Below are 49898 nucleotides of genomic sequence, written 5' to 3'. Positions count from 1 at the left end.
AAAACCGCTAAATCAGAACCTATCGTTGTGAATGGGATCCAATTAACGTTAGATGGACAAGAAATTACGAAGGCGATTTCTAAAGATCAAAAAGAGCAAAACGTGTATACCTTCCGCGTGACGGGTAAAAATGTTTCCTCCATCAATAAAGGGTTAGGCTCTGTCGATTTCATTTTGAAGACAAAAGATAACAAAACACTAGAAACAGATTATAATTATACGGCCTTCGGTGGAGAAATTAAACCAGAAAAATCGCTTTCTGGACCCGTATCATTCACGTTGAACAAAGATCAAAAAGCGACGAAATTAATTTATCGTATTGGCAAGAAAGAAATGATGTCTTGGGATGTGGAAAATTAAATGAAGATCAATGTGATGGGCTTAGGCTATATAGGTTTACCGACAGCTCTAATATTTGCTAAATACGGTGCTAACGTTGTAGGTGTCGATATCTCAAAGGAAATTGTAGAAAAGTTAAATGCAGGAGAAGTGCATATCGAAGAGCCTGGAATATCTGCAATGCTTCAGCGAGTAGTAGATGCGGGGAATTTTAAAGCAAGCATGACACCAGAAAAAGCAGATGTTTTCATTATTGCTGTTCCTACACCGAACCGACAAGATGTATTTAAGAGCTGTGATCTAACATATGTGAAGCAAGCGATGTTAAGCATCTTACCTTACTTGAAAGCTGGCAATACCGTCATCATTGAATCCACCGTCTCGCCACGAACGACAGAAGGCGTAGTAAAAGTGATGATAGAACAAGCTGGTTTTACGGTAGGACAGGATATTTACCTCGTGCATTGCCCAGAGCGGGTATTACCTGGAAAAATTCTAGAGGAGCTCATTTTTAATAACCGCATTATAGGTGGTGTTACGGAAGCCTGTACGAAGCGAGGCAAAGAGATTTATGAACTTTTTGTGAGAGGCGAACTGATTGGATCTACGGCCTCTGCTGCGGAGCTTTCTAAACTAATGGAGAATACGTATCGAGATGTTAATATTGCACTCGCGAATGAACTCGTGAAAGTAGGCGACGCTTTAAATATCGATGCACTTCAAGTGATTGAAATGGCTAATAGGCATCCTCGCGTCAATATTCATCAGCCAGGACCTGGTGTAGGTGGGCATTGCTTAGCGGTTGATCCCTATTTTATTATTTCAGAAGCTCCGGAACAAACGACGCTTATTCAAGCCGCACGGCAAGTCAACAACGCGATGCCGCAATTTGTCATAGATAAGGTACAAGATTTAATGCGGCACTATCAGTCAAAAACGTTGACTATTTTAGGGGTTTCTTATAAAGGCAATACGGATGACATACGGGAAAGCCCAGCAATGACTATTTATAAAGGGCTCCAAGCGCTAGATGAATTCGATATTCGTGTGTATGACCCCCATGTGACACAGTCGTTTATTACACCTGACTTGAAAACGGCTCTGAAAGAGAGTGAGTTGGCTCTAATCCTGTGTGATCATGATGTGTTCAGATCTTTAGTACCGGAGGCTTTCTCTTCGATGAAGAAAAAAATCATTTTTGATACGAAGAATTGCATAGAACTAACAGAGGTTTCGATAGATAAATATAATATGGGCAATTTCAACTGGGGTGAAAAAAGTTATGAAGGTAAATACGCTTTTTAGTGATGGCTTTCTCTGGAACGCAAATTTGGAGTTGGAAAATGGTGTAGTGGTGAATCGAGACTTTATTTCTGTCGCAACATTTGAAGCAGAATCAAGGTCTAAGTTACTACATGCTTTAAGAAGTTACCCGCAAATAAAAAGTGTCCTTTTTATTAATTGTGTTGGGGAAGCGTTAGTTCTTAAAGAAGATTTAGGACTGGGAGAATGATACTTGTGAATACTCGAATCGATTTAAACAAAATTCTTGTGTCGATAAAGAATAATAAATGGTGGCTTATCGGAATTTTGCTGATTACATTGACAAGTGCTTTTATTTATCTACACTATTTTGCTACACCAATTTATCAAAAAAAAAACGCAGATCTTAGTCAATCAATCGGAGAATATACAAAAGAACAATTTAGAAGCGCAAACTGTTCAGGCAGATTTGCAGCTTGTCAACACGTATAGTGCGATTATTTTGAGTCCACGAATTTTGACGGAAGTAGAAAAGGGACTACAAAATAAATATGATATCCAAGAACTTACGGATATGATTCAGGTTAAAAATTCAACCAATTCGCAAGTCATCGATATAAGTGTAGATAACTCAAGTCCAGAAATGGCCGCAAAAATTGCAAATTTAACGGCGCAAACGTTCAAAAAAGAAATTGCTAAAATCATGAAAATCGAGAACGTTACGACGCTTTCGGATGCTATGTATACTGGCAAGGAAGTGCCTATCAAGCCTCAAAAATTCTTAATTATGAGCTTGTCGTTTCTGTGCGGTGTCATGATAGGATTTATCTTTATTTTGACGAAACTTATTTTTCGAGCGTACGTTTACATCTGCTGAGGAAATCCAGGAACTGTTGCATTTAAATGTTCTAGGTGAAGTAAGTGAGTTTTCTGTTAACTATAACGTGCAGACAAGAAATGAAAATTGAGGTGAGGCCGTTGTCGAGACATAAAAGGAAAGGAAAGAAAAGTTATTCCCCTGTGGGTGAGCAGTTTAAGTTGATCCGTACGGGGATCGATTTCTCAAATATTGATAAGCGAAAACAAGTGATTCTGATTACTTCTCCAGAAAGTGGCACGGGTAAATCTACTATCGCCTCGCATTTGGCTATCACCTATGCACAAAGAGGAGAGCGGGTCTTGTTGATTGATGCAGATATGCGGAGACCAACATTGCATCGACGTTTTTCAAAAGACCTTCATGCCGGCTTATCCAATATCATCTTAGGATACCTCAGTGTGGAAGAAGGGTTGCAGAACGTAGCTTTAGCAGACTGTGAATTCTTTATTTTAACGAGTGGCTCTATACCTCCAAATCCGAGTGAATTACTATCATCTGAAAAAATGATTGAGCTACTGGAAAAGCTTAGAGAGGAATTTGATTATATCATCATCGATACACCTCCCGTTACGATTGTTTCGGATGCGTTGGCGCTAGCTGATATGGTGGATGGCATGATTTTAGTCTGCCGTTACCATAAAACACTTCGAGCGAAGGCCATTCAAGCCGTAGAAAAGCTCAGCCTCTCTCAAACAAAAATACTAGGCGCTATCTTTAATGGCACTAAAAATATGGAAAATTATTATTATTAGGAGTGCAAGACACATGAAACCAAATACGTATCTTAAAATAAAAAAAAAATCTGATTGTGTCATGAGTTTGCTCGCTTTTGTGTTACTATCACCAATTCTAATTATCATTATGTTCGTCATCAAGCTTTCCAATGTGCGTGCTCCTGTGTTTTTTAAGCAAAAGCGTGTCGGAGAAGATGGTCATTTATTTTATATGTATAAATTCCGGACGATGCATGTGAATGCGGAAGCCCAATTAGATCATTATTTAAAACAGAATGAGATCGAAGGGGCCATGTTTAAACTGAAAAATGATCCACGTGTCACTAAATTTGGGCGTGTTTTACGAAAAACGAGCCTAGATGAGTTGCCGCAGCTATGGAATGTCATTAAGGGTGATATGGCGCTCGTAGGTCCAAGGCCTCCTTTGCCGCGGGAAGTAGCCGAATATACATCGCATGATAAGAAACGACTTTCAATCATACCAGGATGTACGGGGCTTTGGCAGGTGAGTGGGCGCAATGAGCTCAGTTTTCAGGAAATGGTCGAGCTGGACCTGCAATATATTCAACAGGTTTCTTTCAAGCTAGACGCCAAAATCATTGGTAAAACAGTCTTGGTCATTCTGATTCCTAAAGGAGCATACTAATGGTGGCAAGGAAACGAATTCATCTGCTTGGAAGTTATCTTGATCCGCTGACGATGGAGGAGAGCTTAGGACGTGTGGAAGCGCTCGTGGCATTGGGAGAACCTGTACAGCATGTGGTTATTAACGCAGGAAAGATCAACCTCATGGCACAAAATCCTACTTGCCGCCAAATTATTAATAAAAGCCCACTCATTAATGCGGATGGGCAATCAATCGTTTGGGCGGCTCGATTTCTCGGCTATGACGTGCCAGAGCGTGTGACGGGGATTGATCTATTTGAAGCATTAGTGAAAAAAGCGGCTGAAAATGGTTGGCGCCCCTACTATTTTGGTGCGACGGAAGAGGTTGTTCAAGCAGTTGTTGCCAAACATCAGCAGCAGTATCCAAACTTAGATATTGCGGGCTTTCGCAACGGTTATTTTGAGGAAACAGAAGCAATGGAAATTGCGGAAGCGATTCGTGATAGCCAAGCTGACTTGCTTTTCGTTGCTTTCTCTAGCCCGAAAAAAGAAGTGTGGATTCATGATTATCAGCCAATTATGGAGGTTCCTTTTGCGATGGGGGTTGGTGGTAGCTTTGATGTGCTTGCTGGTAAGACGAAACGGGCGCCGAAATGGATGCAACGAATCGGACTGGAATGGTTTTACCGATGGGTGCAGGAGCCGAGACGGATGTTTAAGCGTTATATCATTGGCAATATTGCTTTTATTCGACAGGTCCTGCAAGAGAAGCGGAAACGGAGCTAAAAAATGATGATGACGAAAATGCCTCTTAATATTCTTATTTTTATTGGCCTTACTGCGATATTTCCGCTTATTGATTTTTTTAAACGGGCTATTTCTTACTTCGGGAATATCAGTGCCAATCGGTGTTGGCTATCGTTTTGTCTTCCTCTTGTTTTTGATTATCGCGATTGGTATGGATGACCTTCCAAAATCGGCGCTGACATATGTGACTTTTTTGTTTATCGCGGGTAACCTCTTGATTTGGCTGCTGCAGGGAATCTTTTTACAAAATCCGTTGGCTTGGATGATGGCAGATTTGTCAGTGTTTATCAAATACTTTTTATGGGTCTTGATCCCTTACTACATCTATCAGCGGAAAAGCATTCTCCAAACAATACGCTATGAAGAACTGTTTATCGTGATCAGTTTTTTATTCACTACTGGTCTGTTGATTCCGTATGTGCTCGGCGTGGGTTATCAAACGTATGACAATTCAGATGCCGGGTATAAAGGCTATTTTTTCGCGAATAATGATACTAGTTTTGCTTTCATTATCTCGATTACATTTACGGCAAGGGCTTTGTGGCTACAGTTGTCAGGAAAGTGGAATATGCGATTGCTACTACTACTTATTCTTTATGCGGGTAATATCGTCTGTTTGCTTCTAGTGGGTACGAAAACAGGTATTTTATACGGCGTGATTGTGAGTATTTTTCTACTCGTGCATCTCCTTTTTGGCACAGGCTATCGCTCGGCGTTGCATCGCATCATGATTTGGATGGCCAGCTTTCTTGCTGTTGGGTGGGTAGTGTTTCGAGGCATTCATTATGCTGCCGAGATGGTAGAGGGGACGTATGAGCGTATCGTTTATTTTTACCATTTGTATGATGGCAATTTGGTGCGACTTTTGACGAGTTCACGAAGCGATTTTTTAGAAAGTGGAATGATGTATTTTTTAGAGGATACAAACTTTGGTTTCAGTTTTTTATTTGGGCAAGGGTTTGAATACAGGTTGGAAAATTTCGGACGGTTCGGACTGATTGAAATGGACTTTTTTGATGGGTTATTTGGACTAGGCGTCTTGGGAATCCTACTTCTTATTGTGATGCTCGGCTACTTTCTATGGTTGGCTTTTTCAAAAGGGTCTCGCTCTATTTATAGCTACATGTTTCTCGTCATTGTACTGTACAGTTTCTTCGCTGGGCATGTTCTATTTTCAGCGTTATCTTCTACCTTTTTAGGACTTGTTTGTGGCGGTATTATTCTATCTAAGAAAGAATGATGTTATTTTGAAACCATTATTGATTCGTTTAGGCCAATTCTCGATTGGTTCATTGGGGGCAGCTTTGCTGAATTTAATCTTGATCCCCGTGACCACTTATTTCTTATCCCCGGCAGAATACGGAAAAACGAGCATGTTCTTCCTCGCGCAAACGTTTTTGATTTATATCATTTATTTGGGATTTGATCAGGCGTTTACACGGGAATTTCATGATCAGCAAACGCCGGTCAGGTTAATGAAGCAAGCCATGTTGGTCCCACTTATTTCTTCTGTAGTACTCATCGGAGGCATGGTTGGATTTGCTCCGCTGATTTCGACTATTTTATTTGCGGATTCGAGCTACACTACGGCCATTTATTTGTTGGGGATTTCTAGTTTTTTTCTGATTTTTGAACGCTTTTTACTCTTACTCATTCGAATGGAGAATCGGGCGCTCTCATTTTCCTTCTATAACATTCTCGTCAAAGGAACGATTTTGATAGGGACGCTTATTGCCCTTTGGATTGGCCCGCCGACGTTTGTTACAGTCATCTATGGCATGTTAATTGGACAAATTGCGGGTGACCTTCTACTGATATTGGCGCATTTTCATCTGTTTCGTTCTATGAAAGGAAGGGTGGATAAAGACCTCTTAAAACGGTTAGCGCAGTTTGGTCTGCCCGTTGTGGTGGGGACTTTTCTCTATAGCCTTCTGATCCTCGTCGATAAAATTTTTCTGCGGACGTTCGCGGATTTCTATGTGCTAGGTATTTATACAGCAGCGTTTAAAATTGCTAGCGCGCTGATGATTATTCAGGTGAGTTTCGCTAATTTCTGGGTTCCGACGGCGTATGAATGGTATAAGCATAAGAAACCCGTTATCTATTATGAAAAAGTGAGCCATATCGTCATGTTTGGCATCAGTCTTTTCTTTCTGGTAATGCTCTTCTTCAAAGAATGGATTGTCGTGATTCTATCACCCGCCTATTTAGAAGCACAGTATATTTTTCCGCTTCTTTGTTTTTACCCACTCATGATGACCATTAGTGAAACGACCAATCTTGGTATCGTCTTTTTAAAACGTAGTGTGCTGAATATTTATGTTTCACTCATCGCGCTCCTTTTTGCAGTGATATTGAATTTTATGCTGGTCCCATCTTATGGTGCTGTCGGTGCTGCGCTCGCAACGGGAACAGCGTATATTATTTTTTTCCTCGCGCGTACCTTTTTCTCCATGCGCATTTGGGAAGGCTTTTCTGTCAAACGGCACATCATTATCATTGGCATTTTGTATGGACTCGCCGTCTACAGCGCCTTTTTTAGAGAGGACTGGGTCGAAAAGGGCCTGATTATCGGGGCACTTGGCTTTTTATTCTGGCTGTACCGCGAGATATTCATGATATGCGTGCACGATTTATGAAAAAGGAAGGGAGAGAAACATGAACATTTTAATGGTGGGACCAGACCCACGCGAAAAAGGCGGAATTGCAACTGTCTTATCTAATTTTCAGCAATTTTATACGCATCCGAAGCATAAGCTCTTCTTTTTAAGCTCTTGGTCAAGCCAACATAAATGGCGTACAGAATGGCAGGCTCTTCAGAGAATCCGGCGAATCATCCGAGAAGAGCAAATCGACATAGTCCATTTCCATGTTGCCCAAAAGGGTAGCTTTTTCCGAAAAGCACTTCTCGCTAAGCTTGTTCCGAAACATTGCCGTGTCCTATTTCATATGCATGCTTCACAGTTCGATGTCTTTTTTCAAAATAGCAGTCCTTTTGTTCAGAATCAAATTAGGAAGACACTTAATCGCTTGGATCGGCTTATTGTTTTAAGTGATAGTTGGGCAGATTTTTATAGGCAACTCACGTCCACTTCGATCGCCGTCATTCCTAATGCCGTACGAATACCTGAGCAGTCCTCTTTTCAACCGGATTCAAAGACCATTGTGACATTTGGTCGAATTGGACAGCGAAAAGGGAGCTATGACCTTTTGCAAGTGGCGAAAAAAATGGAAGAAGCGTTTCCGGACATTCGTTTTGTTCTATATGGAGATGGAGAAGTGGAGCAGGTGGCCGAAGCAATTCAGACTCATCAGATTAGAAATGTCGAACTTGGTGGATGGATTGGAAAGATAGAACAAAAAGAGGTTTTGAAAGATACAGTTCTTCACTTCTTACCCTCGTATCATGAAGGGCTTCCAATGGCGATTCTAGAAACGATGGCAGCGGGAATTCCCAACCTTTCGACAAGGATTGGTGGCATTCCGGAAGTGATTCAGGATGGTCAAAATGGAATGTTATCAGAACCGGGAAATGTCGAGGAAATGATAACAAAGCTAACTGCATTCTTAAAAAAATTCCCGATGTCGAGAACGTTACAGTGCGGTCGCACGAAAAACGATACAAAATGGTTTTTCGCTCGAAGCATATCATGAAAAATGGGCCGGTATATACGACTCCTTAGAAACAAAACGTACCGATCAAGAAATAAATGATGCATCATATAAAAACTTATCGAAAAAAAATAGAAATAACAAGATGCAAGATGAAGACAGATAGCACAGCAATAGGAAATGAATGAATTCAAATAAAGGAGTTTTTACGCTATGAAGGAACTTTGGCTCCCACTCACAAACACGTTAGAATTCCAAGAACACGCTGAATTAATGACTTTTATGAAAGATGAAACATTTTACTTTGAGTCTGGGATTGTGCTCATTGATGATGGCTTAGTTTCCTGTCATGTTGATAATGATCTAAATTTAATAGGAGCAGACGGGTCCCTATTTGACACTAAATCGCTTATATTTAAGGCTTGGGAGAAGACATTTATTTGGTATCTTCCGGCGCCGTTATTAAGAAGGATGGGAGATAAAGAAGGTGTGCACAACTTAGTATCATGGAGCAAGCAACAAGTCCCCATTTGGAGAGCATTTATTTTAAATCAAGAAAGCGTTCGGTCTGCTATTCTAAGTACGTTTATTGATTTGTTTATCTACAAGAATCGAGAAGAGTTTCATTTAACATTGGATGAACTGCATAATCGAATCGCATATTATTCTAAAGAAATGGTTTACACCGCTTGTTCGAGCCTTTCCTACGAAAAAGCTATTTACTTTAGTCGTCGAAATAACAAAATAACTTTTTCTGCCTTGGCTTTAGCACAATATATTGATAAAAAAATAAAGCGCTACATATACGACTAGTATTAGAGCAATGTCAGATTAGTTGTTGGAGCTGTTTGAAGTGAACCGCTAATCCATTTTTTTCCAAACACTTCCGCGTATACATTAAGCCTTTCGGTGCATAAATAAAACGACTCCCTGCTAGCTTAAAACAGGGAGTCGTTTCATTAATTTTCATCATTTAGTTTACAATAACATTGACTGTTTGTAGGGCAGAGCCAGTCGCGTCATATGCGGTCAGGACAACTGTATCGTTCTTACTTGTGATCAGGTTTTTCGCATAGTACTGGAATTCTTGGCCGATCGGAAGAACTTGAACTGTCGTCTGTTGCACGTTGTTTACTGTTAGACGAATTCGTACCACGTCGCCGGTGTATTGACCTTTTACGTAGTTGTCAGCGCCGATTTTGAATGGGCTTACTGTGACGCTTCCGCTAACTGATGCGATGGAGACTACTTTGCTGCTTACTTCTTGACCAGCTGCATTAAAGCCTACTAATTTTACAGTATCAGTTGCTTTTGTGATGTTTGTTTTTGCGTAATATTTGATGATGCCATCGGTTACGCCAACTCGTTGTAGTGTAACTCCATTGACTTGTAGCTCTATTTTTGTCATATCGCCGGTGTACGTGCCTGTTATATAGTGATCTTGGCCGATAGTAAATGTAGCTAGGGTGTTAATTGTTCCTGGTGGGCTAGTAATCGTCACAGGTTTTGTATCAAGTACTTTGCCAGTGCTGTCATATGCTGTAATTATAGCGATATCAGTTGCGCTACGGATGACATTGTTAGCATAATACTTTATGTCTGTAGCAGTAACGCCCACTTTCGTACCTTCCACGCTATTTACTGTCAAACTGATTTTCGCAACCTCACCAGAAAATTGTCCGGTTACGTAGTTTTCTTTGCCAGGCGTGAATGGGTTTAGGGAAGTAATCGTTCCTACTGTAGTGTCAGTAGTGACTGAAATCGTTTTTGTGTCTAAGACTTTGCCGGTGTTATCGTAACCAGTAATCTTAACCACGTCCTTTAGGTTCGAAATAATGTTGCTTGCGTAATACTTAAAGTCTGGAGTGGTAGCCGGAATTTTCGTACCTTCCACACCATTTACTGTCAAACTGATTTTCGTAATGTCGCCAGAAAATTGTCCCGTTACATAGTTTTCTTTTCCTAGCTTGAATGGACTTAGAGAAGTAAACGTTCCTGCTGTAAGTTCTTTCGTGACGATGATATTTTTTGTGTCTAAGACTTGGCCATTCGTGTCGTAACCAGTAACCTTAACGACATCTGTTAATTTGAGAATAAGGTTTTTTGCATAGTACTTAAAGTCTGAAGTGGCGACACCAACTTTTGTGCCTTCCACGCCGTTTACTGTCAAACTGATTCTTGCAAGATCACCAGAAAATTGCCCCGTTACATAGTTGTCTTTGCCAATATAGAAGAGGTTCGGTGTCATTTTGACGGTTGTTGGGATCTGCACGTTTACCTTTGTTTTTTGTAGCTCGTTACCATTTTTGTCATAAGCGATCATGTAGACTTGGTCTTTTGCTGCGCTTATTTTGTCTTTTGCGTAGTATTGGTATGGTGAACTGCTGACGGGAATGATTTGTTGTAGTGTGCTGTTAACTTCTAGACCTATTTTTGCGACATCGCCAGTATATGTTCCTTTTACGTAGTTGTCCACGCCTAGTGTAAAGGCATTTGTCGTGATGGTTCCGGATGTTTTGTTTTCTAGTAATGTCTTGGCTGTGTTCAATTTAGTTTGTAGGTCTGCTTTTAAAATTGGATCTTTCACAGTGTCTACTGCTTTTTGAGCTGTGGCAATTGCTAGTTCATCTGTTTCTGTCTTGATGGAGCCTGAATCTGGGTTGTTATTTGTGAATAATTCTGAGACTACTTTTCTCTACTGCTGCGTCTTTTTGTGCATCTGCTGCTTCTAGGGCATTATTTGCTGTTGGACCCCAGTTATTTGTTGTGAAGGCGCGAACGGTAAGTGATGTTGTTTTTGGAAGTATTGTTCCTGCTGTATATTTCGTTGCTTTGCTTGATACGACACCGTCTGCACCCATTGGATCGGTACCGTCTGTTGTATAGTAAACATCTGTGTTGGCGTTAGGGTTATTTAGAACTACGCCAGAGCCGCTCGGTATGATGCTTACGTTTTGTAGTGTATGTGCCATGCCGTATTTTGTCCACATTTCTAAGTTGTATTTCACGCGGTCAGGGACTTGGGCTTGGACTTTGACTTGTGTTGTTAACCAATCTTTGTAAATGGTAGTTCTAGCACCCATAAATGCTGCGTCAAGTTTGTAGGCTGCGTCGATTTCTTTTTGGTTATCCAGAATCAGTTGTCTCACGTTTGCGACAGATAATGGAGCATCCGTTGCACCTGCGAAGTCACCGCTTGCTGGGCCGATTTGCTTGAGGACTTGATCTTTTACAAGCGTCTTGAACTCTAGGTTTCCGGCTGTTGGCACCGTAGTACTATTACCTGAAAAGCTACCAAATAGAGAACCAGCGCCAAGTTTTGAGTTAGTGTCAAAAGCGGACCATTTGTAGCGATACGTTCCGCCACCACCTGCTAGGGCAGAAGAGGTTGTACCAGTGCCGCCGTTATTGTAGAAGGCACCGTCTGTATCATTGATGTTGAATTTCATCTTGATTCCGTTACCGTTTAAAATATCATTGGAAACGACTGCGTCTACTTCTTGTTCGGTATCAATAAACATGAAGAGGATTTGTGTTTTGATTAAATCTTCTACATCGACATAGTTTTTGAATTCTTGGAAGTTTTTCGCTGTTGCAACGGCTTTTACTTTTGTCAAAATGTTCGCGTCGCCGTCACCAGCTTCTACGATACCTGGAATGAAATAGCCATCTTGGAAGCGAATTTTCGTGTAGTCGTCATCGCTACCGCCGAAGTATTCTTCAAACATATTTTGTCCGAAGTCTTCACGCATTGTTTTTACGCCCATGTATTTGCCGTTGTAGTAGTACTGCACGTATTTTGTATGCAGTGCGAGTTTGTTCATTTGTCGTGCTAATTCGTTTGTTACTGTTTCATCGTAGCGATTATAGCCTAAGTTGTAGACGTCATTTTGTGGACCGTCTTGTCCTTCTTTTAGTTCTAGTTTGCTGAATTTACCTACAACTGGGAAAGCTTCGCCTGGTGTTGCATCAAAGAAGTTGTATTTTGCTTTTTTCGCGTTGTAATCACGGTGGAATTTAACTGCTACACCGGAATTGTATTGCCCAGCGCTTGCCTGTCCGAATTTTTCAGCACCGGAGTAGTTGAAGTAGTTGGTTCCGCCGCCGCCCATGTGTGAATCTAAATACTCGAATGTTCCAGGGCTGTAAGAGGTAGCGACTAGGTCTGTTGCCGCACCTGTGACAGAAACGATTGGGAAGTCATCGATGGCTTGCGCGTATTCATCGCTCGTAATGTTAGTTTTGAACTGCCATAGAACGCCGGATGTGACTTCGTTTTTGTAGTTGTCACGCAGAACGTACGTGTTGGAAAGGACGCCTGTGTTACCAGTTGCATCATAGCCGTAGACTTTAACAACCGTAGTTTTGCTGATCTTGATTGGGCCAGTATAAACTGTACCTTTTGTTGCGCTCGGTTCGCTGCCATCTAGGGTGTATTTCAGTGTGATGCCGGCTTTAGAAGTCATCGTTAGGTCAAAACCAGTGTCGTAAATGCCGCGATCTTTGCTGAACTGTACCGCGTAGTTTGTTTGACCGCTGTTGTTTGATGTGCCAAACGTTTCGGAGCTGAATAATGTTAATGTTTTGCTTGCGTCTGCTTGGCGCCCGAATGTTTGATTGTACGCTTGTTTTGTATATTTGATAGAGTCTACCGTTTTAAATTCAGAACCGACTTTTGCGGATAAAATAACGTCGCCGCTACCGCCGATTTCGAAACTCAAGTGGTTGTTTCCAAGTTCCGGAGCTTTATCAGAATACAAAATGCGGTACCCTTTAGCTGGGATGATGAATTTGGAAAACTCGAATTTGTCTAGTGTCTTAGATTTATCAGTGATATACATACCTTTATCTAAAACAACTGGCACATCGTTGTCATTGTAAAGCTCGATCCATGCATCTTTAGAACTCGCTGTTCCTTCTGATGATAATTCGTTGATGTAGACGTTTTTGATTTTGTCTGGTGTGGCTTGCGCGTCTGTGATACTTGGGCCTTTGCCATTGTTCTTGTATTTGATGATAAGTCTTGCTGCTTGTGCGTTTCCACCTTGGTACACACTACCGATGAAGTTGTCGCCGTCTATGCGGAATGCCATTGACTGGCCATTTTTCCAGCCTGCCATGCGATTTTCATTGATGAGGTCTTTCAAATTGGCTGTGCGAACGGCTTGGTTTAATGTTTTGAGAGCTGGTTGCGTGTATTTCACTGCCAAATTGCTGTAGGCGCGTGATGTGATATTTCCAGCAGTGGCTGCGTAGACTTCTGGGTTGCCGCCAAGTTCCGTGCGGATTTCCATGTTGGAACTTACGTTAGCTGCATTAACTGCACTTGTTGTGAATTCCAGGTAAGCATCTTCAATTTCTGCGCCTTCTGGAATCGCAACATTTGTGAAACGGAATGCGGATATGTCTTTGTAAGCTGGTGTTAGCGTTGCTGTATAATAGCCGCCAATCCTTAAATTCGCGTTTAGATTCATTGTTTTTGCTGTGCCATATTCTTCGGCATCATCGGTAGAATTTGCTACTTGTCCGCTGAAATCGCCTGATTCAGAGTAGTATTCTAACACTAGTTTTGGAGCTGCAGCAGCGCTTGTTTCATAAGATTTTGCTACGTAAGCACCTGTTTTGTTACCGTCGATTTTGAAAACGAGGTCTTTTAGGTCTGGTGTTGTTGCGCGCATTTCTTCAACGACGGATGTTAAATCTTCAGTGTTTAGGAGATCATTTATCGCGGCTTTCGCTGGGGTTGTCGTATTCACGGCGCTTTTTGTTAGTACGCGACTGTCAAATGAAGCGACAGTTGCCGCAAAAGCATCACCATTTCCAACTTGTCCAGAGATTGTTAAATTTGTTGCAGAACTTGTTGCGGCATTTGCTGTGAAAACAAGATAAGCTTTACTGATAACGGCATCTGCAGGGATATTAACGTCTGCAAAACGCACAAAAGTAGATTGGGGAACATTGCTAAGTTGTCCTTGTAATTCAAGCGTTTTACTCGTTAAGTCCGCTTTTGCTGCTGTTACTTTTGCGTCGTCATTTCCAGTTTTTACGCTATATTCTTTTTTAGCTAGCGGGATATTGTCTGCATCTTCGCGAATGGCATAGAAAGATGATGTGACATCGCTATGTTGTTTTGCATTGTATGCGTACGTTTTTACAGTGGTATTTTTGTTAATCTTGATTGGTGTTGTGTAAGTTGTTCCGTTTGTTTCGCTTGGAACGGAACCATCTAGTGTGTATTTGATCGTGTTGACAGAATCTGATTTTAGTTCCAAGTCGAATGCTTCTTTATAGATGCCAGCGGATTTGCTTGGTGTAACGGCTACGATTGGTTTTGCATCATTATTTGAGCTAGCATACGTGCCAATTTCGTAAGAGACAAAGTTGTTTTCTGCATCGTTATAACGGCCTAATGTCTCGTTGAATGCCATTTTCTTTACATCGACTGTATCGATTTTGTGGAAACTGCTGTCGTATTTAGTCGAAAGATAAAGTGTCGTATCGCGATCGCCTAGTGTGAAGTTCGCAGATGCATTATTTTGCGTTCCGTCTGCTTTTACCACGCGGTAGCCTTTTGCAGGGATGTACAGATTTTTCAGTTCTGATTTTCCGAGTGCATTCGCGTCATCCGATAGGAAAACATCTTTTTCAAAAAATACAGGTACATCGTTATTATTGAAAATTTCAATCCAGCCATCTTTTTGTGTGTCGGTTCCCATACTTGATACTTCATTGATGAAAATGTTCTTTAGTTTAGCTGGGTCTTTTACAACATCGTCAAGAGTAGCGTCATTTTCGCTATATTTATACTTGATTACGAGTTTTGGTTGTAAAGCTGCGCCTGATCCACCTTGGTAAACACTGCCGATGTAGTTATCGCCATCTATTTTGAATGCCATTGCGTCGCCATTTTGCCAGCCCATTAAACGGGTTTCGTCAATAATGCTTTTTAGGTTTGGGGTTCTGATCACTTGTTTAGTGGTTGTGAAAGAGGGTTGTTGGTAGTTCACAGTCGAGGCTGTATAGTTACGTGCGCTGATATTTCCTGCTCCACTTGTGTATGTTGCGGGATTGCCTAATTCGGATGAGATCGATAGGTTCGCAACACGATTTGTTACGACTGCTTTTGCTGTGAACTCTAGATATGCATCTTCAATTTTTGCGTTTGCGGGGAGATCTACATTTCCAAAGCGGAAAGCTGAGAGGTCTTTGTTTGCGGGAGTAAGCGTGGTATTTGTATAGCCGCCGATCGTCATCTCTGTGTTTAGGTCGATGGTTTTGTTCACGCCGTATTCTTCGGCATCATCAGCGGTATTGCTAATGTTTGCTTCATATTCGCCTGATGGTGAGGTGTACTCCACAATTAGTTTTGGAGCCATGGGAGCACTTGAATCGAATGAACGCGAAATGAATGATCCTAGTCCGCTACCGGTAACTTTGAAAACATAATCCTTGATGTCTGACGTGTTTGCGCGCATTTCTTTTACAATAGAAGAAAGGTCGTCTGTGTCAAACACGGTATTTACGGCCGCAACTGGTGTTTTCATTGTTATGGCTGTTTGTGTGAATGTCCGATTGGTGAAGGAAGCAACGGTGCTTGCAAATGCTGCTTGTGTTCCGAGTTCGCCGGACACGTTAATCGTTGTCGATTGGGTAGCTGATGAAGCATCGCGTGCTGTGAAGGAGATATAGGCCTTCGTGATTTTTGCATCTGCGGGTAAGGTCATATCGGTAAATCGTAAATATGTTGCTTGTGTTGCTCCAGCTAAGCCGTGTAGATCAAGGCCTGTGCTGGTTAGGTTTACGGCTGTGTTTGAAACCTTGGCATCGTCCGCACTCGTTTTTATGGAAACTTCTTTCTTCTGAGCAAATGTTTGCTCACTGTCTATTGTTTCTGTTTTCGTTGCTACTACGGCATCGGCATAGGCCGCGATATCTCCGAGTGTACTTGGTACCATTAGAGATAAAATCATTGCTGCTGATAAAATTTTTAAACCAAACTTGTTTCTTTTCTTCATGTTTAATTTCATAACTACTTATGCATAATTCTTATATGGTGAGTAGTCATATCCTCCTTTTCTAGTGTGAACTGCTTTACTTTTTAATTGCAAATATGTCTTCCTTTTTTTTTACATATATTTTCGACTGTTTTTTATTTTGCTTGAAGGATTCTTCTATAGACTAGCCACGCTATAGGCGCGCTATTTCAAGTCTTTTTATCACCTCGCTATTGTTTATTATAAATGGGATCGTGTCTTTAATGATCCCTTATCCTTACATTAATCTTAACAGCATTTCGGAGGTCGCGTCACTAGATTTTGGGTAATATTTTTTAAGGAAAATCAGTTATTCACAGAAAAGACATTTATTATCAAAATTTAAGATAGCGCTTTATTTATTCATATATATGTATTTTTATGCATTTGTTTGAACGCAAAAAGCAATGACTCCATATTTGGAATCACCGCTTGTTCTCGAACCTCGAATTCACAATTTCATCCAATGCTGCAAAATCACGTTTTGTCGGGGGCATATGCCAAACGAGTACTTCAACATCGGTTATATTGGGTATCGAGGAATCGCTTATAATGAGGTCGTGTTGTGCCCAATGCTCGCTAGGATTAAGCTCATCAGAAAAAAGGATAGCATCTTCGGAATAATAGCGCCTGATTTGTATTTTTAAGTATTCTTCCCAGATAAATCCTTGTTTTGAGATAATCTTGATGTGGAGAGCACTTGTGTAGGCCTCTGTTGATAAGCCAACAGAAAATAGGTTATGAACATAAGTCGCAATAACTTCGCGATTACTTCTCACAAATTGGTAGTCGGGCAGTCCCTCGTACCTTTTTAAAACGGCCAAAATTTCTTGTCGATCGACTGTATCTGGTGCGAACTTGTTAGAAAAGTAGTCGACATCTAAAATAAGATTGGCTTTCTCGATAAACAGGAAACGCGCTAAATAATCGAGAAGCGTGACTTTTAACGCCAATGTATCGGTTATGCGATCCTCCACAATAGCTAGCAGATCTTCTGTTAATGTTAGGCGAATACGTTGAAATTTCCCATTATAAAGAACACGCATATTCATTCGCTCACGATTGATGTACGTAAATGATCCTAAAAAACTCATGAAGATGATCATATAATATTCTAAAGGAGGGAGCGGGGCACCCAGTGCTGTTTCCAGATCACTGAGGTCAATGTCCATCCCTTTGTGATACGCAACGAGATCATGCCAGAATTGAATATCCTCATCACTAGCTTGAAGAGGATGCCCATTCTTCAATCGTATTAATGATACGGCAATCGCAGTGGCGTAGTCAACACGGGCACTTAGCGAAAAGTAGACATTCATATGTTGTTCGAATTTTTTAATAAATTCATTAATATTTTTTTTCGAAATCCGAATCCTGAATGACCCAGCCAGTATAAGGGTAGCTTTTGCTAAATAGATGGTAGAAGAAAAAGCGAACATTGACTTCGCTTCCTTGAATTTCCAGCGGTGCGTTGTTAAGTACGAGTCTGCTACGAGCTAAGAAATTATCGACTTCTGCTAGCTTCACATAAAAAGTAGATCGGCTCACAAAATTGGTTTCCGCCCATTCGGAGATGGTCAAGTTTTCTTCGATAAACGCGGACATTGCAAGCTGAAATAGGTGGCTAGCTGAAATCATGTACGCCGTCAAGTAGTCGAAGTTGATTTTGGGAGTAGTGTGTAGTGAGAGCTTTTTATCGGCTTCGTGTATCTGGGCAATATCTTCTGGAAACATAGCGTTTAGCACTTCGATGTCTGCATTTAATGTATTGACGGAGCATTCCACAGTATTGGCGGCTTCTTTTTTTTATAATCGCTTCGTCTGCAAAAAATAATAGATTCAGTAGCTTCAAACGGCGATATTCCGACGCAGGAATGATATTTTTCATGTGTAAAAACCTCCCTTTTATTTCTTATACTACTATCCTAATGAACTTTTCATGTGTGGTCAAATGTGAGTAGTGGATATGGTAGAAAAGCTTTATTAGGAGAGGTGGGGGAGGCTTTATCTACTATTGAAATTCCCGCACCTCTATTTCTTAGTGTATAAATTCAGCCAAAATACTCGTAACCACAACAGATAAAATGGTCACTGTTGAAAAGCCCGCAATAATCATTTTCGGTAGAATACTAGCCTCAATTGCCGCGATTTCTTCTTTGTTTTCACCAACGCTTTTCGCGGCCTCTTGACTCAAAATCATTGTTCCAGGGAATCCATAGAGAGGTGTGAGGCCTATCGCAATGGACATCGGGATACTGTAGCCAAGAATTTTACCCACAATTGCTGAAAAAGCAACACTGCCGGGAACACCAATAGCAAATGCGATGCAAAGTGGTCCAATAAGGGCGAGTAGGTCATCGACAGAAGATGTGGCAAGAGGGCCGAAAATGATGAGAAGAATGCCTATCATCATCAGTCCGTAGGCATCAATGCCGCTCAGAACATGTGGTTTAAGTACGCCAAGTGCGCGAAGTAAAATACCGAATAATAACGCGATAACAAACGTGTTAAGGATACCATTTGTAATGTTATCAATATAAGTAGAAAGCACAACAACCGCTCCAACCACAAATAACGTACCTGCCGTTGTTTGGAAGGCTTTTGGTAAGATTGTTTTCGGTTCTTTCTCCTTATGCTCTACTGGTTTTTCTACTTTTAACGTACCTGCGCGATATTCTCCTTTTAAACGATTCGCTTCTTTGCGCAAAATAAGTGATGTAAGTGGGTAACCAATCAAGCCTTGAAAAGCTGAAATCAGTACAGCGAAAACGGCAACCAGCACCAAACCTGATGCCAGCGCAGCTTCTTGGATAATGATAACAGCAATGGTAGTACCGCTGATCGCACCAATTGCCGCGATGACGAAGTTTTGATCTAAGAAGAAAGAACCTATAGCAAAAAGAAAAGTGGCAATACCAAGTATCGCAGCAACTCCGGTTAGAACGGTTTTCCATTGTTTTTTTAACTCGTCGATACTAATCATCGTTCCAATATGGACAATGATTAAGCCTATGACTGTCTGGCCAAGCGTTAGCAAGGATGAGCTAGTCAGTAAATCTTCCGGAAATATATTTGATTTAAATCCTACTATAAAAATAATTGCTGCTACAAGTAATGATGAAATCACCGACTTTGTTTTTTTAGCTACAAAATCACTGATTGTCCAAATAAGCATGATAATCGTAAAAGCTGTAACGGGATTCATATAAACCTCCACTCCTTCGTGTTAAAGCATTGTCATTTAAGGTTTGATAAACTAATCTATAACAATTTGTTCTAACTTTGTACAATGTTAAGGCATGATAGCTACTCCTTTAAAGAATATTTAGATATTTTATACTAAGCGATACCACATAAGGGAGAAAATAAACCTCTTTTCTTGATTTGCTTACAAAAGGGGTATTTTGGTGTGGTTGTGCAGTTTTTGCTTCATACTAAAAAAACACCTCTAAAAAAGGAGTGTTACTCAACATTCTGATGAGGCTATAATACGCGAGTTCAGTGATTTTTCAAAGTGAGTTACTTATACATAGAAGAAAGTTGATACAAGGAAGACATTTCGGTATAGAAAGCGAATAGCAGACACAACACAGAGTTGCGAACCCAAACTAGCTATGATATAATTATACCTCGTGAGTAATTAAAAATTATTCCTTGCCCGTTTCTAGTCTCAAAGCCGCAAAACGCGATGTAAAGACTAGAGGAACTGTTAATATAATAAGAGATGAAGCTTAAAAAAGATGGAACGCTAACCTGTTTTTGAGGGTAAGGTGTAGGATTTTATATCGCTTATGAACTGTTTTAGGGCCGCTAAGACCACAAGGAGGTGTAAAGAGATGGCAAGAACGTATGAAATTATGTACATTATCCGTCCAAACATTGAAGATGAGGCGAAGAAAGCTTTAGTAGAGCGCTTCGACGGCATTTTAACTGACAATGGTGCGGAGATCATCGAATCGAAGGATTGGGGTAAACGTCGTTTGGCTTATGAAATCGAAGACCATAAAGACGGTTTGTACCAAATCACTCGTATTTCTGCTACTACTGCGGATTCTATCAATGAATTCGACCGTTTAGCAAAAATTTCTGATGATATTATTCGTCACATGGTTGTTAAAGAAGAAGCTTAATATTTCCCGAGGATTGCTCGGATTTTTATGAAAAAAAGAGAGGAGGTTGGTTCTACTTATGATGAACCGTGTTGTATTAGTTGGTCGTCTGACAAAAGATCCTGAATTGCGTTATACTCCTGCTGGCGTTGCTGTTGCGACGTTTACACTTGCTGTAAACCGTAACTTTACAAACCAAGCTGGAGAGCGTGAAGCAGATTTCATCAATTGTGTGGTTTGGAGAAAACCAGCCGAAAACGTTGCGAACTTCCTTAAAAAAGGGAGCTTAGCAGGTGTTGACGGTAAGGTTCAGACGCGTAATTATGAAGGTCAAGATGGCAAGCGTGTCTATGTAACAGAAATTCTTGCTGAAAGTGTGCAATTCCTAGAGCCCCGCAGTGCAAACGGCGGCGGAAATAGTGGTGGCGGCTACAGCAGTAACAGTAATGATGGCGGTGGACAGCAGCAGTCGTATGGCAATAGCAATACTGGCGGCGGCTTTAACCAACAGAATGATAATAGCTACGGACAACAGAATCAACAACAACCTCAATCTCAGAGTTACCAAGCCACGCGTAACGCAGATCCATTTGCTAGTGATGGTAAGCCAATCGACATTTCAGATGACGATTTACCGTTCTAATAAGGCGAGAAGCGTACGTATGATTGGATTTTAATTTGATAGGAGGAAACTATAATGGCTGGAGGACGCAGAGGCGGACGCCGTCGGAAAAAGGTTTGTTACTTTACTTCGAACGGAATTACGCATATCGACTATAAAGATACTGAGTTACTGAAAAAATTCGTTTCCGAACGTGGAAAAATTCTTCCTCGTCGTGTAACTGGAACGAGCGCTAAATACCAACGTAAATTAACGATTGCTATTAAACGCTCACGCCAAGTAGCATTATTACCATTTGTTGCTGAAGAGAAATAAAACTTGAACCTCCCGATTTTGGGAGGTTTTTTGGTGGTTGTTGGGGCTGTTCGAACAAAGTGAGCTACAGCCCCAATATAAGGGCGAGCGTAGCGAGCAGTTAATCCTTAAAAGGCTGTTTGAACAAAGTGAGTTACACTCCAATATAAGTGAGCGGTTAATCCATCTAGGCTGTTATCGTCAAAGGGGAACCGTAGCCCACAAACCCTACAACCAACAATACAGAATAAGATTGTATTTTTTTCACATTTATTGTTTAAAGCATTGACGCATATTCGCATTAAAGGTATGATGTACATAGACATTTTATAACAAAAAAACAATAAGGAGCTATAATAAAATTATGTTTTGGAAATCATTATTGAGAAAAAAACCGTTAGAAGCACTTATTCATAATAAAAGTAATAGTATTCATTTAAAGCAAACGCTTGGCGCGATGGATCTGATTTTCCTTGGTGTCGGAGCGATTGTGGGAACAGGGATTTTTATTTTACCAGGAACAATTGCGGCGCTTTATTCGGGTCCGGCAATTGTGTTGTCATTTGTAATCGCGGCGGTAGTTTGCGCGCTTGCGGCACTTTGCTATTCGGAGTTTGCTTCGTCGGTACCTGTGGCGGGTAGTGCGTATACTTACGGCTACGTTATTTTTGGGGAGTTCATTGCTTGGTTACTCGGCTGGGCGCTTTTGCTTGAGTATGGGCTTGCGGTTGCTTCTGTTGCGAGTGGCTGGTCGTCGTATTTCAAAACGCTATTGTCAGGATTTCATATCCACATTCCCGATGCTATTTCCGGTGCATTTAATCCGGAGGCGGGGACGTATGTTAACATTCCTGCCATCGCGATTGTGGCGATCATTGCCTACTTGTTAACGCGCGGAATCCGTGAATCGACGCGGGTGAATGCCTTTATGGTTATTTTGAAAATTAGTGTGATTTTGCTGTTTATCTTGGTGGGGGTTTTCTACGTGAAGCCTGATAACTGGGAGCCATTCATGCCATTTGGATTTAGCGGTGTGTTGAACGGGGCAGCGTTGGTATTCTTCGCCTATCTTGGATTTGACGCGGTATCGTCGGCGGCGGAAGAAGTGAAAAACCCGCAGAAAAATATGCCGATTGGAATTATTGGTTCGCTACTCGTTTGTACGGTTCTATACATTGCGGTGTCGATTGTGTTGACAGGAATCGTTTCGTATCAAGACTTGAATGTTGCTGATCCGGTTGCTTTTGCGCTTCAAGTGATCAATCAAAATTGGATTGCAGGAATCGTGTCACTCGGTGCGGTGGTCGGGATGATTACGGTCATTCTGGTTATGTTGTATGGCGGAACGCGCCTGATTTATGCGATGGGACGCGACGGTTTACTACCAAAAAGTATGGCAAAAATCGATGAAAAAACGAATACGCCGATCAAAAGTACATGGACGTATGCGATTGTTATCATGTTCTTCGCGGGCGTTGTGCCGCTAAATCGGTTGGCGGAACTCGTGAACATGGGGACGTTGTTTGCTTTCATGATGGTGTCAATTGGAATCATTTTCTTGCGTCGGAATAAATCGATTGCGAGCGGTGGGTTTAAAACACCATTGTACCCAGTGCTACCAATTGTTTCATTCTTGATGTGTTTATTCTTAATTACGAGATTATCTGTGGAGACATGGATTGCTTGTGGAATTTGGTTCTTGCTAGGTTTGATTTTGTATTTTGCATTCGGGCGTAGGAATAGTACGCTGAATAAATAAGTTGACGACGCATTTGAAAGCAATTTAAATGGTGCTATAACGAGTGCGGAAATATAAGTGTCATGTGAACACCCAAATACCCTAGCTGCTCCAGTAGCTAGGGTGTTTTTTAATAGGCTGTCTACTTTTTATCGCTACGATCTTCTAACATGTGCTTGAAGTCGCTGTTTGTAGTCTTTTTCGTCCTTTGGTACAATAAGTATAATAAATAACGTGATATCAAAGGAGTGCGACGGCGGATGGCGGATTTAGTTTTTGATAGCGGTAGGGTTGTGAATGATTTATTGGTGAACTTTCAGCGGGTGAAAAATTCGGGCGTGATGGGGATTGATAAACGGATTAGATTTCTTGTGGAAAGTGGGTTCAAGCGGACGAACTTTACGTATTTCGGTGCGTATTTGCTTTTGAAAGCGGATAAACCGCGGAATGTGGCGGATCGTGCACGCGATATTTACATGGCTTTGCGTAAGCAGCACCCGTTTTTGACCGGAGCTGAGGACGTGACATCGGCGGTTTTGATGGCGCAACTGGAGACGTCGCTTTCGGTAGAGCAGTTGACGGAAATTAATGAGTATTATTTCACTGAATTTAATCGTGCGGGATTCAGAAGAAATGATAGTTTGCAGTTTTTGGCGGCGACTTCTACGTTGATTTATATGGAACGTGACGCGAATTATGTGAAGAAAGTGGTGCATTTGGCGGAGGAACTTGAGCGCGCGGATGTGAAAATTAGACCCATTCATTATGTGACGCTTGGGATTTTGGCTTACGTGCGGGAGAGTACAGATCTTGATGCGGTGTTTTTTGATTTGTTAGAAGCGATGCGTGAGGATAGCGGATTGCGGTGGAATCGGGAGTTTTATACGGCGATGGCGCTTAGTTTGTACACCGAGGATCAGGCGCGGAATATGACGAAGGAGCAGGTCGAGAGTTTGATGGTGTCGGTGCACGTGTTGATTGCAATCGAGCGGGCGGCAGCGGCGAGTGCTGCGGCTGCGAGTAGTGGCGGAGGCTCTTGATTGACTTCGCCCAGTGAGCGTGTGAAAATAGAAGCGTAAGTGTTTATCAAATAAGACAAAGAGGTGTTTCCATTGAACAAAATTAATCTTGGTAACAGTGGCTTGCTAGTTCCTGAAATCGCGCTTGGTTGTATGCGTATGGCCGATTTATCTAAGGATGATGCAGCGAAAATGATCAACACAGCGATGGATGCGGGGATTAATTTCTTCGACCACGCAGATATTTATGGTGGTGGAAAATCAGAAGAAGTTTTCGCGGATGCGGTTGGAATGAACCCAGCGGTACGTGAAAAAATGATTTTACAGTCGAAATGTGGTATTCGTCCAGGCATGTTCGACTTTTCGAAAGAGCATATTTTAGAGTCGGTGGATGGTATTTTAAAGCGTTTGCAGACGGATTACATCGATATTTTACTGCTCCATCGTCCTGATACGTTGGTGGAACCGGAAGAGGTAGCAGAGGCGTTTACGATACTTAAGAAGAATGGGAAAGTGCGGGAGTTTGGTGTGAGTAACCAGAATCCGATGCAAATCGAGCTTTTGAGTAAATATGTCGAGCAAAAATTGGTCGCGAATCAGTTACAGCTCAGTGTTACGAATACAGGTATGATTGACGCGGGTCTTAATGTGAACATGACGATTGACCGTTCTGTGGATCGTGACGGTAGCATTTTAGATTATTGCCGCCTAAAAGATATTACGATTCAAGCGTGGTCACCGTTCCAATTTGGCTTTTTCGAAGGTGTTTTCCTCGATAATCCGAAATTCCCAGAGTTAAACACAGTCATCGACCGCATTGCCGCTGAAAAAGGTGTAGAAAATACAGCAATTGCGACGGCGTGGATTCTACGTCATCCGGCGAAGATTCAAACGGTGGTCGGAACGATGAATCCTGAACGTTTGCAAGCGATTAGCGCGGCGTCCAATATTACGTTAACACGACAAGAATGGTACGAAATCTATCTGGCAGCGGGTAATGAGCTGCCTTAATGGCATAAGAAAAAGCGACACATGTGTTTTCATCCTATTTCTAGGACTTGAATGCAAGTGTGGCTTTTTTAGTGAAATAAAGGTTTTGCAATATGGCCTATTAAAACGGTGTATCACAAATCAATTTTCACCGGTAAAACCGCCTTGAACAACGTATCCATCTGCGCCCAATCTGCAGGCTCAGTCATCTGCTGTGACCAATACATAATCGCACCAAGGTTCGCAGCGTAAATATAGGTCAACAAATCAGGAGGAATATCACTGGCGACTGTCAATTTATCGATGTTCGCCTCAATATCTTTCTGAAACTCCGTCAAGAAAAAAGAAGCCATCGTCTTGAAAAACGTATCATCATTTTTCTGCTTCTCAAGCGCCAACTGCATATCCATATAAACGGTATCAAATCCAGACTGGAAAGGATGATTAATTCGATCTTTGATATCTAGCGCAAAATAATCCTGAAAACTGCTCAATGCAAAACGTACATCAATAAATCATATTTATCATAGAAATGTTTATAAAAAGTCGTCCGGTGAACAAGTGCTTCCTTACAAATATCATTGACTGTAATGCTTGATAATTCTTCTTTTTCAAGCATTTTCAATAAAGTCTCATAGAGCGCTTTTTTTTGTTTTTTTGCACCCTTAAATCTGAATTTTTCATCTACACATCTCCTAAAGTGTTGCTTAACTATACAAAATAAACAATCTGGTTCTTACATTTCATCTCGAAATCATGTAATATACACTGTATGTCTATAAATATATAATAGCGTGAATTGAAGGAGGAAACAATCAATTGGCAAATTTACTTTACAAACTAGGACAAACTTTTGCGAAACACAAATGGAAAACGATTATTTCCTGGTTTGTTGTTTTAGGAATTATCGTGGCCGTACTAGGCATCAAAGGTATTAATTTTACTGACGATATCAAAATGAGCGGCCTAAAATCACTCGATACATCGAATAAAATCGAGGAAGAATTTAAACAAGACAGTCAAAAAGGTAGCATCAGAGTCGTGTTCAAAAGCGATCAAGAAAAAGGTATTGTGACACCAGAATCACAAGCTGCTATCATGAAAGTTTTAGCAGAAATCAAGAAAAGTGACGATAAAATAGAAGGCATCGCGAATCCATACGAAGCAAAAACAATCAGTCCAGACATGACGACAGCTTTTGCGGATATTAGCTATAGCGTCAATGCGATGGCGGTTGGTGAAAAATCGGTCGACCAAGTCAAAGACGCACTAAAAGGTATGGACGACAAACACATTGAAACCGAGTTAACAGGTAATGTCATGATTACACCAATGGACATTGGCGGCTCGTCCGAAGCCATCGGTATCGTCGTGGCACTCGTGATTCTAATCATCGCGTTCGGTTCCGTTATTGCAGCAGGACTGCCAATCATCACAGCAATCCTGAGTCTTGGAACAAGTGTCGGTATCATCGCGATCATTTCAAGTTTCTTCGAGATGCCAAATGTCACACTCACGCTTGCGGTCATGATTGGCCTCGCCGTTGCAATCGATTACGCGTTATTTATCCTATTTAAATACCGCCAAATCATTCGCACCGAGAAAAATCATCTAAAAGCAGTTGGACTTGCGACAGGGACAGCAGGTAGCGCCGTTATTTTTGCCGGAATTACCGTTATTATCGCCGTTTGTGGTTTATCCCTTGTCGGTATCGAATTCCTGACTGTGATGGGGCTTGCCTCCGCGCTCAGCGTTCTTTTCGCCGTGCTTTCTGCGCTAATCCTAATCCCAGCGTTCATCGGTATTTTCCACAAGAAAATCAAGCCACAAAAAGAGAAAACTGGTAAAAAAGGCGACAACATTTGGACGAAATTCGTTGTTGGGAAGCCGCTTATCGCGTTCTTAGCTGCAGTTATCGTTCTTGGCGGACTAAGCATTCCGTTTGGCTCAATGGAACTCGGAATCCCGGATAACGGCTCGAAACCGAAAGATTCCACTGAGAAAAAAGCATACGACATTCTATCTGACAAGTTTGGCGAAGGATTCAACGGCCCGCTAGTTATTTTGGCAGATACAACCGACAAAGGCAGTGCCGCGAATCTAACCGAAGTTACAAAACATATCTCAGGCATGAAAAACGTGGCAATCGTCACGCCGCCAATGCCAAATGAAAACGGCGACTACGCACTGATTACCGTCATTCCAAAAACAGGACCGACGAGTAGCAAAACAACGCAACTCGTTCATGACTTGCGCAGCTACGCAAAAACAGCGGATAACAAATACAATATCAGTATGGAAGTAACCGGACAAAGCGCGATCAACATTGACATGTCGCAAAAGCTTAACGACGCGATTCCAGTTTTCGCAGGCGTTATCGTTGTGTTGGCATTCATCTTGCTCACCGTCGTGTTCCGTTCGCTACTAATCCCATTGACAGCCGTACTTGGCTTCGTGCTTTCATTAACAGCGACACTAGGATTCACCACAATGGTCATGCAAGACGGCGTATTTAGCGAACTATTCGGCATCAGCACCACCGGTCCAGTTCTCGCGTTCCTACCAGTCATCACGATCGGTATCCTGTTCGGACTCGCGATGGATTACGAGGTATTCCTCATGTCCCGCGTTCACGAAGAGTATACCCTGACAAAAGACAACACGCATTCCATCAAAACAGGTTTAAAAGAAAGTGGGCCTGTCATCATTGCAGCAGCACTGATCATGTTCTCCGTTTTCATCAGTTTTGTTTTCGCGCCAGACCCAATGATCAAATCAATCGGGATTTCCCTCGGTTTCGGCGTCTTGTTCGATGCGTTCATCGTCCGCCTAACCATCATCCCAGCCCTAACGAAACTATTTGGAAAAGGCTCATGGTACATGCCGAAATGGCTCGATAAAGTGTTGCCATCGCTTGATATCGAAGGGCATCACTTGAAAGATAAAAAGTAGTAGTAAAAACAAGCACTTTGATTAGATGCTAAAAACTCTCTTAATAAAGTAGGCAATGGAAAACCTCCAGAACTACTTTATTAGGGAGTTTTATTTTTTGTTTAACAGATTATCTGCCATCCAAGTACCTAATAGTAGAACCGATATTTTAGGTCACCCCACAAGAAATCGCTTTCTTTTTGAACATAAAAAGAGTTACATGCATTTTCTTAAAAGATCATATAGAAACTAAGTTGATATCACCTTGACTGACACTTTTCAGATATTAGACAACCTAATCTAAGAAAAAATGAACCTCACTAAAAATGGAAAAACAATAATGAAAGCGTTTTTTAAAAAAATGGTTTATCATTCCAAATTCGAAAGTTATAAGAATAATTGAACAAAGTAGCTGCAAAGGCTTCTTTTTTTGTTACACTGAGTGTGAATTAGAAATACAAAATTTTCTAGTTCGACAAAAAAAGAAAGGAGAGATGGAGATGAAGGCTGTCGGGTTGAAAGAATATTTACCAATAAACGATACGAATAGCTTTATAGACATTGACATTGAAAAACCAGCAAGACTAGGAGAACGAGAGATGCTTGTATTAGAATTAATGGAATATCATACGCCTAAAACGACGCCCATTGATCCTGAAACAATAAGGCAGAAAGATGTGACTACCGTGGAAGGAGTAAAACACATTGCTTTATCTGTTAGAAATATCGAAACAGAGTTTAGTCGAGTGAAAAAGATAGATGGGGTTACTTTCATAAATAAATCTCTAGGCTATGAACCATGTAAGATTGATGATATAACAATAAATGATTTTGAAATATCTGGGGAAAATGTAGTGGGGACTGCGAAAGAAGAAGTGCAGCGAAACATAAGTAACACGTGGTACTTTTATTTCCTTGATAAATATGGGGTGCAATGGGAATTCGAACAAGGACATGTAGATTTAATAAATTAGGGGGATACGATGGTTAGGTTATTAATGCTAGATTTGGACGACACGCTGTTGAATGACGACCTCGAGCTATCATCTGTTAATAAGGCAACACTGATAAAAGCACAACAACAAGGAATCAAAGTGGCACTATCTTCAGGGAGGCCTACTTTTGCGATGGAAGCGTTGGCAGAAGAGTTAGAGTTGGGGAAATATGGGGGGTATTTAATTTCATTTAATGGTGCTGCTATTATGATTGCAAGAATGAAAGATCGATCTTTCATATGTCTTTACCAAAAGGAGCACTGGGGGAACTTTATAATATTAGCCAAAAGTATAATGTGTATATGCAAACTTATATAGAGAATGCGATTGTAGCGACAGAGTATAATAAATACACAGATATTGAGGGTGATATAACAGGCATGGAGATTGTGGTTCCTAGAGTCTATGATGATATTTTAGAAGAGGAAGTTACTAAAGTTATTTTATTGGAAAATCCGACTATGTTAAAGCATTTAGAGTCTAAATTAGCATCGTTTTCAGAAGGGTATTTGAGCATGACGATATCAAAACCATTTTTCTTGGAGTTTATGAATGAGGGTGTTGATAAAGGTTTGGTATTATATAAGCTGTGTGAACACTTGGGAATTCTGACATCTGAAGTCATCGCTTTTGGAGATAGCTATAATGATCTTCCGATGTTAAATAAGGAAGCTGTATCTGTCGCAATGGGGAATTCCATAGGTGAGGTGAAGTCTGTATGTGATTATATTACAGATACAAACACAATCACGGTGTTTCGAAATTTATTGAAGATCGAGTATTTGCTCTTGGGGCTAGTTTTACAGCAATGGAGAACGGATGAAATATGGAAAGTCTGGACATAAAATAATACGTTAAAAAAGGGATGGAAAATCTGAATTTAGACTTTCCATCCCTTCTTTTCTGTTCATTTGAAATGTTGTTCATATAATAAGCCGTTTTCCAGTTGTTCTTCGGTAACGTTATTTTCCCATTTCTTCACGTCTTCTCGGTATTCTGCGGCAGAATAACGGTTCATTTCATCGATAATGGACATATCAGATGCCGCGATATCAAAATCAAGCTGATAATTTTCTTTGACACGCTTTGGATTGCTTGATTTAGGAATGATGTGATAGTGATGCTGTAGCGCCCATTTATTGAGCAGTTGGCCAATACCGACGTCATATTTTTTACATAAAGTGTCCAGTTTCGCTTTTTCTGCATCGGTTAAAGCTGAATCTGGATAAAAAGGATTTGGTGTGAAGTAGGGCTTCAGAATCGAATAGCCGGTTAGGAGAATGCCTTCGGATAGACAGAATGCTTCGAGCTCAGCAGAACGTGTTGTCGGTGAACATACAATCTGGTTACAATACGGTTTTACCCCAGTCGCTTCTACAAGATCTTGAATCCCTGCAATTGAAAAATTAGATACGCCGACATGGCGGATAATTCCTTCTTTTTGCAGTTCTAGTAAAGCTTGATAAGCTGATAAGTTCAGTGTTTTGTTCAATTCGGCATGAAGTAATACCAAATCTAGATAGTCTGTACCCAAGCGTTGTAAAGATTGGTGAACCGAGGTTTTTGTGTGTTTCTTGTAGTTCATGGGCGCGATTTTAGTCGTTAAAAATAGCTCAGAACGGTCTATTGCTAAGTCTTTTAAAATAACACCAATATCATATTCATTATTATAGACTTGTGCGGTATCGATATGTTGGTAGCCAGTTTCCCAAGCAGCCTGGATAGCATGTTTCAGTTCGTTAAAATCAGTTAATAGCCAAGTTCCTAAACCTACATTTGGTAAATTTTCAACAGTCATATGAATCAGCCCACTTTACTTTTATTTAGCACCTTATTATCCTAAAAAATGCTAGTTAGTGCCTAGGGTTATTCTAGTATACCGCCAAAAAATTGTCAATTTTGGTTGCGTACTGTGCTTGTTTGGAAGCTGGGATATGCCGATGCTGGAAAATATGGGACATTTTGTTTTGAATAAGAATAAACAATGTTACATTTTTGCTTCATAGTAACATTCAAAACCTGATTTATGGTATGATTAGAGTATTCTCATTTCCGGTGAGGAGAAGGTGAAAATGCTTACGATAAGATTATAATACATATGGAAGATACCTCGTTTTGGGAAGATTAGAAACTAAGAAAGCAAGGGGGGCTTGCAACTGATGTCAGGTTTTTTTCAGAAAAGAATGCTAAAATATCCTTTGTATGGGCTAATAGCAGTTGTACTCGTCCTGACAGTTGTCACTTTTTATTATAAGTGGTGGTTGGCGGTACTTTTATTTGTCGCTGTTACATCGCTCGTTATATTGTTATTTTTCATGGAGAACCGATTGAATAAAGAGGTTCAATTATATATTTCTAACTTGTCGTATCGGATTAAGCGCAGTGAGGGTGAGGCGCTGGTTGAGATGCCGATGGGGATTTTATTATATGATGAGAATTATAATGTGGAATGGTTTAACCCGTTCATGGCGAAATATTTTGGGCAGGATGATGATATTTTGGGATCGTCACTGGCTGATGTTGGGCCGGAGTTTTTGACGGTGATTCGCGGGGAAGAGGATCAAGGGATTCAGTCGATTGCGTGGCGGGAGCACCGTTTTGATACGATTGTGAAACGGAAGGAACGCATTATTTATCTGTATGATCGGACGGAGTACTATGATTTGAATACGCGTTATCAAGCGGATAAATCGGTTTTTGCGATTATTTTTCTGGATAATTATGATGAGTGGACGCAGGGCATGGATGACCGTAGACGTAGCGCGCTAAACAATTTGGTGACATCGATGTTGACGAACTGGGCGAAGGAACACCGGATTTATTTGAAACGGATTTCCTCGGATCGCTTTATTGCCTTTTTGACGGAGGCGCAGTTGGATCGGTTGGAAGAGGAGAAATTCCAGATTCTTGACCGGATTCGTGAACGGACGTCGAAGCAGAATATTCCGTTGACACTGAGTATCGGGATTGGTTACAAAGAGGATGACTTGATTGATTTGGCGGATCTCGCGCAGTCGGGGCTTGATTTGGCGCTCGGCCGTGGTGGGGATCAGGTCGTGATTAAGCAACCTGAAGGACAAGTTCGCTTTTATGGTGGAAAAACGAATCCGATGGAGAAAAGGACGCGGGTTCGGGCGCGGGTTATCTCGCAGGCGCTTCAGGAACTCATTACGCAGAGCGATCAAGTTTTTGTGATGGGGCATCGTTATCCGGATATGGACGTTGTTGGTTCGAGCCTCGGCGTGATGAAAGTAGCTGAAATGAATGAGCGGCAAGGTTATGTTGTTGTCGAGCCTGGTAAAATGAGCCCGGATGTACAGCGCCTAATGCGGGAAATCGAGAAGTATCCAGACGTGATTCGCAATATTATCACGCCACAGGTTGCACTCGATACGATTACGGATAAGAGCTTGCTTGTTGTGGTCGATACGCACAAACCGTCGATGGTTATCAATCGCGAATTGCTTGAAACCGCGGCACATGTCGTAGTCGTCGATCATCATCGTCGTTCTGAAGAATTTGTCGAGAATCCAGTCCTTGTCTACATTGAGCCGTATGCTTCTTCGACAGCGGAACTGGTAACCGAGCTTTTTGAATACCAACCAGCCACTGAAAAAGTCGGCAAAATTGAAGCGACAGCGCTCCTTTCGGGGATTGTGGTCGATACGAAAAACTTCACACTTCGCACGGGTTCGCGGACCTTTGATGCAGCGAGTTATTTACGCTCACTTGGCGCGGACACCGTTCTCGTACAGCAATTTTTAAAAGAAGATATTGAGACGTTTAAGCAACGAAGCCGTTTGGTGGAGTCACTCGAGGTGTATCATGACGGCATGGCGATCGCGACTGGTCGTGAAGATGAGGTGTTTGGCACTGTCATTGCGGCTCAAGCGGCAGACACGATGTTGTCGATGGAAAGCGTTCAGGCCTCATTTGTCATTACACTGCGTCCCGATAAGATGATCGGCATCAGCGCGCGTTCCTTAGGCGAAATCAACGTCCAAGTCATTATGGAAAAACTGGGTGGCGGTGGACATTTATCCAATGCGGCAACCCAGATGAAAAATATTACGATTAGAGAAGCAAAACAACAACTTTTACAAGCCATCGATGCTTATTGGAAGGGAGAAAACTAAGATGAAAGTTATATTTTTAAAAGACGTAAAAGGAACTGGTAAAAAAGGCGAAATCAAAGAGGTAGCAGAAGGTTACGCGCAAAATTTTCTTATCAAAAAAGGCCTTGCGACACCAGCGACGAGCAGTAACATGAGCGCGTTAGAGGGTCAGAAAAAGAAAACAGAAAAAGAAGCAGCACAAGAACTTGCGGACGCGAAAGCACTCAAAGAAACCGTTGAGAAATTAACAATTGAACTTAAAACAAAATCAGGCGAAGGCGGCCGACTTTTCGGGTCCATTACATCCAAACAAATCGCCCAAGCCCTTGAAAAAAACCATAAAATCAAAGTCGACAAACGTAAAATCGACCTTCCAGAACCAATTCGGGCGCTCGGTCACACAAAAGTTCCAGTAAAACTACACCATGAAGTAGTCGCGACAATCGATGTGCACGTAAGCGAAGAATAAAGAAAACTCAGGAAAACCTAGTTTTCGTGACTAGTCACCAAACAGAGCGGGGAGGGATTGAGAGTGGAAAACCTGCAAGATCGCACACCACCTCAAAATGTCGAGGCCGAGCAAGCGGTTTTAGGTGCAGTATTTCTGCAACCCGAGGCGCTGATTACGGCTTCCGAAATTTTAATGCCCGATGATTTTTATCGTCAGGGACACCAACTCATTTTTCAGGCGATGCTTGAACTGAGCGACCAAGGAAAAGCGGTTGATGTTGTAACGATTTATGAGGCATTAGCATCTACCGGTAAGATTGAAGATGTCGGTGGTTTGCCTTATTTGACCGAATTATCTGGAGCGGTTCCGACCGCAGCCAATTTAGAGTACTACGCTCACATTGTAGAAGACAAGGCTTTGTTGCGTAGGCTGATTCGTACTGCGACACAAATCGCGACGGACAGCTATGCACGCGAAGACGAAGTGGAAACACTTATGGACGAGGCCGAAAAAAATATCTTGGAAGTTTCCTCCCGTAAAAATGTTGGGGCTTTTAAGAACATTAAAGATGTCCTCGTCAAAACGTATGATGATATCGAGATTCTTCACAATCGAAAAGGCGATATTACCGGGATTCCAAGTGGGTTCAGCGCGCTAGATCACATGACGGCGGGCTTTCAGCGCAACGACCTGATTATTGTTGCCGCGCGTCCGTCCGTTGGTAAAACCGCTTTTGCTTTGAATATCGCACAAAATGTGGCGACGAAAACGGATGAGAATGTTGCGATTTTTAGTCTCGAAATGGGAGCGGAGCAACTCGTGATGCGGATGCTTTGCGCAGAAGGGAATATCAACGCGCAGAATTTACGGACAGGGTCCTTAACCGCTGATGACTGGCAGAAACTGACGATCGCGATGGGAACACTGTCGAATTCGGGTATTTATATCGATGATTCACCTGGTGTACGTGTGAATGAGATTCGTTCCAAATGCCGTCGCTTGCAACAGGAAGCTGGGCTTGGTATGATCGTCATCGATTACTTACAACTTATCTCAGGAAGCGGACGTAATGGTGGAGAAAATAGACAACAAGAAGTTTCCGAAATTTCACGTTCTCTAAAAGCCCTCGCGCGGGAATTAAAAATCCCGGTCATTGCGCTCTCTCAGTTGTCTCGTAGTGTGGAGTCGCGTCAAGATAAGCGCCCAATGATGTCTGACATTCGGGAATCAGGATCAATCGAGCAAGATGCCGACATTGTAGCTTTCCTATATCGTGATGATTACTACGATCACGAAAGTGAAAACGATGGCACAATCGAAATTATCATTGCCAAACAGCGTAATGGACCAGTTGGCACTGTACAGTTGGCGTTCGTCAAGGAATATAATAAGTTCGTTAACCTTGAAGTGAGGTACGATGACTCCCGAGTTCCACATGGAGCCTGAAGCAGTTGAAAGATCAACCATGATCTTTCAACTGCTTTTTTAGATCTTGATTTTTAATAAGTATTTAATGTTACTTTAGTTCCTGTTCAAGATGAGGGAATGGGAGCTGTTCTGCCGTTGTATACTCTCGACTATTTACTTTTCAAATACCTTTTGAATGCTTATGTATATTATCTTACATAAGATTTCATGAGATTTTTTTCTAAATTCATTGGAATGACTGGTTGATTCATGTTATAATAAATATATATAAATAGCACTTTTTTGTTAGGTTTTTGTTGGTACTTTAATTTTAACAAAGGGTGCTATTTTTGTGTGCTTATTTCTGTATGTGTGAAAAAAAAGTGAGAACGCTTGGGGAGCTCCAGATCTTGTTGTTCAAGCTTCCTCTCAGCAATATCTATTTGTATGTGTAGATGCCCGCATGATCAACTGAAAAAATGATTCAAAGTGAAATTAAAAACGATCACCCGACAAAATAGAGGCAGATCAGTGGAGCGAATACTTCAAGAATTGGATCGGACACGAGACTGGATTAATTATTATGTTATGCACTTCCTTCAGAAAGCAACGGTTAGTTGAGACGTCGAATCAGACAATTTGTCTGGAAAAAATAGAAAAGAGTACAAAATAGATTCAATCGTTTGTGACAGCTAGACATCAAGTATGGCAATGGTGGCGAATACTCGAAAAGGCTATTGGTGTATTGTGAATAGTGGCATTTTACACTATGAATTTACAGAAAAATACCTCGTGCCTATTAGATATCAGAATACCTCCAAAAGGTACACGAGCACCTGCTAAAGCTATTGAACCGCTGTATGCCGAACAGTGCATACGGTGGTGTGATAGGCCGTTTTTAGTGAAATCCTATTTTGGAAAACTGTAACAAAATCTATGAAATTTGGGCTCGAAAACAGGAAATATGTTATTTTTTTGCTTGTGAAAGATGGTAAGGTTAAAACAAGGACGAGACGACAGAAAAAGATAGGAGGGAGAAAAATGCAAGATATGCTAACGGAGCTATATAGTCACCGCGTGATTCGTCGTCGATTTAGTTACGAGCGTTTTCTGGATACACTATTGGAAAACCGTGTACCATACGAGAAGCGAAATGTGGCTAAACAGACAATCCTTGTGTCCGAGAGGGAACCTGATCCATCTGTTTTCTTTATCGAAAAAGGTACGGTTTCACTAGAACGTGAAGATCAAATAATTGCTTTTTTAGGGGCGAATCAGATTGCTGGCCTCAGTAATACGTTCATTATTGGTGAAAGTTTATATACTTTTCGAGCACAGGAGAAATGCAGTTTATATGTATTTCCGAGAGGGGCTGTGGTTGAGTTGCTGCTAAGTATGCAAGAAGGGTGGATCTATCTGTATATGAATCACTTGAATCACGATGGGATGTTAGTGGATAAATGCTTAATAATGCGTGAGCCCAGTGAGCTTAGATTAAAGCATTGTATCAGAGGATTGATGCGACGTTTTGGTACTCGGCGTGAAGATGCCATAGAATTGCCGAAATGTTTTAGCAAGAAGGTGATTGCGAATTACGCTAATGTAAGTACAAAGACTGTCGCACAGACATGGAAGCAGTGGGGTGAGGACGGTTATATTGATGCAGATGCCAATCATTTTGTATGCCGATCAACAGAGTTTTTACAATTATAGAAAAGGGAAAACGAGTCAAGGAGCTATTAATTAAGCTTTATGGCTCGTTTTTGTGTTCTATAAGGCGAATGTCATGGTGTAGTCATCCATGATGAAGCCAGAACCAACATCGGTGATTAAGGCTTTTTCGATGATGAAACCCATTTTTTTATAAGCTTCTATCGAGTTGGTGTTGTACTTATTGACGAACAAGCGAATGGAAGACAGGTCGTGTGCTTTGGCGAATTGAGTGACCTCGGCGAATAGCTGTTTACCAATTCCTTGTTTATGATAGGCAGGATCGATGTATAATTTGCTCAAAAATAGTTCGTTATCTTTTTTGTAAAAGGCGGAGTAGCCCACGAATGATTGGTTTTTAAATGCCATTAGATAGGTTGTGCCGCTTTTGATTTCATCATAGATGGTATCAGCGGATTGAAATTTGGACAACATATAGTTTATTTGTTCTTCAGTGATAATTGAAGGGTAGTGTTCATGCCAAATATGATGGGCTAGCTCGGAAATGTGGGTTGCGTCTTCTTTTGATTTTGCGATTTTGATATGCACTCTAAAAACTCCTTTATTTAAGTCTGATAACATCGTAGCATATTCGGAATTTATTAGGAAGTGAGGCGCACCTATGAAATAGACAAAATCCGGAAAAATAGACTTATCATAGGACTTGCGTGCGTGTTATTGATTTTCAAAATGGAGACCGATATACTGAGAATGAAAACGAATACAAAATTGGCAGGAAAGTGTTTTGGGATAGGTGAGAGGGGCGAGATTTGATGAAGAAAACGGCGTACATAATTTCACATTCGCATTGGGATCGGGAGTGGTTTTTACCATTGGAGACGTTGCGTTATAAGTTGGTGACGTTGCTTGATGAGACGGCGGATTTGTTGGAGAATAAGGCGGGATTTGATTACTTTCATTTGGATGGGCAGACAATTATGTTGGAGGATTATTTGGCGGTGAAGCCTGGGGAGCGAGCGCGGATGGAGCGTTTGGTTCGTGACGGGAAACTGCGGGTTGGTCCTTGGTATATGTTGCAGGATGCGTTTTTGACGAGCAGTGAGGCGAATGTGCGGAATTTGCTTTATGGGATGCAGGATGCGCAGGATTTTGGCGCGGTTGAGAAAATCGGGTATTTTCCGGATACGTTTGGGATTTATGGGCAGGCGCCGCAACTTGTGAAGCAGGCTGGGATGGATGCTGTGATTTTTGGGCGGGGTGTGAAGCCGACTGGATTTAATAATCAGGTTTTTGAGGGCGGTTACACGTCGCCGTTTTCGGAAATGTTTTGGCAGGCGCCGGATGGGACGCGGGTTTTAGGTGTTTTGCTGGCGAATTGGTATTCGAATGGGAATGAGATTCCGACGGGGCGCGAGGACGCGTTGGTGTTTTGGGATAAAAGATTTGCGGATGTGGAAGGTTATGCGTCGACGGGGGCGTTGCTGTTTTTGAATGGGTGTGATCATCAGCCGGTGCAGGTGGACTTGCCGGAGGCGCTGGATGTGGCGCGGGAGTTGTATCCGGATGTGGAGTTTAAGCATAGTCATTTTACGGAGTATGTGACGGAATTGCGGAAATTGTTGCCGTGTGAGGATTTGCAGGTGATCAAGGGGGAGCTTACGAATCAGCGGACGGATGGCTGGTCGACGCTTGTGAACACGGCCTCGTCGCGAATGTATTTGAAGCAGGCGAATCAGCGGGTGCAGCAGTTGCTTGAGAAGCAGGTCGAGCCGATTGCGGTGATGGCGATGCGGACTGGGACGGCGGCGTACCCGGAGGAGTATTTGAAGTTTACATGGAAGTTGCTGATGGAGAATCAGATTCATGATAGTATTACGGGCTGTAGCGTGGACGCGGTGCATCAGGAGATGGAGACGCGGTTCATGAAGGCGGAGCAGGCGGCGCGCGCGATTCTGGACGATAAGGTGGCGCGGATTGTGCGGCAGGTGGACACGACGGCAAAATTTGATGGGGAGGCTGTACCGGTTGTGGTGTTTCACACGTCGGGTTATGCGGCGACGCGGGTTGTGACGGTGGATGTGGAGCTTTCGCGGACGTATTTTGCGGAGATGCCGTTTGAGGAGATTCCAGCATATTTGGATGGCTTGCCGAGGGTGCATTTGGAGGTTCGGGACGTGGATGGGAACTTGGTGGATGCAGACGTGACGGAGCTTGGGATGCAGTTCGATTATGAGTTGCCGGATCGGGCGTTTCGTAAGCCGTATTTTGCGAGGCGCTACCTGGTGAGCTTCGTTGCGGAAGACTTGCCGCGATTAGGTTTTGCGACGTATTTTGCGGTGCCGGTGGCGGGTGAAAAAGTAACGGTAAGTGGTGAAAAAGACGCGAAACGGTTAGAAAATCAATTTTTGCAAGTAGATATTGCGGAGAATGGGACGTATTCGGTGTGTTGCAAGAAGTCGGGAGTGGTTTTTGCGGGGCTCGGGTCATACGTGGATCAGGGCGATATTGGGAACGAATATATGTTTAAGGAAACGGGTGATGGGGTGCGTGTCTCCACGGAGGATTTGCTGGCGGAATGTGTTGTGCTTGAGAGCTCGCCAGTGCGTAAAACCGTGGAAGTGACGCATCGGATGATATTGCCGGAAAGTGCGGATGTGGCGTCGTTTGCAGATGAGAAGGCGCGCGTTGTTTGGCATCCAGGGCGGGTGTCGCCGAGATCAGAGCGGATGCGAGAATTTATTGTGCGCACGAAGCTGACGTTGGAAGCAGGTGCGCGGGCGTTAAAAGTCGATGTGCGGATGGAGAACGTGGTCGCTGATCACAGATTGCGCGCGATTTTCCCGACTGGAACGACGCATGAGACGCATTTTGCAGACAGTGTTTTTGAGATTGTGGAACGGCCGAATCAGGTGAGCGAGGAGTGGCAAAATCCGAGTAATGATCAGCGTCAGCAAGCATTTGTAGCGCTGGGGGGCTTGATGGTGGTGAATCGTGGGTTGCCGGAATATGAGGTCGCTGCGGATGGTTCGGAGATTCGTTTGACGTTGCTACGCGCGAATTCGGAGATTGGTGACTGGGGTAACTTCCCGGCTCCTGAAGCGCAGTCGTTTGGTGAGCAAGTCGCGTCATTTTACGTGATGCCGTATGTGGAGGAGGAGCTTCGGACGGAGGGTGCGAAGTGGGCGTACGAGTATCAAATGGATCCGTTTGCTGTGCAGGCAGAAGGGCAGCATAATGGCAGGCTTTCGGGACGCACAGATTTTGCGATGTGGGATGATGTGCCGGGTCTTATTTTTTCTAGTTGGAAACGGGCGACGAGTCAGGACGCGGAAATTTTGCGATTTTATAGTGTGGCGGAGGACGAGCAAAAAATCACGTTACACGATGCGATGCGCAAAACAACGATTTTGGAAGCGGCGAATCCGGATGCTGAACTGGAAAAAAGCTGGGCCGTTGCACCGAGTGAAGTTATAACGTGGAGAAAAGAGGATGCGAAATGACGACGAAACATGTGCCGAAAAGTTTTCAGAAAATGATGGACTTGGTTGCGGAGACTTTCCCAGAACATGAAAAATTACAGAAAATGTTCGGGCAATGCTTTTTAAATACGTATATGACGACGCTGACGGAGACAAAAGAAGGTTTGCCGTTTGTGATTACAGGAGATATTCCGGCGATGTGGTTGCGCGATTCTACGAGCCAAATTCGTCCGTATTTGATGGTGGCCGAAGATGATCCGGAAATGGCGGCTATTATTGCAGGGCTTGTGAAGCAGCAGATGCGTTTTATTCAGCTTGATCCGTATGCGAACGCGTTCAATCAAGAGGCGAATGGGAAAGGTTTTCAGGCGGATAAAACGGAAATGTCGCCGCACGTTTGGGAGCGCAAGTACGAGATCGATTCGCTTTGCTATCCGATTCAATTGGGATACTTGTTGTGGAAAAGTACGGATGACACGGCGCATTTTGATGCAGATTTCCGTCAGGGTGTGGCGGCGATTTTGGATGTATGGAAAACCGAACAGTACCATGAAACGCAGTCACCGTATTCTTTTGAACGTGCGGATGTACGCCAGTCCGATACACTCAATCGCGATGGGAAAGGTACGGAAGTGGCGTATACAGGCATGACGTGGAGCGGATTCAGACCGAGCGATGACGCCTGTCTTTACGGCTATCTTGTGCCAAGCAACATGTTTGCCGTCGTCGCGCTAGGCTATTTGCAAGAAATCAACGCAAATTGCTGGCAAGATGCAACGCTAGCAACACAAATCACGACATTAAAGGTCGAAATTGAACGCGGTATTCAAGCATTCGCCGTACAAGAGCACCCCTATCACGGCCCGATGTACGCCTACGAAGTCGATGGAACCGGACGCAAAAATTTCATGGATGACGCCAATGTACCGAGTTTACTTGCAGCCCCATATCTCGGTTACGGCGAGTTCACCGATCCAAAATACTTAGCAACACGCGATTTCATTTTGAGTCGAGAAAATCCATTTTACGTCGAGGGCGCAGAACTAACAGGAATCGGTAGCCCGCACACGCCCGACCATTACGTTTGGCCAATTGCGCTCAGCGTCCAAGGCATGACAGCGACATCAGTATCCGAGAAACGAGCGATTCTAGAAATGCTCGTGGCAACAGACGGCGGCACAGGATTCATGCACGAAGGCGTCAACGCAAGCAATCACCACGAGTATACCCGCGAATGGTTCGCCTGGTCGAACGCAATGTTCAGCGAGTTCGTCCTCAGCCTATGCGGCGTCTGCGTCAAAGGTTCCCCGCTTGCCAAAATGACAAAATAAAAATATGCAAAGAGTGCGCCAAATCAGGCTCGCTCTTTCGTTCTAGGAGTTGTCGAAGTATGAACAAAGTAGAAAAAATGGATAAATTCTTCGTCGCCAGCCAGTGGCTCATTCGCTTCGTTTGGGCAAACTTGATCTGGATGTTTCTGACGATATTTGGCCTAGGCATTTTCGGCTTCATGCCAGCAACCGCAGCACTTTTCACGGTCACGCGTAAATGGTCGCAAAAAGAAATCGATATTGCTATTTGGCCAACCGCTTGGAAAGCCTATAAAAAAGCCTTTGTCGAAACCAATATCGCCGGACTCTGTTTTGCTGCGATTCTCGGATTCCTATACATCGATCTTCGCATTGTGTTTTCGACAATGAGCGGCTTAGCATCAAGTCTGCTCTATTTTTTCCTATTCTTCCTTTTCGCGATGACATTACTGGCGCTCGTCAATTATTTTTCCGTGTACGCACATTTCATCTATCCACTACGGGGTTATGTGATGCAGTCCTTCTTGCTCGCCTTCACCAGCTGGAAAACCTCACTGCTCCTCATCGCTGGTTTTGGTATTGCGGCCTATTTAATCGCCCAAGTTCCAGCGCTTGTCCTCTTTATTTCTGGTGTTTTACCAGCTTATTGGGTTATGAAAGTAAACCTGATCCGTTTTCAAAAAATGCAAGCAAAAATGACAGCCCAATCAGCGTAAGGTATGGCATAATGAAGGCAAGGGGGTGTTTTCAAAGATGAGTACGAACAAGCGGAAACGGCGCATTTTCCAACGGATGTTACTAATATTCTCCTTAACATCATTATTCACCGTTGGATTGTTGCTTTTTTTTATATCGCGATACTACACCAATATAAAAGTCGATGCCGTGTTGCAAGAAACGAAAGCGGTTTCAGAGGCGCAACTCGTCGCCGCCGATCGGAAAGCAACCGCGCTAGTGGCGATGACACAAGAAATTTACAAAAACAGCGATCTCATGAACGACGTCCAGATTGCGATGACACACGATTACGCGGACTACATTCGGCAAAATATCGACAACTATTACGCCAAACAAGGCTTTTACAGCGTAGATTTGCAGAGTTTTCTCAGATCCTATTTTACATATGATGACGATGTGATCGCGGTGCAACTCGTGTCAGCGGACAAAGAATTCACGTATACTTTTCCGACAAATTATGGAAAATGGCAACCAATCTTCGAAAAATACGGCGAGAAAAAACTACTCCAAGCAGTATCACGCAAAAACGACATTTTTCGATTAAATTCGAGCCTCGTATTTAAGCAAGTCATCAACGATCCGAGTACGCTGCAGCCGTTAGGAACTGTGCTGATGTATACCGATCCTAAATTTCTTGGTAACCTCATCCCAAAAGCAAAAGAAGCGACCACATTTGCCGTTATGAATGATGAAAAGGAACGCCTGTACAGCAATCATAAGCTTCCAGATATTACAGCCACGAACGCGAAAAATGCTTACAGACAAGGTAGTGGCTACCTCCAAACGACGGAACAGCAAGCATCTGGTGTCTTCGGTCAAGTCGTCGTTCCAGAAAGTCAAATTGGTGGTATTCCAGTACTTCAATGGACCCTGTTTGGTGTCGGCGTTGGACTCGTCCTCATCTCGATTGCTATTAATTTTTTCATTAGCAGACGCTACTCTCACCGCATCCAAGTCATCATTGACGGCATGGATCAAATGGAAAAAGGTGAGCTCCGTGCTAAGCTTCCCGTCGACGAACGCGAAGATGAACTCACGCTAATCAGTCAGAGTTTCAACAAGATGGGTGACAGTTTAAACGACTACATTAAGCAGGTTTACACGCTTGAAATCGAGGAACAAAAAGCTCAGTTAAAAGCACTACAAGGCCAAGTCGAGCCACATTTTCTCTACAACTCTTTGGAAGCCATCCGCATGCACGCGAGACTAGAAGGCGCGAAGGTGACTAGCAATATGATTTATCACCTATCCACGCTCCTCCGCTACACCGCCGACAACATCGAGATGGTCACGCTTGCCGATGAGGTAGGCTACGTCCGCCAATATCTCCAATTCATGGAACTTCGCTACCAACAAGAAGTCCCGTTTTTCCTAGAAGTCGAAGAACCACTATTGGAACACCCATTTTTGAAATTCACATTACAGCCACTCGTCGAAAATTTCTTCAAATACGCGCGGCATGAAGAGAAACGAACGAGCCTGACATTTAGCGCGAAACGGTTTGGTGACGGGCTCGAAGTGAAGATGCGCGATGACGGACTCGGAATTACAGACGAAAAAATGCGCCAAATACAGGGCAATTTAGCCGGCGAAAAAGGGGAGCAAGGCCACATTGGACTTGTTAACATTCACCGCCGCATCCAGCTTTATTTTGGAGAACGGTACGGACTCGAAATCACGAGCGCAAGAGGGCAAGGCACCGAAGTGACACTGCGCGTTCCGTACACATCTGAGGGGAGGAAAAACTATGTTGAAAATGCTTTTAGTAGATGACGAGCCGTTGATTGTGCAAGGTTTGCGGGCAGTGATTCAGGAATTTGATGAAGAAATCGAAATTATTGGAACGGCGAAAAACGGCATGGAGGCGCTGACGCATTTCGCGAACGAGCCGTGCGACCTTGTGATTACGGATATTAAAATGCCAAAAATGGATGGTTTACAGCTGATTGAGGCTTGGAAAAAGGAACAACCTGAGACGAAATTCATTGTTTTGTCGGGATTTCAGGAATTTGAGTATGTGAAACGGGGACTCGCAATCGGGATTGAGAACTATTTGTTGAAACCGCTGAACGAGATGGAGTTACTCGAAACAATCACGCAAATTAAAGAGAAGGTAGAAGCCGATTTTCAAGCGACGGGAGACGATGCGGCGTACTATATTTTGCGAGATAATGCGCTTTGGCGCTGGCTGAATGACCGAATTGGAATGGAGGATTGGAAGGAACGGATGGCGCTTTATAAAATGCCGCTTGCCAAAGAAATGCGGACGGCACTCGTGTGGATTCAGCCGCTGTATGGCCAGGTGGATCGGACGGCAGACGGCTGGAAGAAGCTACAAAGCCATTTGCGTGCAGAATATCCTTTCATGTTGCTGAATCCAGAAGAAGAACTACTCATTGGTTTAATGGCAGAGGACGACGATGGAATTGCGGCAGATATCGCGACGGTATACGAAAAAATCAGCACCCTCATCGGCGTGGAGCAATGCTTCTTTTTGATGAGCGAAGTAGGAACAGGGACGGCCTACTTTCCGAAAGCATTCCGTGGGCTCGAACAACTACTCCAAGAACGCCTCGTCTCCTCACCCGGCACGCTCATTTCAGCAGATAAAATTTTACCGCATCGCTGGCGCCCGAATTTCAGCCAACATCAACTAGCGCGCGCCCTCGTTTTGCAAGAAAAAGAAAAGACGCTGACATGGCTCGACAACTTTTTCAGCGAATGGGAAGCACATCTTTACGAAAGCGACCCACACCAAGTCATCCGCGTGCTCAGCGAAGTCGCGCTGATGATGTCCGAATCCGACCCAGAGCAGCTACTAAAAGCGATCCGCAGACTTGACGGCGCGGCAACACCATGCGAACTCAAAACAACGATGCTAGAACTCATTCACCCATTTTTCGATCGGAACCAACACGACGACAACAGCAAAAGTCCGATTATCCAGAAAATCATTTCTTACGTCACCGAACACTTCATGGAAGGCATGTCACTCAAAACGCTAGGCGCCAAGTTTCACATCAACGCCGTCTACCTCGGCCAACTTTTCCAAAAAGAAGTCGGCAGCCATTTCACAGACTACCTCAATCAATACCGCGTCAACCATGCCAAAGAAGTCCTGATGACAACAAAGCAACCCGTGACGGCAATCGCTGAAGAATCAGGCTACACCGACATGGCTTATTTTTACCGGCAATTCAAGAAATATACAGGCTATACTCCAAATGGCTTTCGCAAAAAAGAGAAGGTGCAGTGACAAGAAAAGACACGTCGTAGCTTACATAGTGAGGTAATATAGGTAGAATTTGCTAAGTTCAAAATGCCGAGCTATAATTGATATAGTACGTGAAAAGGGAGGGGATGAAAATAAGTGCTCGTCTGAAAGTGCTATTTATTTTCCTAGGCCTTGTCATAGTGATAATACTGGGTTATGTGATATACAAAGATTACTACACGGATTTCATGCTATTTCTTGACCCCAAAGCAGATCGGGCCCATTTAATGGAAAGTATCCGTAGTCATAAATTAAAAGACGCGTTACTATTAATAGCTTTGACCGCGGTCATGTGTGCTATACCAGGAGTCCCCAACTCCATTATTGGCATTTTTATCGGCGTATGTTTTGGTCCGTGGATCGGTGTTTTAATGAATGTTATCGGGAATATAACAGGAAACTTCATTGTTATCCTACTTCTGCGCAAATTCGGTCTATCCAACAAAACAAAAGATCCAGGGAAATTTATAACGAACATTTCTCACATGAAAAAGCCCACCGTTGGAATCACAGTAGGATATATGATACCAGTTATCCCTTCCGTTATCGTGAACTACACAGCAGTAAAATTAAAATTATCGCTTAAATCTCTTTTGTTAGCGGTGACAGTCGGTGTTTTACCTACCTCTTTTTTATACGCATTTGGAGGAGACGCCTTACTTAAAGGAAATACTAAAATCGCCATTCTATCCATTCTCTGTGTTGTTTTCCTTATCTTCCTTATGAAATTTATCCGAAAAGAACAAGTGAAAAGCAGTGCAGAAATGTAGTCTGGTAGTCTTAGAAACTATATAAACAGGAGAGCGAGTGAAGTAGGATGACAGAAACAAAGATAAAACAAATTTTGGTGGCGTTTGACGGGTCAGAGCAGTCTCAGGATGCATTTCAAGAAGCGATCCGGATTGCAAAATTCGAAAAAGCGAGTTTGATATTCCTGACCGTAATCAGTGAAATCATGCCGAATGACGATGAACTTTACTTACAGCTGGATGTACGTCCAGAAATCGACGACGTATATCGAGCGCTAGCAGAAAAAAGGCTAGAAACAATAACAGCCGGGCTTGGTACAACGATAACATACAAAAATGAAGCGATACATGGCGATGCCAAAAGAAGTATTGTGGAATACGCGAAAGAAAACCAGGTCGATTTAATCGTAATCGGCGCAACAGGAAGAGGCGCGCTGGAAAGAAGGCTAATCGGCTCAACGACGGCATATGTAGTCAACCATGCCCCATGTAACGTCATGGTAGTGAAATAATACAAATAAACGCGATGCAATCATTAGTACCAATGATTGTATCGCGTTTATTTTACAAAAAAGGGATGGATAAGCAACCTAAGAGAGTGAGCGGTCTATCCAGATACATGAATAATGCACTGCTTTCGTTATAACAAGTTATATTTCAAATCTACTCTAAATCGCCTACGTATGAAGTTGTTCGTCTTGTAGTCGTTTCATCCGTGTAGTCAAACGATAAAAGCGCCGTCTATTTTGAGTATCTAAAGCAAGATCAATTTCGTTTCGGATTCGTTCCATCCGTTGTTTCTGTGCGAGCATTGTCATGAAACAGTCGATGAACATATCCATAACGATTCTTTCGTTTTCGAGCTCCTTGTATTGTTGAGACATTGCTTCCGATATTTTTTTGGCAGACATGACAATCACTCCTTCAAAGTGTATTTTGTAAATTATTAATAGACAATACCTCGTTAAAGGAACAATGAAACATTTTATGGAAAAATATTTAGGGTGGTGGGGAATTGAAACATGTAAATCTATACTTTATTTTAGTGATTTTGAAAAATGATTTTTTTGTCTGTATTGTTTAAATAATAACGTTTTAGATATGGCGGAGATAAAGACAAAAGTATCTAATGGTACCCCTTAATGTAGACGTCCCTTTTTATAGACGATAGTTGCTTTCCGCCTTTTTTGAGTAAATTATTGAATTCATTTATAGTATTCATGGTAGATAAAAAGAAGTGATAAGTATATTATTCTGCAAATTATACACTTTTCAAAAATTTAAATTATAAATTTAATTGAAAAAGTAAAAATATTGACAATGTTACATTCTCAAGTTAAATTTACGTTGATAGCGCTATTATGAATGGAATTCAAGAAAGAGGGGGAAGATACAATGAAAACTATTAAAAGAATAATTTCTATACTATTAATTTGTGCACTAACAGGGAGTCTGCTACCAATGCAAATGATGGCATCGGCATCGGTGTCTTGGGGAACACAGTTTATTACAGGTATTGATACTACTGATAGAAACGGGAATACTATCTCAGAAGCCCCTATAAATAAAAGCTTTAAGGTTCGATATGACTGGACAATACCAAATAGTATCGACGTTAAAGAAGGAAATACAATGAATATAACACTGCCAGAAGGACTTCAAACGACCCAAAACGATGTTATGGAGTTTAAAGCTGCGTCGGGTGCCGTTGTAGCAAGAGGACAAGCAACTTCCCCTGGAGGTAAAGTTTATAATGTGACATTTACGGATTATCCGGAAACACATTCAAATGTAAGAGGATACATTGAATTTTTTATACAGTTTGATTCAAGTGTACAACCCAACCAAAAAATAGAATTTGAAGCTCTGCCAGGTAAAAAACCAGTGACAATAACAGCTATTAAAGAGAATGAAGGAGAAGGTCCTCCTGGTGAGCCTGGACCTGTAGAAATAACAGTGGACTCCAGCTATAAGATGCCTTCGTATCAAGGGAATGGAATAATAGAGTGGTATGTTTTTATTATTCCTCCAAAATTAAAATCTCTCCCAACAGACCCAGGTTATTACGAACCAGTGTATAACGTTACACTAGAAGATAGTTACGGCGTAGGTCAAACGCTCATTTCAGACTCCGTTAAAGTTAGACAAGCATACGGCGTTAGAGGTGGGTTTTTCATAGAAAATGGACTTCCTGATTTAAAAGTAACCAGACAGGATCCTGCTGCTAGGACTTTTGGATTGGATTTAGGGGACTTAGATGATGGTTACGGAAGGGAGATTACTTACAGAACCAAAGTAACAGATGCAGATCAAGAAGCGTTTTACAACGAGGCCACTATCAAAGGGAATGGATTTGAGAGAAAGATTGAGAACACTGTACGAATTGAAGGTGGTACTGGTGGAGCGGAGGGCGAGCAAGCGGCTTTTACTGCCATCAAACAAGATACTGCTGGAAAACCTTTAGAAGGAGCTAGTTTTGATCTATATCGTATACCAGCGAGTGGCGGAGAAATAGAGATAGCGACCGGCTTAACATCAGATAAAGATGGTGTTATAAGCTATGATAAGCTTCGTTTTGGGACGTATGAGCTCCGTGAAAAAAGTGCACCCGAAGGATATAAACTGTTAGATGCACCATATCGCTTTGCTTTAGATTCTAGTGGTATGAACACATTAGCAATCCCAATTATTAATGAACTTGAAGAAATACCCGTCGGATCTGTAGAACTAAGCAAATACGATGAAGCAGACAAAAGCAAAGGATTAGCAGGAGCGAAATTCGATTTATATAAAGGAACACCATCAGCGGGAAATACTCCAATCAGCTCGCATACAACGCCAGCGAATGGTATTGTGGCAGTCAATAATTTAGAATTTGGAGATTACTATTTTGTAGAGACAGAAGCACCGAATGGCTATGAGTTAGACGCAACACCAAGACCTTTCACGATCGGCGAAGATCAAGTGACGGTACCGGTTAAGTTGGGTGTTGCGAACAAAGCAATCGAAATACCAGTAGGATCTGTAGAGTTGATTAAGTACGATGAAGCAGACAAAAGTAAAGTTTTAGCAGGGGCATCGTTTGATTTATTCCGAGGAACGCCTGGTTCAGGAACACTGGTAGACAGTCATGTAACGCCAGCATCAGGGACATTCCACGTGAATAACTTAGAATTTGGAGATTACTATTTTGTAGAGACAAAAGCACCAGCAGGCTATGAGTTGGATGCCACACCAAGACCTTTCACGATCGGCGAGGACCAAGTAACGGTGCCATTTAAGTTGGGTGTTTCGAATAAAGCGATTGTTGATCCAACCATCCAAACCATCGCTTTTGAAACAGGCACAAATAGTAAAATCCTTTTTCCAGGAGAAGCCGCTGCAATCAGCGACCGTGTTTCTTACAGCGACTTAATCTCAGGTAAAGAATACCGCTTAAATGCAACGCTTCTAACAAAAGATGGCGCCTTGCAACTAACAACAGGACAAAAACAATTCACTGCAGCGAATGCAACAGGTCAGGAAGTAGTAGATTTAGCAGCATTTGACGCGACAGCTCTACGCGGACAACAAGTTGTCGTATTTGAGCAACTGATTGATGTAGCATCAGGTCTTATCGTCGCAACACACGAAGATTTAAATGATGCCGATCAAACCGTGGCCTTTGCTGACCCGCGTGGTGGGGTAGAATTTACAAAAGTAGATGCAGATACGCAAAACCCGCTTGCAGGA

At 42.4% G+C, this 49898-nt stretch carries 41 protein-coding genes and 2 pseudogenes; 33 read left to right on the top strand and 10 right to left on the bottom strand.

Features of this window, described 5'->3' with window-relative positions; genetic code table 11:
• The 12 genes and pseudogenes from PGRAN_RS14035 to PGRAN_RS13985 all read left to right on the top strand — a co-directional run.
• The coding region (locus tag PGRAN_RS14035; protein ID WP_036067107.1) for a DUF4352 domain-containing protein at window positions 1–360 on the top strand (360 nt) is incomplete at its 5' end.
• Complete coding sequence (locus PGRAN_RS14030) at window positions 361–1644, top strand: nucleotide sugar dehydrogenase (protein WP_036068018.1); 1284 nt, start codon at window positions 361–363, stop codon at window positions 1642–1644.
• Window positions 1622–1852, top strand: a complete 231-nt coding sequence (locus tag PGRAN_RS14025; RefSeq protein WP_036068016.1) for a hypothetical protein — start codon at window positions 1622–1624, stop codon at window positions 1850–1852. Before PGRAN_RS14030 ends, PGRAN_RS14025 begins: the two co-directional genes overlap by 23 nt.
• Window positions 1849–1935 (top strand): annotated as a pseudogene (locus tag PGRAN_RS17400) (hypothetical protein); the annotation flags it as partial. The gene PGRAN_RS14025 and the pseudogene PGRAN_RS17400, both read left to right, overlap by 4 nt.
• A gap of 13 nt (window positions 1936–1948) precedes the next feature.
• Window positions 1949–2479, top strand: a complete 531-nt coding sequence (locus PGRAN_RS14020) for a YveK family protein (protein WP_241433369.1) — start codon at window positions 1949–1951, stop codon at window positions 2477–2479.
• A gap of 80 nt (window positions 2480–2559) precedes the next feature.
• A complete protein-coding gene (locus tag PGRAN_RS14015; RefSeq protein ID WP_036068014.1) occupies window positions 2560–3234 on the top strand; it encodes a CpsD/CapB family tyrosine-protein kinase in 675 nt (224 codons plus the stop codon).
• Between the two features lie 13 nt (window positions 3235–3247).
• Window positions 3248–3862 (top strand): sugar transferase, encoded by a 615-nt coding sequence (locus PGRAN_RS14010; protein ID WP_051998670.1) that lies wholly within the window; start codon window positions 3248–3250, stop codon window positions 3860–3862.
• Window positions 3862–4608, top strand: a complete 747-nt coding sequence (locus PGRAN_RS14005) for a WecB/TagA/CpsF family glycosyltransferase (RefSeq protein ID WP_036068012.1) — start codon at window positions 3862–3864, stop codon at window positions 4606–4608. Before PGRAN_RS14010 ends, PGRAN_RS14005 begins: the two co-directional genes overlap by 1 nt.
• A gap of 43 nt (window positions 4609–4651) precedes the next feature.
• Entirely contained in the window at window positions 4652–5869 is a 1218-nt protein-coding gene (locus PGRAN_RS14000) for an O-antigen ligase family protein (protein WP_420911981.1), read from the top strand.
• Window positions 5838–7268 carry a lipopolysaccharide biosynthesis protein gene (locus PGRAN_RS13995; protein ID WP_241433367.1) on the top strand — a complete coding sequence of 477 codons (1431 nt, stop codon included), beginning with the start codon at window positions 5838–5840 and terminating at the stop codon, window positions 7266–7268. Before PGRAN_RS14000 ends, PGRAN_RS13995 begins: the two co-directional genes overlap by 32 nt.
• Window positions 7269–7287: 19 nt before the next feature.
• Window positions 7288–8283, top strand: coding sequence for a glycosyltransferase family 4 protein (locus PGRAN_RS13990; RefSeq protein ID WP_065427924.1), 996 nt, complete (start codon window positions 7288–7290; stop codon window positions 8281–8283).
• A gap of 171 nt (window positions 8284–8454) precedes the next feature.
• Window positions 8455–9054, top strand: a complete 600-nt coding sequence (locus PGRAN_RS13985; RefSeq protein WP_036068010.1) for a hypothetical protein — start codon at window positions 8455–8457, stop codon at window positions 9052–9054.
• Window positions 9055–9214: 160 nt separating this feature from the next.
• Here PGRAN_RS13985 and PGRAN_RS13980 read toward each other — a convergent pair whose 3' ends face one another.
• The 5 genes from PGRAN_RS13980 to PGRAN_RS13965 form a co-directional block, all read right to left on the bottom strand.
• Window positions 9215–10828, bottom strand: coding sequence for an immunoglobulin-like domain-containing protein (locus PGRAN_RS13980; protein WP_036068008.1), 1614 nt, complete (start codon window positions 10826–10828; stop codon window positions 9215–9217).
• 76 nt (window positions 10829–10904) lie between these two features.
• Complete coding sequence (locus PGRAN_RS13975) at window positions 10905–16256, bottom strand: FN3 associated domain-containing protein (protein ID WP_036068005.1); 5352 nt, start codon at window positions 16254–16256, stop codon at window positions 10905–10907.
• Between the two features lie 443 nt (window positions 16257–16699).
• Window positions 16700–17713 carry a hypothetical protein gene (locus tag PGRAN_RS13970; protein WP_036068004.1) on the bottom strand — a complete coding sequence of 338 codons (1014 nt, stop codon included), beginning with the start codon at window positions 17711–17713 and terminating at the stop codon, window positions 16700–16702.
• Window positions 17622–18059 (bottom strand): helix-turn-helix domain-containing protein, encoded by a 438-nt coding sequence (locus PGRAN_RS16455; RefSeq protein ID WP_077914709.1) that lies wholly within the window; start codon window positions 18057–18059, stop codon window positions 17622–17624. The genes PGRAN_RS13970 and PGRAN_RS16455 overlap by 92 nt, the downstream gene beginning before the upstream one ends.
• A 253-nt stretch (window positions 18060–18312) precedes the next feature.
• Window positions 18313–19479 (bottom strand): hypothetical protein, encoded by a 1167-nt coding sequence (locus PGRAN_RS13965; protein WP_036068001.1) that lies wholly within the window; start codon window positions 19477–19479, stop codon window positions 18313–18315.
• A 631-nt stretch (window positions 19480–20110) separates the two neighbouring features.
• On the opposite strand from PGRAN_RS13965, the gene rpsF reads away from it, so the two are divergent.
• The 6 genes from rpsF to PGRAN_RS13935 all read left to right on the top strand — a co-directional run bounded on the left by rpsF (window position 20111) and on the right by PGRAN_RS13935 (window position 25067).
• Window positions 20111–20404 (top strand): 30S ribosomal protein S6, encoded by a 294-nt coding sequence (gene rpsF / locus PGRAN_RS13960; RefSeq protein WP_036067999.1) that lies wholly within the window; start codon window positions 20111–20113, stop codon window positions 20402–20404.
• A 58-nt stretch (window positions 20405–20462) separates the two neighbouring features.
• Window positions 20463–21026 carry a single-stranded DNA-binding protein gene (gene ssb, locus PGRAN_RS13955; protein ID WP_036067997.1) on the top strand — a complete coding sequence of 188 codons (564 nt, stop codon included), beginning with the start codon at window positions 20463–20465 and terminating at the stop codon, window positions 21024–21026.
• A 54-nt stretch (window positions 21027–21080) separates the two neighbouring features.
• On the top strand, window positions 21081–21320 hold the full coding sequence (gene rpsR, locus PGRAN_RS13950) for a 30S ribosomal protein S18 (protein WP_036061496.1): 240 nt from the start codon (window positions 21081–21083) through the stop codon (window positions 21318–21320).
• Window positions 21321–21663: 343 nt separating this feature from the next.
• Window positions 21664–23058 carry a branched-chain amino acid transporter BcaP gene (locus PGRAN_RS13945; RefSeq protein ID WP_036067994.1) on the top strand — a complete coding sequence of 465 codons (1395 nt, stop codon included), beginning with the start codon at window positions 21664–21666 and terminating at the stop codon, window positions 23056–23058.
• A 239-nt stretch (window positions 23059–23297) separates the two neighbouring features.
• Complete coding sequence (locus tag PGRAN_RS13940; protein WP_036067992.1) at window positions 23298–24077, top strand: DUF4003 family protein; 780 nt, start codon at window positions 23298–23300, stop codon at window positions 24075–24077.
• 72 nt (window positions 24078–24149) lie between these two features.
• Window positions 24150–25067, top strand: coding sequence for an aldo/keto reductase (locus PGRAN_RS13935; RefSeq protein ID WP_036067990.1), 918 nt, complete (start codon window positions 24150–24152; stop codon window positions 25065–25067).
• A gap of 113 nt (window positions 25068–25180) precedes the next feature.
• Here PGRAN_RS13935 and PGRAN_RS13930 read toward each other — a convergent pair whose 3' ends face one another.
• Window positions 25181–25540 (bottom strand): hypothetical protein, encoded by a 360-nt coding sequence (locus PGRAN_RS13930; protein ID WP_241433366.1) that lies wholly within the window; start codon window positions 25538–25540, stop codon window positions 25181–25183.
• Window positions 25537–25665: a TetR/AcrR family transcriptional regulator gene (locus PGRAN_RS17395; RefSeq protein WP_241433365.1), complete on the bottom strand. Its 129-nt coding sequence runs from the start codon at window positions 25663–25665 to the stop codon at window positions 25537–25539. Before PGRAN_RS17395 ends, PGRAN_RS13930 begins: the two co-directional genes overlap by 4 nt.
• A 200-nt stretch (window positions 25666–25865) precedes the next feature.
• On the opposite strand from PGRAN_RS17395, the gene PGRAN_RS13925 reads away from it, so the two are divergent.
• The 3 genes and pseudogenes from PGRAN_RS13925 to PGRAN_RS16070 all read left to right on the top strand — a co-directional run.
• Entirely contained in the window at window positions 25866–27998 is a 2133-nt protein-coding gene (locus tag PGRAN_RS13925) for an MMPL family transporter (RefSeq protein ID WP_051998669.1), read from the top strand.
• Window positions 27999–28477: 479 nt separating this feature from the next.
• The gene (locus tag PGRAN_RS13920; RefSeq protein ID WP_051998668.1) at window positions 28478–28951 is read left to right on the top strand and encodes a hypothetical protein; all 474 of its coding nucleotides are present in this window, start codon (window positions 28478–28480) and stop codon (window positions 28949–28951) included.
• Between the two features lie 20 nt (window positions 28952–28971).
• Window positions 28972–29814: pseudogene (locus tag PGRAN_RS16070) on the top strand (HAD hydrolase family protein); the annotation flags it as partial.
• Between the two features lie 65 nt (window positions 29815–29879).
• On the opposite strand, the gene PGRAN_RS13910 reads toward PGRAN_RS16070, so the two are convergent.
• Complete coding sequence (locus tag PGRAN_RS13910) at window positions 29880–30770, bottom strand: aldo/keto reductase family protein (protein WP_036067988.1); 891 nt, start codon at window positions 30768–30770, stop codon at window positions 29880–29882.
• A 361-nt stretch (window positions 30771–31131) separates the two neighbouring features.
• On the opposite strand from PGRAN_RS13910, the gene PGRAN_RS13905 reads away from it, so the two are divergent.
• The 4 genes from PGRAN_RS13905 to PGRAN_RS13890 all read left to right on the top strand — a co-directional run bounded on the left by PGRAN_RS13905 (window position 31132) and on the right by PGRAN_RS13890 (window position 36658).
• Complete coding sequence (locus PGRAN_RS13905; RefSeq protein ID WP_036067987.1) at window positions 31132–33108, top strand: DHH family phosphoesterase; 1977 nt, start codon at window positions 31132–31134, stop codon at window positions 33106–33108.
• Between the two features lies 1 nt (window position 33109).
• The gene (gene rplI / locus PGRAN_RS13900) at window positions 33110–33556 is read left to right on the top strand and encodes a 50S ribosomal protein L9 (protein WP_036067985.1); all 447 of its coding nucleotides are present in this window, start codon (window positions 33110–33112) and stop codon (window positions 33554–33556) included.
• Window positions 33557–33613: 57 nt separating this feature from the next.
• Window positions 33614–34984, top strand: coding sequence for a replicative DNA helicase (dnaB, locus tag PGRAN_RS13895; RefSeq protein WP_420911980.1), 1371 nt, complete (start codon window positions 33614–33616; stop codon window positions 34982–34984).
• Window positions 34985–35986: 1002 nt separating this feature from the next.
• Window positions 35987–36658, top strand: coding sequence for a Crp/Fnr family transcriptional regulator (locus PGRAN_RS13890; protein WP_036067980.1), 672 nt, complete (start codon window positions 35987–35989; stop codon window positions 36656–36658).
• 57 nt (window positions 36659–36715) lie between these two features.
• On the opposite strand, the gene PGRAN_RS13885 is transcribed toward PGRAN_RS13890, so the two are convergent.
• Window positions 36716–37204, bottom strand: a complete 489-nt coding sequence (locus PGRAN_RS13885) for a GNAT family N-acetyltransferase (protein WP_159101154.1) — start codon at window positions 37202–37204, stop codon at window positions 36716–36718.
• Window positions 37205–37425: 221 nt separating this feature from the next.
• On the opposite strand from PGRAN_RS13885, the gene PGRAN_RS13880 reads away from it, so the two are divergent.
• The 7 genes from PGRAN_RS13880 to PGRAN_RS13850 all read left to right on the top strand — a co-directional run bounded on the left by PGRAN_RS13880 (window position 37426) and on the right by PGRAN_RS13850 (window position 46678).
• The gene (locus PGRAN_RS13880; RefSeq protein ID WP_036067974.1) at window positions 37426–40116 is read left to right on the top strand and encodes an alpha-mannosidase; all 2691 of its coding nucleotides are present in this window, start codon (window positions 37426–37428) and stop codon (window positions 40114–40116) included.
• Entirely contained in the window at window positions 40113–41426 is a 1314-nt protein-coding gene (locus PGRAN_RS13875) for a glycoside hydrolase family 125 protein (RefSeq protein ID WP_036067972.1), read from the top strand. Before PGRAN_RS13880 ends, PGRAN_RS13875 begins: the two co-directional genes overlap by 4 nt.
• A gap of 59 nt (window positions 41427–41485) precedes the next feature.
• Window positions 41486–42121 carry a YesL family protein gene (locus PGRAN_RS13870; protein ID WP_036067969.1) on the top strand — a complete coding sequence of 212 codons (636 nt, stop codon included), beginning with the start codon at window positions 41486–41488 and terminating at the stop codon, window positions 42119–42121.
• Between the two features lie 37 nt (window positions 42122–42158).
• Window positions 42159–43916, top strand: a complete 1758-nt coding sequence (locus PGRAN_RS13865) for a sensor histidine kinase (RefSeq protein WP_036067967.1) — start codon at window positions 42159–42161, stop codon at window positions 43914–43916.
• Complete coding sequence (locus PGRAN_RS13860; RefSeq protein ID WP_036067965.1) at window positions 43891–45399, top strand: response regulator transcription factor; 1509 nt, start codon at window positions 43891–43893, stop codon at window positions 45397–45399. The genes PGRAN_RS13865 and PGRAN_RS13860 overlap by 26 nt, the downstream gene beginning before the upstream one ends.
• A gap of 104 nt (window positions 45400–45503) precedes the next feature.
• Entirely contained in the window at window positions 45504–46187 is a 684-nt protein-coding gene (locus PGRAN_RS13855) for a TVP38/TMEM64 family protein (protein WP_036067963.1), read from the top strand.
• Window positions 46188–46234: 47 nt separating this feature from the next.
• Window positions 46235–46678: a universal stress protein gene (locus PGRAN_RS13850; protein ID WP_036067961.1), complete on the top strand. Its 444-nt coding sequence runs from the start codon at window positions 46235–46237 to the stop codon at window positions 46676–46678.
• Between the two features lie 165 nt (window positions 46679–46843).
• Here the strand turns inward: PGRAN_RS13850 and PGRAN_RS13845 are convergent, their stop codons facing one another.
• Entirely contained in the window at window positions 46844–47077 is a 234-nt protein-coding gene (locus tag PGRAN_RS13845; protein ID WP_036067960.1) for an IDEAL domain-containing protein, read from the bottom strand.
• A gap of 484 nt (window positions 47078–47561) precedes the next feature.
• Between PGRAN_RS13845 and PGRAN_RS13840 the strand changes: the two genes are divergently transcribed.
• Window positions 47562–49898, top strand: a 2337-nt coding sequence (locus tag PGRAN_RS13840) for a SpaA isopeptide-forming pilin-related protein (RefSeq protein WP_159101153.1), incomplete at its 3' end; no start/stop codon positions are given.

The organism is Listeria grandensis FSL F6-0971 (assembly GCF_000525835.1).
Classification (GTDB): Bacteria; Bacillota; Bacilli; order Lactobacillales; family Listeriaceae; genus Listeria_A; species Listeria_A grandensis.
The sequence above is the reverse complement of the archived record's forward strand: the minus strand, read 5'-3'. Positions and strand labels throughout refer to the sequence as shown.

What these genes read in the sequence shown, in the direction of transcription:
- PGRAN_RS13985 (WP_036068010.1), top strand. Translation starts at nt 8,455, where the DNA reads ATGAAGGAACTTTGGCTCCCACTCACAAACACGTTAGAATTCCAAGAA.
- ssb (WP_036067997.1), top strand. Translation starts at nt 20,463, where the DNA reads ATGATGAACCGTGTTGTATTAGTTGGTCGTCTGACAAAAGATCCTGAA.
- rplI (WP_036067985.1), top strand. Translation starts at nt 33,110, where the DNA reads ATGAAAGTTATATTTTTAAAAGACGTAAAAGGAACTGGTAAAAAAGGC.
- PGRAN_RS13865 (WP_036067967.1), top strand. Translation starts at nt 42,159, where the DNA reads ATGAGTACGAACAAGCGGAAACGGCGCATTTTCCAACGGATGTTACTA.
- PGRAN_RS13860 (WP_036067965.1), top strand. Translation starts at nt 43,891, where the DNA reads ATGTTGAAAATGCTTTTAGTAGATGACGAGCCGTTGATTGTGCAAGGT.
- PGRAN_RS13970 (WP_036068004.1), bottom strand. Translation starts at nt 17,713, where the DNA reads ATGTTCGCTTTTTCTTCTACCATCTATTTAGCAAAAGCTACCCTTATA.
- PGRAN_RS13905 (WP_036067987.1), top strand. Translation starts at nt 31,132, where the DNA reads ATGTCAGGTTTTTTTCAGAAAAGAATGCTAAAATATCCTTTGTATGGG.
- PGRAN_RS14025 (WP_036068016.1), top strand. Translation starts at nt 1,622, where the DNA reads ATGAAGGTAAATACGCTTTTTAGTGATGGCTTTCTCTGGAACGCAAAT.
- PGRAN_RS14010 (WP_051998670.1), top strand. Translation starts at nt 3,248, where the DNA reads ATGAAACCAAATACGTATCTTAAAATAAAAAAAAAATCTGATTGTGTC.
- PGRAN_RS13965 (WP_036068001.1), bottom strand. Translation starts at nt 19,479, where the DNA reads ATGAATCCCGTTACAGCTTTTACGATTATCATGCTTATTTGGACAATC.
- PGRAN_RS13945 (WP_036067994.1), top strand. Translation starts at nt 21,664, where the DNA reads ATGTTTTGGAAATCATTATTGAGAAAAAAACCGTTAGAAGCACTTATT.
- rpsR (WP_036061496.1), top strand. Translation starts at nt 21,081, where the DNA reads ATGGCTGGAGGACGCAGAGGCGGACGCCGTCGGAAAAAGGTTTGTTAC.
- PGRAN_RS13940 (WP_036067992.1), top strand. Translation starts at nt 23,298, where the DNA reads ATGGCGGATTTAGTTTTTGATAGCGGTAGGGTTGTGAATGATTTATTG.
- PGRAN_RS14030 (WP_036068018.1), top strand. Translation starts at nt 361, where the DNA reads ATGAAGATCAATGTGATGGGCTTAGGCTATATAGGTTTACCGACAGCT.
- rpsF (WP_036067999.1), top strand. Translation starts at nt 20,111, where the DNA reads ATGGCAAGAACGTATGAAATTATGTACATTATCCGTCCAAACATTGAA.
- PGRAN_RS13910 (WP_036067988.1), bottom strand. Translation starts at nt 30,770, where the DNA reads ATGACTGTTGAAAATTTACCAAATGTAGGTTTAGGAACTTGGCTATTA.
- PGRAN_RS13890 (WP_036067980.1), top strand. Translation starts at nt 35,987, where the DNA reads ATGCAAGATATGCTAACGGAGCTATATAGTCACCGCGTGATTCGTCGT.
- PGRAN_RS13850 (WP_036067961.1), top strand. Translation starts at nt 46,235, where the DNA reads ATGACAGAAACAAAGATAAAACAAATTTTGGTGGCGTTTGACGGGTCA.
- PGRAN_RS17395 (WP_241433365.1), bottom strand. Translation starts at nt 25,665, where the DNA reads ATGCTTGAAAAAGAAGAATTATCAAGCATTACAGTCAATGATATTTGT.
- PGRAN_RS13875 (WP_036067972.1), top strand. Translation starts at nt 40,113, where the DNA reads ATGACGACGAAACATGTGCCGAAAAGTTTTCAGAAAATGATGGACTTG.
- PGRAN_RS13990 (WP_065427924.1), top strand. Translation starts at nt 7,288, where the DNA reads ATGAACATTTTAATGGTGGGACCAGACCCACGCGAAAAAGGCGGAATT.
- PGRAN_RS13855 (WP_036067963.1), top strand. Translation starts at nt 45,504, where the DNA reads ATGAAAATAAGTGCTCGTCTGAAAGTGCTATTTATTTTCCTAGGCCTT.
- PGRAN_RS13845 (WP_036067960.1), bottom strand. Translation starts at nt 47,077, where the DNA reads ATGTCTGCCAAAAAAATATCGGAAGCAATGTCTCAACAATACAAGGAG.
- PGRAN_RS13975 (WP_036068005.1), bottom strand. Translation starts at nt 16,256, where the DNA reads ATGAAGAAAAGAAACAAGTTTGGTTTAAAAATTTTATCAGCAGCAATG.
- PGRAN_RS14015 (WP_036068014.1), top strand. Translation starts at nt 2,560, where the DNA reads ATGAAAATTGAGGTGAGGCCGTTGTCGAGACATAAAAGGAAAGGAAAG.
- PGRAN_RS13870 (WP_036067969.1), top strand. Translation starts at nt 41,486, where the DNA reads ATGAACAAAGTAGAAAAAATGGATAAATTCTTCGTCGCCAGCCAGTGG.
- PGRAN_RS13920 (WP_051998668.1), top strand. Translation starts at nt 28,478, where the DNA reads ATGAAGGCTGTCGGGTTGAAAGAATATTTACCAATAAACGATACGAAT.
- PGRAN_RS14005 (WP_036068012.1), top strand. Translation starts at nt 3,862, where the DNA reads ATGGTGGCAAGGAAACGAATTCATCTGCTTGGAAGTTATCTTGATCCG.